The sequence below is a fragment of the Novosphingobium sp. GW835-FHT14H07 genome, assembly GCF_058793515.1.
In genome coordinates this window covers 1-56,570 of record NZ_JBXAFX010000017.1, presented here as the reverse complement: position 1 = coordinate 56,570, position 56,570 = coordinate 1, and the positions used below count along the sequence as shown (strand labels likewise).

The following is a 56,570-nucleotide window of genomic DNA, read 5'->3' as shown; positions in this document are numbered from 1 at the left end:
GACAGGCCTGGCACTGGGCAAAAACGGTCTTGCCATGCGCGGCATCGCCGGTCAGCGAAGCGAGCGTCGCGCCATCGAGCGTGTCTGTCGAATCTGCTGTCGGCGCAGCGGCGCTGGTTGCTGCTGCAGGGGCCGCAGCAGTGGTTGTTTCAGCAGGCTTTGCCGCTGAGTCGGCTGCGGTCTTGTCAGAGCTGCCGCCACCGCCGCAAGATGCGAGGAGCAGGGTCGCAGTTGACAACGCAAGGTATTGAAAAACTTGCCTCATATGCATCCACCCTTATTCCGTGTAGCAGCATGATTGGACCACACGGCGGCAAAGTAAAACACTCATCGCAGCGCTCCGCAACACGGTATTTCGGGCCGGATCAAAGTCTGTTCTCAAGTGTTTTCGTGAAAACTTTTTTGCCCGTCCGAACGCTCACAACCAGCTGTGCTGCAGGCTTTGGAACGCGACGGCAGCCATGTCATGGCGGGGGCCGACAAGCGACTGAACCGCATTTTAGAAGTGCCGTCGCGAACCGATCATGACCACACGTGGTTAACGAAGTTTCTGCGGCAATGGCTACCTGAACGGAAGCTTCTGCCTAGTAACAACAACTATATCGCGGAAAACGTAAAAAGAGCAGATCGCAAGCCATCAGTCATGTCGTCGGCCGGAACGGGCGGAGGGAACATGACTATCCCGATTGGCACTATTGCAAACCTGAGCACCGCCCCGGACATCCGCGAGGCGATCCTCGACGAGCTGAAGATCCATTCCTCGATCGAGATCGATTGCTCGAGCGTGGTCGAAGCCGACCTCACCTTCCTTCAGATCCTCGCGGCGGCGCGCAAGTTTGCCCAGCGGGAAAGCAAGAGCATCTCGATCGTGCCCGCTGCCGATCCTGCCGTTGCCGGCCTGATCGAGCGCGCGGGCCTTGCCGGGCCGATCTCTGCGATCTGTGACAATCTCTGTGCGACCGGAGCCACCGAGCAATGACCACGATACTCACCGTCGATGATTCCATGAGCGTCCGGATGGCAATCCGGATTGCGCTGTCGGGAGCCGGACATCAGGTCGCGGAGGCAGCCGATGGCAAGGAAGGGCTCGAACAGGCCAGGTCATCGAAGTTCGACATGATCATCACCGATCTCAACATGCCGAACATGAATGGTCTGGAGATGATCCGGGAAATCCGCAAGCTGCCGCTTCAGGCCGGTACGCCGATCATATTCCTCACGACGGAATCTGATGAGGGCATGAAGCAGCAAGCCAAGGCCGCAGGCGCGACCGGCTGGCTGGTCAAGCCGTTCGTTGCCGAAAATCTGCTGAAGGTAACCCGCAAGGTGCTGGGGCAATGACCGGGCAGGACCCGATCGAAGCCTTCCGGATCGAAGCCGGGGAGCTACTCGAAGCGACCGAGCAGGCCTTGCTCGATCTCAGCCACGACCTGACCAGCCGGGAGCTCATCGACACCGTCTTTCGCGGGATGCACACGCTCAAGGGCTCGGGCGCGATGTTCGGCTTCGATGCTCTGGCCGCATTTACCCATCACTGCGAAACAGCCTTCGACAAGGTGCGCAAGGGGCAGGCCCGCGCTTCGGCAGAGCTGGTTGCGCTGACGCTTTCTGCCATGGACCACATGCGCACCCTAATCGACCAGCCGAACAGCGATGGCGTGGACAGTGAAAGCGCCGATCTGCTTGCGAGGCTTCAGGCCCTGCTGGACGGAGCAGGCGCCCCTGCAGCCGTGGACTGCGGCGAAGATGCCGGTCACGACACGACAACGGCCACCACGATCACCGCCGGGCCAGGTCAGGGATGGCACCTGAACTTCCGCCTGCCCGCCAATGCACTTGCCACCGGAACAAACCCGCTCCTTCTGCTCGACGAGTTGCGGGAACTGGGCGCCACCGATTTGGTCGCGGATTTTGACGCTGTTCCTCCACTTGACGAGCTCGATCCCACGCAGTGCCTGATGGGCTGGTCGTTGAACCTGCCCGCCAGCGCGACGCGCGATGTCATCGAAGATGTCTTCCTGTTCGTGCTTGACGACATGGAACTGTCCATCACGCCGATCGCGGATGACGAAGCCGCTGCCTTGGCTGAAGGCGGTCCGCCAGACACTGCTGCTGTGGCAGTCTCGCCCGCTCCGTCGGAGCATGCGGCGCTAGTCATCGCGGAAGTCGCCAGCGCAGAACCTGCCAGCGCGAAAGCCGCGCGCGGCCCCAGCGAAAGTGTGCGCGTCCCGGCTGAACGCCTCGATCTGCTGATGGATCGGGTGGGCGAACTCGTGATCGTGCAGAGCCGCCTCGCCCAGCTTGCGGGCAATGGCATTTCCGGCCCTGCGGGCGAACTCGCGCTGCGCTCGATCTCGGAGGAAGTCGAACGACTCGCCAACGAACTGCGCGATACGATGATGGTCTTGCGCATGGTGCCGATTGCCGCGTTGTTCGGACGGTTCCGCCGTCTGGTCCACGACCTGGCCCGCGAGACCGGCAAGTCGATCGAGCTTGTAACCGATGGCGAAAGCACCGAGATCGACAAGACCGTCTCCGAAAGGCTCGCCGATCCGATTGTCCACCTGATCCGTAACGCTTGCGATCATGGACTTGAGACCGAGGAAGAACGGCTTGCGGCGGGCAAGGCCGCGACCGGTCGCATCCGGCTTTCGGCCCAGCAAGCCGGTGGCGAAGTGCTCATCACCATCGAGGACGATGGCCGCGGCATCAGCCGCGAGCGGGTCCGCGCCAAGGCCGAGGCCAATGGCCTGATCCAGCCAGGCCAGGTGCTGAGCGACAGCGAGCTGCTGCAGCTGATCTTCCAGCCCGGCTTTTCCACCGCCGCCCAGATCACCAATCTGTCAGGCCGTGGCGTCGGCATGGACGTGGTCAAGCGCACGATCGAAGGCCTGCGGGGACACATCGACATGACCAGCGAACCCGGCAAGGGCTCGGTCATAACCCTGCGCATTCCGCTGACTTTGGCGATCATCGACGGGCTGCTCGTGAGGGTCGGGGATAACAACTACGTAATCCCGCTGGCGGCGGTCGAAGAGTGCCTGGAGCTGAGCCTGGAGGAAGACATCCGTTCGCGCGGGAGGAGCATGATCCAGTTGCGCGAACGCCTGGTGCCCTTCCTGCGCCTGCGCGAGCTTTTCGCGACGGGCACCCGGCCCGACCCCTTCCAGAAGATCGTGGTGATCGCAACCGGAGGCGAGCGGGTCGGACTTGTCGTCGATCAGATCATCGGCAGCCACCAGACCGTGATCAAATCCATGTCAAGCCTGCACCGTTCGATCCCGAGTTTCTCTGGCGCGACCATCCTCGGTGATGGTGGGGTCGCGCTCATTCTCGATGTCGTCCAGCTCGTTGCGCTGGGCCAGAGCCATGAGGAGCGGCTCCGTGCCGCAGGGTGACGCCATGACCACGACCAGCACAACGCCATGGGATGACAACGGCCAACTGGAAGTGCTGACATTCGACGTAGGCGATGAATGCCTGGCGATCGAGGCCGTCAGCATCCGCGAGATACTCGACCTGCTGCCCGAAACGCCCGTTCCGGGCGCACCGGATCTGGTGGCCAGTGTCGTCAACTTTCGCGGCAAGATCATCCCGATCGCCGATCTGCGCGTGGCCTTCGGCATGCCGCGCAATCCCGGCGAGGAGGCCAGTGCCGATCACCGCATCGTCGTGATCGAGACCGAGATCGACGGAGAGCCGCTCCAGATCGGGCTGCGCTCGGACAAGGTCCACGAAGTGACAATCCTCGACAAGGCGCACAGCAGCGAGCCGCCCGTGCTGGGCATGCGCTGGAAGCGCGAATTCGCGCGCGAACTGGTGCGCCAGCCGGGGTCGGTCATCGTCATTCCCGATTTGCCCACAATCTTCACGTCCCTCGCGGAGGCCGCATGATGCGCAATGTTTTTTCGAGAGTTTCCGAACAGCAGGTTCTCGATGAGGTAAGCCGGGTCGAGCAGGCGCTTGCTACGGGTAATCTTCTGCTTCGGCTTGATGAAACCACCGGAAATGCCCCGACGCGCGCCGTCATGGCGGCGTTCAATCGGCTGCTGGATGCCGTCACCAATCCGGTTCAGGACCTGTCCACGCAGATCGCCCGGATGACCGACGAACATGCAGCCGGCGATATCGATGTCGTGATCGACGCCAATGCCCTGCCCGGCAAGCTTGGCATCATGGCGACACAAATCAACGAGCTCGTTGCAGCACACATCAACGTCAAGAAACAGGCGATGGCCTGCGTGCGCGAATTCAGCCAGGGCAATTTCGACGCGCCGATGGAACAGCTGCCCGGCAAGAAGGCCTTCATCAACGATACGATCGAGACCTTGCGCGGCAATCTTGCCGGGCTGATCTCGGAGATGAACCACATGTCGGGCGAGCATGATCGCGGCGATATCGACGTGGTCATCGATCATGCGAAGTTCCCGGGCGATTTCGGTATCGTTGCACGCGGCATCAACGACATGGTTGCCGGGCACATCGCGGTGAAGAAAAAGGCCATGGCCTGCGTCAAGGAGTTCGGCGAAGGCAACTTCAAGGCACCGCTCGAACAGTTCCCGGGCAAGAAGGCCTTCATCAACGACACGATCGAAACCCTGCGCGGCAATCTGACGGGCCTGATCGCCGAGATGAAGCACATGGCCGCCGAACACGACCGCGGCGATATCGACGTGGCCATCGACGATGCCAGGTTCGAGGGCGATTTCGGACTGGTTGCGCGCGGCATCAACGAAATGGTCGCGGGCCACATCGCGGTGAAGAAGAAGGCCATGGCCTGCGTGAAGGCGTTCGGCGAGGGCAATTTCGACGCCCCGCTCGAGCAGTTCCCGGGCAAGAAAGCCTTCATCAACGACACGATCGAAACCTTGCGCACGAACCTGCGCGAGATCACCGCAGAGATCCAGCGGCTGATCGTGGCAGCGACCGAAGGGCGCCTGTCGGAGCGAGGCATTGCCTCGCGCTTTGTCGGTGACTTCGCCCGCCTCGTGAGCGGCATCAACGGCATGCTCGATGCCATCATCCTGCCCATCGAGGAAGGCAACCGCGTTCTGCGGCTGATCAGCGTCGGCAACCTGCAGGAAACCGTCGATATCGAATGCCACGGCGATCATCAGCGGATGCGTGATGCCATCAATTCGCTGGTATCAAACCTGAAAAAAACCGCCAACGTGGCCGACCGCATCGCCGATGGCGATCTCACGGTCGAGTACCGGGCGCTGTCGGATGAGGACCAACTCGGCAGCGCGCTGATCACGATGATCGACAAGCTGCGGACTGTCGTCGGCACGACCTCGGCTGCGGTTGACAACGTCTCGGCCGGGAGCCGCCAGCTGGCAGCAAGCTCCGAGCAGGTCTCCCAGGGCGCGACCGAGCAAGCCGCCTCGGCCGAGGAAGCGTCTGCGTCGATGGAGCAGATGGCGGCGAACATCAAACAGAACGCCGACAACGCGGCGCAGACAGAGAAGATCGCCCGCCAATCTTCCAAGGACGCTGAAGTTTCGGGCCAGGCAGTCGAGAAGGCAGTCAACGCCATGCGCACGATCGCCGAGAAGATCAGCATCGTCCAGGAAATCGCGCGGCAGACCGACCTGCTTGCCCTGAACGCTGCGGTCGAGGCCGCGCGCGCAGGCGAACACGGCAAGGGCTTTGCAGTTGTCGCCTCGGAAGTGCGCAAGCTGGCCGAGCGCAGCCAGAGCGCGGCAGCCGAAATCGTCTCGGTTTCGTCAGAGACGGTCAAGGTGGCGACCGACGCGGGCGAAATGCTGGCGCGACTGGTTCCGGACATTCGCCGCACAGCCGAACTCGTGACGGAGATCAGCGCAGCCTGCCGCGAGCAGGACATCGGCGCGTCGCAGATCAACGAAGCCATCCAGCAGCTCGACAAGGTCACGCAGATCAATGCCAGCGCGTCGGACCAGATTTCGTCCACGTCCGAGGAACTTGCATCGCAGGCCGAGGAATTGCAGAGCGCCATTTCCTTCTTCCGGACCGGCAATAGCTATGCCGAGCCGCGTCAAAGTACGCAAAGCCGCCGCCAGGCAAGTCCGCCGCGCAAGACCGGCGTGACGCCGCGCGTGGCCACCAAGCCGGTAAAGCGCAACAGCGTAGCCGAACAGAAGGAGCGACTGGCCGGCTTTGCCCTCAACCTTACCGACGGTGGCGCCGACGCCGACGATGCAGACTTCGGACGCGCAGCATGAGCAGCGCGGGTGAACTTCAGGTCGTGGAATTCGGCCTGGGCAACGAGGTTTTTGCCATACCCGTCGCTCTAGTGCGCGAAATCCTCGATTATGCGCCACCCTCCTACCTGCCGAATGGGCCTGCGCATTTCATCGGCCTGACGGATCTTCGCGGCCAAGGCGTGCCCACGGTCGACTTCCGCCGGCGTCTCGGCCTGCCGTCTGCCGACCCCACGCTGGCCACGCGCATCCTGATCCTCGATGTGCGGTTGACCGACCGCCTGCTTACGCTGGGCGTTGTCATCGACCGGGTGTTGAGCGTCACGAGTTTCGAGAAGGCGGACATAGAACCTGCCCCGGATATCGGGATCAGCTGGAACTCCGAATACATAACCGGCGTGGTGCGCCGGGACACGGGCTTCGTGGTCATCGTCGACGCGGCCCGGATTTTCACGACCGAAGATGCCATCGGGATCGGCAGCGAAGGTCAATTGGTCAACGCCTGAAACACCCGCGACAGCGAACGGAACGCGCTGCCGCGATCAAGGTGAACGGAACAAGAAGGACGGGAACAACAATGGTCATCAATCCATTCACGGCAGTGTCTTCTGCCCAGGTTCAGCAAGAGATTGCCCGCGTAGAGGCCGCCATCTCGAACGGCGATCTGGGCGCTCGCCTGCACGCTTCAGGCTGCAATGCCCGCACCAGCGCTTTGATCGACGCGATCAATGGCCTGCTCGACCAGTCGCAGGCTCCGGTCCGCGAGCTTGGCAGCGCGATAAAGCACATGACGGCGGAGCATGAGCGGGGCGATATCGACGTGGTCATCGCCTCGGACAATCTTCCGCTGGAAATCGCTGAGATGGCCGCTGACATCAACCATCTGGTAAACGCGCACATCGCGGTAAAGAAGCTTGCGATGAGCATCGTCCACGAGTTCAGCCTCGGCAACTTCGACGCCAGGCTCGATCCGCTGCCGGGCAAGAAGGCCTTCATCAACGACACCATCGAGACGTTGCGTCGCAGTCTGACCGGATTGATCGCCGAGATGAACCACATGGCGAGCGAGCATGAGCGCGGCGATATCGACGTGGTCATCGATCATGCCAGGTTTCCCGGGGATTTCGGTGTCGTGGCACGCGGCATCAACGACATGGTCGCCAGCCACATTGCCGTGAAAAAGAAGGCCATGGCATGCATCAAGGCCTTCGGCGAAGGTGATTTCAACGCCCCGATGGAACAGTTGCCGGGCAAGAAGGCCTTCATCAACGACACCATCGAGAACCTGCGCCAGAACCTGCGCGCGATAACCTCGGAGATCCAGATGCTGATCGGCGCTGCCACGGCCGGTCGCCTCGGCGAGCGTGGCGACGATCGTCGCTTCGTGGGGGATTTTGCCAGCCTGATCAGTGGCATCAACGGTATGCTCGATGCGACGATCCTGCCGATCGAAGAAGGCAATCGCGTGCTGAGCAAGCTCAGCGCCGGCGATCTTGGTGAGCGGGTCGAGATCGATTGCCAGGGCGATCACCAGAAGATGCGGGATTCGATCAACGTGCTGGTCGACAACCTGCGTGCCTTTGCCAGCAACGTGAGCCTTGCCGCCAACGAGGTGGCCGAAGGCAGTTCACAGATGGCAACCAGCTCGCAGCAGCTATCGCAGGGTGCGACCGAACAGGCCGCGTCGGCAGAAGAGGCTTCGGCCTCGATGGAGCAGATGGCCGCGAACATCAAACAGAACGCCGACAATGCGGCGCAGACCGAGAAGATCGCGCGCCAGTCCTCAAAGGATGCAGAGCTTTCGGGAACGGCAGTCGACAAGGCCGTCATTGCCATGCGCACGATCGCGGACAAGATCGGCATCGTGCAGGAAATCGCGCGGCAGACCGATCTCCTGGCACTGAATGCCGCGGTCGAAGCAGCGCGCGCAGGAGAGCATGGCAAGGGCTTTGCCGTTGTTGCGTCGGAAGTGCGCAAGCTGGCCGAGCGCAGCCAAAGTGCTGCAGCGGAAATCGTTTCGGTCTCGGCCGAGACGGTAAAGGCGGCGAGCGAAGCCGGCGAAATGCTGAGCAAGCTGGTGCCGGACATCCGCCGCACGGCAGAACTCGTGTCGGAAATCAGCGCCGCATGCCGCGAACAGGACATCGGAGCTTCGCAGATCAACGAGGCGATCCAGCAGCTCGACAAGGTGACTCAGCAGAACGCCAGCGCTTCGGAACAGATTTCCTCGACGTCGGACTCTCTTGCGACGCGGGCCGAGGAACTGCAGCAAACGACCGCATTCTTCCAGCTGGAAGAGCAGCGCACGTTCTCGCCAGCGGCACCGCGCACGCAGCGCAGCGCCAAGCCGAAGCCAAAGTCGGCGCCTCAGGCTCCCACCAAGGCTCGGCCCGTCAAGCCGAACTCGGTCGCCCACCAGAAGGAGCGGCTCAACGGCTTCGCGCTCGACCTGACCAGTGGTGGGGCAGACCATGAGGACAGCGACTTCGGCCGGGCGGCCTGATTGAAGACCCCCGTAGAATCCTCAAGAAAATGGTGCGCACTTGAACGATCTCAGCCCCCTCTCCTTTGGTCTGGCACCGGATAGCGATTGCATTTCCGCAAGGCAGTTCAAGGCGCTCGCCGAACTGATCCAGCTTGAAACCGGCATCAACATCAAGTCCAGCAAGAAGACCATGCTGGAGGGGCGGCTGCGGCGGCGCGCCCGGGCGCTCGGCGTCGATACGGTGGGCGCGTATTGCGACCTGGTTATCGGCGGGCAAGTCGATCCTGACGAACTCGAGCACCTGATCAACGCGGTCACCACCAACAAGACCGATTTCTTTCGCGAGCCCGGGCACTTTGATTACCTCACGGGCACGGTCCTTCCTCTGTATGCAGAGGAAGGGTGTCGCCAGATCCGCTGCTGGAGTGCGGCATGTTCGACGGGCGCCGAACCTTACACGATCGCCATGCTGCTGGATGACTTCACGTCGAAAAACCGCGGCATCGACTATCGGCTTATCGCCACAGACATCGATACCGAGGTTCTGGCAACGGCGATGAAGGGGATCTACCCTCGCGAACAGGTTGAGCCCGTCCCGGCCCCACTGCGCCGACGCTACATTCTCGAATCCAAGGACCCGCAACGGCAAGAGATCCGCATTGCTCCCGAAATTCGGCGTCGCGTGGGGTTCGGCAGGCTGAACCTGATCGATGATTCCTATGCACTCGATCAGCCGGTGCATCTCATCTTCTGCCGGAACGTCCTGATCTATTTCGACAAGCAGACGCAGGAGCAGGTCGTGCAACGTCTGTGCGAGCAGCTTTTGCCCGGGGGCTATCTCTTCCTCGGCCACTCGGAGTCGATCACCGGCTTCAAGCATGACCTCACTCAGGTTGCCGGCACGGTATTTCGGAGGCCATGATGAACAAGCGTCCCGCACGTACCCGCGTTCTGGTGGTCGACGACAGTGCAAGCGTCCGCCAGACCATGAAGGCGATCCTGGAGGAAGACCCCGAACTGGAAGTCATCGGCACTGCCGCCGATCCATTTGCGGCAGCACGCATCATCCAGACCGAAGTGCCGGACGTGATCACCCTGGATGTCGAAATGCCGAGGATGGACGGCATCACCTTCCTGCGCAAGCTGATGAGCCAGTGCCCGGTGCCCGTGGTCATGTGCTCGTCCTTGACAGAGCAGGGTTCGGAAACGCTGCTCCAGGCTCTCGAGGCCGGGGCCGTCGATGTGATCCTGAAGCCCCGGCTTGGCGTGGCCGACCACCTCAGTGAAGCCCGCGCAACCATTTGCGAGGTCGTGAAGGGCGCTGCCCGGGCCCGCGTTACGGCGCGCAAGCCCGTGCCGCCGCGCATGAGGCCGGAGCAGAAGCTGACAGCAGATGCCGTGCTGCCACCGCCCAGCGGCCGCGCGATGAGCCGCACCACCGAAATGGTGGTCTGCATCGGCGCGTCGACAGGCGGAACCGAAGCCCTGCGCGAGGTCCTGGAAGCCCTGCCCGCGAACTCACCGGGCATCGTCGTGGTCCAGCACATGCCTGAGCGCTTCACGCGCGCGTTCGCCAGCCGTCTCGATTCCCTGTGCGAAGTTTCAGTGAAAGAGGCCGAGCAGGGCGACACCGTGATGCGAGGGCATGTGCTCATCGCGCCCGGAGGCAAGCATACGCTGCTGGAGCGACAGGGCGCGCGCTATCTCGTCTCGGTCCGCGATGGACCGCTCGTTTCGCGGCACAAGCCATCGGTGGATGTGCTGTTCCGATCAGCCGCGCGGTGCGCCGGTTCGAATGCGGTGGGCGTGATCATGACCGGCATGGGCGATGACGGAGCGCGCGGACTGCTCGAGATGAAGGAGGCGGGTGCACGCACTTTCGCACAGGACGAGGCAAGCTCGGTCGTGTTCGGAATGCCGAAGGAAGCAATCGCGCGCGGTGCGGCTGACCGGGTGCTGGGACTCGATAGCATTGCCGGGGAAATCCTCCGGGCCACGGCGCGCTGAGCGATGGCGGCTCTCAAACTTGTCGTCCCCACTCCCGCCAAGGACATCGGTCACGCAGCGCTGATCGAGGATCTGGTCTCGCTGCTCAAGCGTCTGGACGAAAGCTTCGACATGGCCAGCACGCACCTGTGCCAGTCGGTTACGCGCATCCAGACGATCACCTCGGCCCTGACCGAAGTGACCGGCATGTTCGATGGCGGCGTCGGCGTCGAAGCGGTCAATGGATTGCGGATGGCCGCCGAATCCCTGCGCAACGTGCGCAGTCTGGTTCAGGGCAGGTCTCACGAGATCGCGACCATGCACGAGGCCGCCCGGTCTTTGCGGACCAGCGCTGGCGAGGTCATGCGCTGCCTGCAGGTCCTCGACATTTACGGCATGAACGTGAAGATCACCGCATCGGGCCATCCGCAGTTCATGGAATTTGCAGATGCCATGCGCGGCAAGCTCGATCAGGGTGACCGGGAACTGCGCGGCCTCGACCATATGCTCGGAGGGCTTCTCGAAAGTCTTCGCGAGATGGGCGAGAACGACAGGCTGCTCGATCGCGAATGTGCGAAGGTCTTCCCGCAGGTACCCGATGCGCTGATGCGCGAAGCGGGCAACCTGCAGCAGCACCAAATGCGTCTTGGCAACCTGGCCAAGACCATTGCCGGCCTTGCTCTGGCGATTCAGACCGAGCTCCACGCCGCCATCCAGGCAATGCAGATCGGCGACAGCGTGCGCCAGCGACTCGAGCACGTGCTGGCGAGCCTGCGCACGCTTGAAACGCGACGCCAGGACGGCAGCATGGCCGGCTCTGCTGGCGCACCGTTGCTTCGCGTTCTCGCTGCATTGTTCGAAGCGGCAGTCTCCGACTATGGGCGCGACAGGGCCGAACTCGCGGCTTCTCTTTCGCGACTGCAAAGCCAGTGCAGAAATCTCCAGGGTCTTGACGACGACCAGGCCAGCGAGGGCGACGGTGACATGCTGGAGCGCATCGAGGCAAGTGTTGCCGAGGCGCACCTGATGCTGCGCCAGCTGGACCGCGCGAACAGCGAGGGCATGGCGACACTCGACCTGATCCTGCAGACGGTCGATGAAGTTACGGAACGGGCAGAAGCCATCACCCGGCTTCGGCTGGATGTGCAGCACATGGCGATCAATATCGGTCTGAGCTGCCGCACTGCGCAATCCATCGGACGACCGGTGATGGTCATCGCCAACGAGATCAGGACATACTCCGAGCGCCTTGATGCAATCGCCGATGCCATCCAGCGAACGCAAACGAACCTGTCGGCGCCCTGCCACCGCCTGCAGAGCCAGTCGCACGAGAACGGTGGTGCATCGGGGGAACTCCTCGCCCGCTTCCTCACCACGATTGGCGATTGCAACGAAAGAGGCCGACAGGCGATGGCCGTGGTTGAAGCCGAGTCAGACCAGTTGGGATCAAGCCTGGCACTGGCAATCGATGCACTGGAGGAAGCAGGGATGCTGGAAGCGCCCATGCGAAACCTGTCGTCCGTCCTGCAAGGCGCCGGTTCGGATTGCCAGCCGGTCGACGGTGACAAGGCGGTTCTATTGCAGACTATGCTCGACGATCTGGCGCGAAGCTACACGATGGCAGACGAGCGCCTCATCCACAACCAGGCGCTTGTTCCTGGCCTGAATGGGATCGCCATCGCGCTGGATGTGACGTTGGCCCCTGATGACGACGAGGACGATGGCCTGTTCTGAAACCGGCCAATCATCCCCAGCTCTCAATCGGTGGTCGTATCCACCACTGCCGCCTCGGGACCGTTCTTGAGGATCGATTCAATGGCATTCCGGGCGCCGGCCTTGCTAGCGTAGCCTTCGGTCCAGAAGATGGTTTCGCTGTTGTGGCAGAAGTAGGCGACAAACTCGCCTGCCTTGTTTCTGCGGATCTCGAAACGGTGCGCCATAATGACTCTCCCTGTCGTTAGCCCAGGTCCGCAGATATCACGGAAAAGGCGCAGCACAGCAGGCAAATTACGCGCGCGGGGTTGATTTTTGCCTGCAAATGGCGGATGTCCGCCAGCACAAAGTAGCGGGCGTCTGACCCGCCAGGCAAACGAGCGCCAGTGCGCGTCGGGGCCGTGGAATGGGAATGGATCCTGTGTCTGCGGCGGTAAACTCATCACCTGCCAATAGCCATGCCGCCAGCGCATCTGCAGGCGTGGTTCACTGCGCCTGCGCGGCACGCGACCATGCCCCCAACATGCACGAACGCAATTGCCCCTTTGCCGGGGCAGGAACGCCAGAAGGTTGACCATGAACCCCAAAGATACCGCGATAAGCCTCGACCTTATCAATCGCCACTACCAGGAGCCGAACCGCAACCGGTTCGAAAGCAAGTATTTCTGGGAGGAGCTTTACCCCCTGATCGCCACGGCAGGGTTTTCTGCCATCGAAATTCCCTATGAGCCGGTTTGGCAGTTCGGCGGGCGCAGCGGCGTGCCGATGAACCGCTATTGCATCAACACCAAGTACAGCAGCGCGGCGCAGTACCGCGAAGTGCTGGCCGCAAGCGGGATCACACGCGTCACAGGCGTGACCTTCGATCCCAACCTGTTCATGCGCAACGACAACATCCACTTCTTCTTCGGCGCATCCGGCCATTTCGCCGGCGAGGCCCTCGCCCATGCGGCCGATCTTGGCGCGGACTATTTCGCCATAAGCCCCTCGCCCTACTACGGGCGCATCAGGCAGTATCACCCCGATATCGACGCCCAGATCGCCATGTTCACCGATCGCACGGTCGAACTGCTGACCGGCCTTGCCAGCAAGGCCGAGGAACTGGGCGTAAAGCTGGTGCTGCGCAATGAATACTGGAGCCTGTTCGGCGGTGAACGGGTGCTCGCGCTGCTTGCGCGCTTGCCCGAAAGCGTCGGCCTTGACGCTGACACCGCCAACCTCACCGTCGGCGGGATCGACCCGGTGCAGTTCATCACCACCAACATCGCCCGCATCGGCTGTGTCCACCTGACCGACACCAGCTTCGTTGACAGCAACGACACATGGAAGACGCCGAACCCCGAACACCCGCAGCCCCAGGCCACGCAGGTCTTCCGCGATCCCGGCACCGGCTCGGTCGATTTCGCCGCGATTGCCAGCACGCTCGACAAGCTGGGCTATTCAGGCCCCGTGACCTGCAGCGCCCGCCAGACGCGTGATCCGTTCCGCGCACTGCTGCGCACGCGCGCCATGCTCAACCAGCTTTGATTTCCGGAGTTATCCGAAATGCCCAATATCCAATACGCCAACATGAGCCACTGGAAGTCGATCCCTTTCAAGCAGATCGATAACTTCCGCGACTTCTACTACGAGGACAAGACCAACAGCGCCTACTATTCCGACTGGGACAACATCCTGAAATATCAGTCGGCGCTGGGCTTCAACGGCATCGAGATCGCGCCGTGGGACATGGCAGACATCCTGCCGCTGTTCGGCTCGCCCGAAAACTTCACCGCCTTTGCCAAGGACCGCGGCGTCGAGGTTATCGGCATGTTCCATGGTGCCCACGCCTCGCACGATGTCGGCCACTTTGATGAAGCCGTGCAGTCAGGCCGCGAAGCGGTGGACACCATCGTGCGCTTCGGCGGCACCTACATGAACACCTGCCCGACCCAGAACTACTTCGGCTGCGGCCCCCTCACCCGCGAGGAAGTGCAGCAGTGTGCCAAGGTGATGAACGAGATCGGCCGCTATGCCACCGACAAGGGCGTCAAGATCGGCCTGCACAACGAGTTCTTCTGCGCGATCAACCTGCCAAACCATCGCGAACTGATCGAATCCACCGATCCCGCGCTGGTCCACTACTGCATCGACACCGCCCAGATTTCGATCATGGGCGAGGATCTGGTGACCTTCTACAACGACTATCACGACCGCATCAGCACGTTCCACCTCAAGGACACCGCCTCGTCCAACCAGCCCGACAGCCTGCGCTATTCACAGGACCCGGAAATCACAGACGACGGCACGCGCTGGTTCTGGGAACCGGGGATGGGCACGCTCGATCTCAAGGGACTTTACCACGCGCTCAAGCAACACGGGTTCAAGGGCTGGATGTCGATCGAGTACGACGGCTCGCCCGACCTCCTCGCCTCGATGGCGATGACCCGCTACTACCTCGATAACGAACTGCGCCCGATCTACGATTGATCAGGCAGGAATCGCGCCGGCGCATATGCGTCGGCGTCGATTTCCACGGTCAGCTCGTCGCGGGGCAAGCCGAGCAGTAGCTGAGCGCCCAGCCGCGCCGCGGCAGGTGCCGTCTGTATGCCGAAGCCGCCTTGCCCGGCGAACCAGAACAAGCCCTCCACAACCGGATCGAAGCCGTAGACCGGCAGGCGATCCGGCGAGAAGGATCGAAGGCCTGCCCAGCGGCGCTCGAGGGCGGCAATGTTCCAGTCCACCACGTGCTGAAAGCGGTCGATGGCAATGGCAACGTCCAGTTCCTCGGGCGCGGCATCGCCAGCGACATCGGGGATCTCATCGTGCGGTGAAAGCCACAGACGCCCGGCCTGAGGCTTGAAATAGAAGTCCTCGTTGATGCCCAGCGTCAGCGGCAGGGAATCTGCCGGGGCAGGATCGGTGCGCAACTGGACAATCGTGCGGCGCAACGGCTGGATGCCAAGCGGGCAGGCACCGGCAAGGCTGGCAAGCGAGTCCGCCCATGCTCCGGCAGCATTGGCGATGATAGGAGCGCGTGCCTCGCCCCCGGCCCAGGCCAGCCGCCACTGTCCGCCTTCCCGCTCCAGCCGCTCGACGCGGGCCCGCACGCGCATGACTGTGCCGGTCCGCTTCGACGTTGCAAGGTAGTGCTGGTGCAAGCCGGCAACGTCGATGTCAGCGCAGCCGGGCTCCCACGCGCCGACAACCCATTCGGGCTTCAGGCCGGGCACGCGGGATTCGAGCGCCGACCGGTCCTGCAGATGCAGGGTGGCACCCAGGGCAGCGAACTTCTCGATGAAGGCCTCAACCTTGTCGCGGTCCGACGCCTGCCCGATGTTCAGCGCGCCACGCTGGGACAGGAACCCGCCTTCCCGCAAGTAACGGCCCGAAGCCATCGTCAGCGGGAAGACACCGGGTCCGCCATAGGTTTCTTCCCAGAACGCGGCAGAGCGTCCGGTGGTGTGGTAGCCGGGGGTGTCCTCGGCCTCGACCAGCAGCACGCGGGCGTGGGGCGCGCATTCGGCGGCGAGACTGGCACCTGCCATGCCCGCGCCCATGATGGCGACATCAAAGTCTCCGGCAAAGCTGGTCACGCGATGGGGGCCTCCGCGACGGGCGCCATGCGGTCTAGGAAATCGTCAATCGCAGCCATGACCTTGTCTCTCACCGGGTCAGCCTCTCGCAGCAATTCGTGACGGGCTTCCCGTCCCCAGGTCATCAGTTGCGCACGTGGCAGGCGGCGGGCGGCACGCTCGATCGCCTTCCAGCTGACCAGACCATCGTGACGCGCGGCAAGCAGAAGCACCGGCACGTCGACCGCTTCCAGAATCCCGGGAGCATCCAGCACCAGCATCGAGGCATAGGCACGCTCGACCCACCGCCAGGAGCCGGGGCCCATTCCGAGAAAGGAGCGCTGCAGCTTCCATTGCGCCTCGTCCTCGTACCGTTCGGCATCATGCGTCAGCAGTGTGTTCCGGGCTGCGGCGGTTGTCCCGGGCTTCTCGCTGATCTTCCAGGCGGGGCGGGCAGGATCGCCGAATCGGCACATCGCCTCGGCCACCTTGTGCAACGCCCGATTCGGTCCCGGCGTCAGAAAGCCCAGCATCGGAGCGCTCAGGACCACGGCAACAGGGTTAATGCGCCCTTCCGCAAGAGCACGTAGCACGAGGTGACCACCCATCGAATGGCCGATGACGACATGGGGGCCAGGCGTCTGGACGACCCATTGCGACCAGAATGCGGAGAGGTCCTCGATCCAGATCGAGAAATCTTCGACGTGCCCGATTGCAGGATGGGCAGAGAGCCGTCCTGAACCTGCCTGCCCGCGCCAGTCGAGCGCGGTTACCTGCCACCCTTCCTCATGCCAGTAATCGAGAGATTCCAGATACTTCTCGTAGAAATCTCCACGCCCCGGCAAGAACAGGATCGAACCGCGCGGACCGTCCTGGGCCTGAGGAGCGCCATGACCGGGCCAGTCGATCCGGCGGATGACATGGCCGTCTGATGCGGTCCAGAACCCTTCGTTCGCATCCGCCGGAATCGCCCTGCGATCGATCCGACTGCTGGTACCGAACTCCATGCCTGAAACGCCTCCAATGGCGCAGTTGCGCGCCAAGGTTTGGTCACCGTTTGGTAAGTGATTGTCCCGTATGCCCCAGGACATGCAGGGGAACATCTTCGTTTACGGACTGGTCGGGGCATTGGCAATCGCGCTGCTGGTTGCCGCCTTCACCGATATCCGCCGCCGCCAGATCGACAACTGGTTGAACGCTGCCATCGCACTGGCCGCTCCGGCCTACTGGTGGGCGTCAGGGCTGTCACTGTGGCCGGGCGTGGCGATGCAGGTGGGCGTGGCGTTCGTCGCCTTTGTCGTCCTGGCGGGACTTTTTGCCCTCAAGCTGATGGGCGGCGGAGATGTGAAGCTGCTGGCGGCACTGGCACTTTGGTTGCCGCCGTTGAGCTTCGTCAAGCTGCTGGTGATCATGTCGCTGCTGGGCGGCGCGCTGACCATCGTGGTCGCCGCGTGGCACTATACCGTGACGCGCCGGCGCGATGCAAAGATTCCCTACGGCGTGGCAATCGCAAGCGCCGGACTGATCGTCCTGGCCCCGATGCTCGAGGCCGGTTGGCGCTCCGTTACAGGTGCATGAACATCATATCACAATTTTTAACCATTTTGCCCGAGACATGCGGGCCTGAGTTAAGAGGGCGGGACAAGTAGCATGGACAAGAGGAAGCTGATGTTGCTGGTGGGGGCGCTGATCGTTGCGATCGGCACGGCCTTCGCAGCAAGGAGCCTTTTCGCTGGCGCGTCCACGCCTCAGGCAGAAGCTGCGGCAAAGATGCCGATGGGCCCGAAGGTGCTGGTAGCCCAGCGCGCCCTGCCCGTCGGCACCATCATTACCGCCGACGCCCTCAACTTCCAGGCATGGCCCAAGGACATGGTCCAGGACGCCTACTTCGTCGAGGGCGAAGCTGACATGCAGAAGCTGCTGGGCACCGTGGTGCGCAACCCGATGACTGCAGGCGAGCCGGTCACCAAGGGCAACCTCGTTGCGCCCGGCGACCGTGGCTTCCTCGCAGCTGCTCTCGGGCCAGGCATGCGCGCCGTCACCATCCCTGTCTCGGCCCGCACCGGCGTAGCCGGCTTCGTCTTCCCGGGCGACCATATCGACCTGGTGCTGACCCAGACCGTCAAGGGCAGCGGCGACAGCGGCATGGCACTGAAGGCATCGGAAACGATCCTCAAGAACCTGCGCGTGCTCGCAACGGACCAGTCGACCGAGCAGGAAATGGTCGAGGGCAAGACCCGCGTGCGCACTTTCAGCACCGTCACGCTCGAAGTCACGCCCAAGATCGCGGAGAAGATTGCCGTGGCCCAGACGATCGGCACGATCAGCCTCTCGCTGCGCTCTCTGGCGGACAACTCGGCCGAGCTTGAGCAGGCGATTGCCTCGGGCGACGTCAAGATCCCGGCCGGCGCTACCAAGCAGCAGGAAGAGGCGCTGATCAAGCAGGCCATGGCTCGCCCTATCGAAAGCAGCAAGGCCAGCTTCGTGACCGGCGGCGATGTATCGCGCTTCCAGCGCACGACCGTGCCAGTGGCAACTGCTCCGGCAGGCGGCGGATATTCCGCTCCCGCCGCGAGCCCTGCCCCGCAGATGGCAGCAAACGGCCGACCGGTGCCTACCGGCCCCGTGGTCCGCGTGACCCGCGGCAAGGACACCGAAGATGTCTCGATAGGAGCGAAGTGATGAGCTGCGCTCTCCACACCAAGATCATGCGACAGATCCCGACCTCGAAGGGCAGCACCATGAACCGCCGTTTTTCCTCCAAGCTCCTCACGGCCGCGCTGATCGCTGCCCCGCTGGCGATGATGCCCGCATCCGGCATGCTCCACGCACAAAGCCTGACGAGCCCCGCCCGCACCGTCACGATCTCGATCGGTCGCGGAGAGCTGGTCACCGTCCCCGGTCGCATGGCCGACGTGTTCGTCGCCGACGACAAGGTGGCAGACGTCCAGGTCAAGTCGACCAACCAGTTCTACGTGTTCGGCAAGTCGGGCGGCGAGACAACCGTATACGCCAGCAACGCCAAGGGTGACGTCGTCTGGTCGGCCAACATTCGCGTCGGCAACAACATCGACTCGATCGATCAGATGCTGCACCTCGCCATGCCCGAGGCTCGCGTCAACGTCGCAACGATGAACAACACGGTCCTGCTGACCGGCACGGTCGGCGCGCCCGAGGACGCGGCCGAGGCAGAGCGCCTCGTGCGCGCTTTTGTCGGCGACAAGACCAACGTGATCAGCCGCCTGAAGATGGCAACGCCATTGCAGGTCAGCCTCCACGTGAAATTCGCCGAGGTCAGCCGCACGCTGGTGCGAGACCTGGGCGTGAACCTGACCAGCATCGATGGCACGGGCGGCTTCAAGTTCGGCATCGGACAGGGTCGTTCCGCAGCATCGACCTACACCACCGACCGTAACCTGCCGTTTGGTGTCGGAACTTCGTCGACCACTGGATTTACCTTCGATCCGACCAAGGTAACTGAGTCCAATCCGCTTGGCCTGGTGGAAAAGGCCGGCAGTTCGGTCACGGCCACCACTACCGGCACCACCATTGCCGGCATGGGCAAGCTTCTCGGCCTCGATCTGCTCGGGGCGCTCGATGCCGGCGAGACGCTGGGCCTTGTCACTACCCTGTCCGAGCCGAACCTGACCGCGCTTTCCGGCGAGACTGCCGACTTCCTGGCGGGTGGCGAATACCCGATCCCTGTCTCGCAGGGGCTTGGCACCACCTCGATCGAGTACAAGCGCTACGGCGTCAGCCTGGCCTATACGCCAACGGTCCTGGCCAACGGCCGCATCTCGATCCGCGTTCGTCCTGAAGTCTCCGAGCTTTCGAGCACGGGCGCACTGAAGCTCGACAGCGTCGAAATCCCGGCCCTGACCGTGCGCCGGGCCGAGACGACGATCGAACTCGGGTCGGGTCAGTCCTTTATGATCGCAGGCCTGCTGCAGAATGGCGCGCAGAACGCGCTGACCAAGATGCCTGGCGTGGGTGACGTGCCGATCCTTGGCTCGCTGTTCCGCTCGACCCGCTATCGCAAGGGCGAGACGGAACTGGTCATCGTGGTCACGCCGTATCTGGTGAACCCGGTAAACGCCAACGACATCAAGCTGCCGACCGACGGCTTCCAGAGCCCGAACGACATCCAGCGCCTGCTTGGCAACATGGAGAACGACGGGGTCACCGGTGGCGACCGGCCAAAGCCGACCGAAAAGGAAGGCACGGTTCAGACCGGTCCCAAGGTCGGCGCTCTCGACAAGCCCGCGAAGGCACCACAGCCAGCCGACCGCCGCAGCGACAAGAAGGTCGCCAGCGCCGAACCCGGCTTCAGCATCCAGTGAACGAGGGACAGCTCATGCGCACCAATCATAACCGCCGCGCTTCCGCAGCGCTGCTGCTTTCACTGGCAACGGCCCTCTCGGCCTGTTCGGTCAACGCCCCCGAGAACCGCATGCTCAACTCGGTACATCAGCCGATTGTCGAGCGCGACCGTTACGTCTTCGATGTCGAGACCCTGCCGGGCGGTGGCATTTCGATCCCGGAACAGCGGCGGCTCGCCGGGTGGTTCGAAAGCCTTGGCCTCAAGTATGGTGACAAGATCGCGATAGACGATCCCTTGCAGTCGAAGGCCACGATCGCGTCGGTCGATACGGTCGCCGGTCGCTGGGGCATGTTCGTCGAAGGCCCCGCCCCGGTTACCCCCGGTTATGTTCCGGCTGGCGGTGCGCGCATCGTCGTGACCCGCGCCACTGCCTCGGTACCTGGCTGCCCCGACTGGACGGCCAAGTCCGACTTCTCGATGAGCAACCGGACGACGTCGAACTTCGGCTGCGCCATCAACAGCAATCTCGCCGCGATGGTCGCCGACAAGGAACACCTCGTGAAGGGCGCCAACAGCACCGGGGAAACGGTGGTGATGAGCGGAACCAAGGCCATCGACAGCTTCCGCGCCGCCAAGCCAACCGGCGAAGACGGCCTGAAGAACAATTCGACGTCCAATGCCTCTGGCGGCAGTGGAGGAAACTGACATGAGCTGGAAGAATGCCAATCGCGACGCCTTCGCCGCCTTCATGTGCGACGAGACCGCGCTCGACGTCCTTCGCCCGGTCGTCGTCGACATGGGCTGGGCGCCGGAGAAGTGCCACCGTGGTGGCCTGCGCAACGCGATCCAGTCGCTTTCGATCACGGCCAGCCCGAACATCCTCATGGTCGACCTGTCGGAAAGCGGCGACCCGCTGAACGACATCAACGCTCTTGCCGAAGTTTGCGAGCCCGGCACCGTGGTCATCGCCGTGGGGCAGGTCAACGACGTACGCCTGTATCGCGACCTGATTGCCTCGGGCATTCAGGATTACCTGCTCAAGCCGCTCAATGCGGGGCAGATCCGCGATGCACTCGTCCAGGCGCAGACCATCTTTACCGCGCCCAAGAGCCATGATCCGAGTGCGGCGAAGCGCCACATCTCGACAGCCATCGTCGGCACGCGTGGCGGCGTCGGGGCGTCGACGCTGGCGACATCGCTCGCCTGGCTGTTCAGCACCGATCACAAGCTGCCCACTGCATTGCTGGATCTCGACGTCCATTTCGGCACCGGCGCACTGACGCTCGATCTGGAGCCCGGTCGCGGCCTGACCGACGCGATCGACAATCCGAGCCGCATCGACGGCTTGTTCATCGAACGCGCAATGATCCGGGCAAACGACAATCTGGCCATTCTGTCGGCCGAAGCGCCGATCAGTTCGCCGCTCATGACCGATGGCAGCGCATTCGTGCAACTGGAGGAGGAATTCCGCCAAGCGTTCGAGATGACTGTGATCGACATGCCGCGCAACATGCTGATCAACTTCCCGCACCTGCTGGGTGACGTGAACGTGGTGATCGTTGCGACCGAACTGACGCTGGCCGGCGCGCGCGATGCCATTCGCCTGCTTTCGTGGCTCAAGACCAATGCTGCCCACGCCCGTCCGATCGTGGTTGCCAACAAGGTGCAAGCCGGCGCCAACGAGATCAGCAAGGCTGATTTCGAAGCCTCGATCGAGCGCAAGATCAACTTCATGTTGCCCTACGACATCAAGGGGGCATCCAACGCGGCCAAGCTCGGACAGTCGTTCGTTGCAGCCAATCGCTCCTCGAAGGTCGGAGCCACGATCCGGGACATCGCCTTCGCGATCATCGGAACCGGTGAGGAAGATGCAGCGGCGGACACCACAGCCAGTGCGCGCAAGCCCTCGCTGCTCGGCAAGTTCGATCTCAAGAAGATGCTAAACAAGCCCAAGGCCGGTGTGCCCGCCTGACGGCCCGCATTCGCTTGAGGTGACGGGAAGAGACCTGCAATGGGGAATACGATCCAGCTGATCCTGATGGCCGGCGGCATGATGGCGGCGATGGTGCTCGGCTATGCCGCGCTGTCCGGCCCGTCCGCGTCCAAGGAGAGCGGCCGCCGTCTCCAGTCGGTACGGTTTCGGCACTCGGACAGCGCGGTTGACAAGGTCGAAGCGCAATACCGCAAGACCGTGGCAGCCCGCAAACCGCGTGCAGGAAAGATCGCCGGCTCGGGATCGCGGATGGAAGCGCTCGAACTGCGCCTCCACCGCACCGGCAAGGGCTGGACGCTGTCCCAGTACCTCTATGTCAGCGGCGGTCTTGCCCTGGCGGTCTTGCTTCTGGTGTTCCTCAAGACCGGAGCGCCCTTGCTGTCGCTGGTCGCTGGCCTGTTTGTCGGCATCGGCTTGCCGCACTTCATCGTCGGCCGGGCCATCGGCAAGCGCGTCGAAAACTTCACCACGCGCCTGCCCGATGCTCTCGATCTGCTGGTACGCGGGCTTCGATCCGGTCTTCCGGTGACGGAGACCCTGGGCGTGGTCGCGAGCGAACTCCCCGGCCCTGTGGGTGAAGAGTTCAAGCTGGTGACCGATCGCATCAAGGTCGGCCGCACCATGGAAGAGGCACTGCAGGATACCGCCGATCGCCTCAACATGCCCGAGTTCAACTTCTTCTGCATCACGCTTGCCATCCAGCGCGAGACCGGCGGCAACCTGGCCGAGACGCTTTCGAACCTTTCGGACGTGCTGCGCAAACGCGCGCAGATGAAGCTCAAGGTCAAGGCGATGAGTTCGGAATCGAAAGCATCAGCCTATATCGTCGGCTCGCTGCCCTTCATCGTGTTTGCGCTGATCTATACGATCAACCCGGCCTATCTCAGCAAGTTCTTCGTGGACGAACGTCTGATCATCGCCGGCCTGGGCGGGCTCACATGGCTCGGCATCGGTTCGTTCATCATGGCCAAGATGGTCAACTTCGAAATCTGAGCGGGAGGGACCGGCCATGATCAACAACCCCGCAGGACCAACGCTGCTCGGCTTCGACGTTTACCTTGTCGGTTCAATCCTGATCGGGATTGCCGCAGCGGCCGTGATGCTTGCAGTCTACGCCGCCGTCACCGTGCGCGACCCCATGGCCAAGCGCGTGAAGGTCCTGAACGAACGGCGCGAACAGCTCAAGGCCGGCATCGTCACGGCGAATGCCCGCAAGCGCCAAAGCATCGTCCGCCGCAACCAGACCACCGACCAGATCCGCGGCTTCCTCGAATCGCTCAAGGTCCTGCAGGACAGCCAGCTGGCGGTGATCCAGCAGAAGCTGGCGCAGGCCGGCATCCGCAAGAAGGAATGGGCCGTCGCGGTCATCCTCGGACGCCTGGTCGGCCCGATCACTCTGGGGCTTCTGGGCGCGGTGCTCTTCTACTGGACCAACACGTTTGGGGATTGGGGTCCCATGAAGCGGATGGGCGCCTTCATGTTCATGCTCATCGCAGGGTACAAGGGGCCCGACGTCTTCATCCAGAACATGGTTTCCAAGCGGACCCACGCGATCCGCAAGGGCCTGCCCGATGCGCTCGACCTGCTGGTCATCTGCGCCGAAGCCGGCCTCACGGTCGATGCGGCCTTCAGCCGCGTCGCACGCGAACTGGGCCGCGCCTACCCGGAACTCGGGGACGAATTCTCGCTGACCGCCATCGAGCTGTCGTTCCTGACCGATCGTCGTCAGGCGTTCGAAAACCTCGCCTATCGTGTCGATCTGGAATCCGTCAAAGGCGTGGTGACCACGATGATCCAGACCGAGCGCTATGGTACGCCCCTCGCCTCGGCGCTGCGTGTCCTCTCTGCCGAATTCCGCAACGAGCGCATGATGCGTGCCGAGGAAAAGGCTGCACGCCTGCCCGCGATCATGACCATCCCGCTGATCCTGTTCATCCTGCCGGTGCTGTTCGTCGTGATCCTCGGCCCTGCTGCCTGCTCGATCAGCGACACGCTGATCAACAAGAAGCCCGGTAGCTGATCGGACCAGCCAAGGCATGAAAAAAGCCCCGCCGGACCTGCAGGCGGGGCTTTTCATTTTGCGGCAGAACGCGATCAGGCGCGGGTAACAGTCTGATCGATTGCCCCGAAGATGCTCTTGCCCTTAGCATCGCGCACTTCGATGCGCACCGTATCGCCCCACTTCAGGAACGGAGTCGAAGGCTGGCCCGAGGTAATCGTTTCAACCATGCGCTGTTCGGCAATGCAGGCGTACCCCTTGCCGCCTTGCGACACCGGACGCCCGGGCGAACCATCAGGATCGCGATTGGACACCGTGCCGGAGCCGATGATCGTCCCCGCCCCCAGACCGCGGGTCCTGGCAAGATGCGCGATCAACACCCCAAAATCGAAGGTGCATTCCTCGCCCGCCTCGACCCGACCGAAAGGCTGGCCGTTGACGTCGACCGAGAGCGTCCGCATCAGCTTGCCACCGCTCCATGCCTCGCCAAGGCTGGCCGGCGTCACGAACACCGGTGAAAAGTGGCTGGCAGGCTTCGACTGGACAAAGCCGAACCCTTTGGCAAGTTCGCCCGGAATGAGATTGCGCAGCGAAACGTCGTTCACCAGGCCAACGAGACGAATGTGCTTGAGTGCTTCGTCAGGCGCAACGCCTTGGGGAACGTCACCGGTCACGACGACGATCTCGGCCTCAAAGTCGCAACCCCATGCCTCGTCCCTCAGGGCAAGCGGTTCGCGCCCTCCGCGCAAATCGTCGCTACCCCCTTGGTACATCAGAGGATCGGTCCAGAAGCTTTCCGGCAGTTCCGCCCCGCGAGCCTTGCGGACGAGTTCAACGTGATTGACGTAGGCGCTGCCATCGGCCCACTGGTAGGCACGTGGGAGCGGGGCGCAGGCTTCACGTTCGTGGAACCGCTTGCGCGGAATTGCTTCATGGGCAAGCTCGATCGAAAGCGCCTCGACCAAGGGGAAGTAGCGGTCCCAGTCATCCAGCAAGGCCTGCATGGTCGGCACGATGTGATCGGCGTCGGCATACCAGGCAAGGTCGTTCGACACGACGATCAGCCGACCGTCGCGTCCCTGCGGTAATGATGCGAGCTTCACTTCTCTTCGCCTTCGAGCGTCCGGGCAGCCTTGAGCAGTTTCTCAAGAATGGCGCGCAGCTTTTCCTGTTCACGCGGGGATATTGCCGAGAATATCTTCTGGTACATCTCGAACGCCTGCGGCCAGATCCTGCCGTGCAGTTCGCATCCCGATGCCGTCAGTTCCAGATGATGAGAGCGACCGTCCTGCTCGTTCGGGCTGCGCTGGACCAGGCCACGCTCCTCAAGCACCTTGCAAGCACGATTGACAGCCACCTTGTCCATCAATGTGGCTCGAACAAGATCGCGTTGGGTCAAAGGCCCTGCGTCACCCAGCACGGCCATGATCCGCCATTCGGGAATCTTCAGGCCGAATTCGCTGCGATACTCGCCCGCTATGAGGCCGCTCACCGCATTCGAGGTGATGGCCATCCGGTAGGGCATGAAGTCGGTGAGGCGCGTTTGTGTTCCGGGCATGATTTCGTATCACATGAAACCAGCCTGATGCGCAAGAGCGAAATATTATGCCACCAAGCGGTGGCATGCGCGATAGATCAATGCGCACGTAGGCGCTAGACGACATTTTCTTTATGCCGCCATGCCTCCAGCTTTAGCACGCATTGCAGCGCAAGGGGTGCAGCATTGTTTCATGCTGCACCTGCTCGAGACTGCGATCCCGCTCAGTGTGCGAGGATGCCGGCCATGATGAAATCGACGGTGTGCTCGCGGTAGCTGTCGCGCAGTTCCTCGGTGAGGGTGTCTTGATCGAAGCAGTGCTTGAGCACCAGACGCGCCGAAAAGAAGCGATCGGCCGCGCCGGTAACCGTGAAGTAGAACAGCTGCGGGTTGATCGGCCGGAAGACGCCCGCCTTCACGCCATCGCCGATGAACCGGTTGTAGGCGCGATGCAGCGGCAGCAGATACTGGTCGGCGATTCGCTTCGCTTCAGCCTCGTCACTGTCACGAACAAGACGCATCAGCAGGCGGTTGAGATAGGGATATTCGAAATAGGTATCGATGCACTTCGAAATGTGCAGCCGCAGCTTGGCCTCGGGGCTCATGTCGTCCTTGGCGAGCAGGGCGTCGACCGACTTGACGATGTTCTCCATGTCTCGGTCGAGCAACGCCTTGAGCATGCCCGCCTTGTTGCCGAAGTAGTACTTCACCAACGCGGAGTTCAGGCCGGACCGCAGGCTCAATTCCGATAGGGAGATGTCGACGACATCTCCCTCGCGCATGATGCTCGACGCGGTCTGCAGAAGCTGCTCGCGTGCGCCCGGCGTTTCCAGGCTTTCCCCCTTTGACACTTCCGTACTCATTCCCAACCCGGCTCGTTCCACCACGGATAAAACGACGGCATATCCGAAGAAACGCGTCCGGGGTAGCGGGGAGCGCGTTTTTCCAGAAAACTCGCGATGCCTTCGGCCGCATCGCCGCCGCGCGAGAGGGTGTAGATCGCACGGCTGTCGACGCGGTGCGCCTCCATCGGATGCGAAAGCGACGGGTTATGCCACAGCATGGCGCGGGTCATCGCGACCGAGACCGCACTGGTGTTGTCGGCAATTTCGCGTGCGAGCGCGATTGCCGCGGGCATGAGGTCCTCAGGTTCGTGCAGCGAGCGAACAAGGCCGCCGCGCAGGGCTTCCTCGGCATCGAAAACACGGCCGGTCATGCACCATTCGAGCGCTTGGGGCAGCCCCACGATACGCGGCAGAAACCAGCTCGACGCGGCTTCGGGCACGATCCCCCGGCGCGCAAAGACAAGGCCAAAGCGCGCCTTGGTCGAGGCCAGGCGGATGTCCATCGGCAACTGCATGGTGACGCCGACACCGACCGCCGCACCGTTGATAGCGCCGATCACCGGCTTCTTGGACTGATAGATGCGCAAGGTGATCATGCCGCCGCCATCGCGCACGCGAGGATCGGACAGGTCTTCCACCGCATCGCCGCTGGAGAAGACGTGCTTGCCGTCACTGGGCGTGAGGTCTGCGCCGGCACAGAATGCGCGGTCTCCCGCCCCGGTAACGATCACCGCGCGCACGCTGTCATCCGCATCGGTGCGATCGAACGCATCGATCATCTCGTTCATCATCGTGCCGGTATAGGCGTTCATCTTTTCGGGGCGGTGCAACGTGATCGTCGCGATGCCATCGGCGATGTCGAGCTTGATCTGCGTATAGTCGGCCACGAAACTCTCCCTTGAATGCCGTTGCGCTCCCGCGCAGGCGGGAGCCTCAGTCGGTTAGCGAAAGCGCCCCGCAAGACCACCGAGGTCCCCGCCTGCGCGGGGACACAACCTTAAGGCGATCAGCGCGGCGCCATGCGGATGGCGCCATCGAGGCGGACGTCCTCGCCGTTGAAGTAGCCGGTCTCGATCATGCACATGGCAAGGTTGGCGTACTCCTCGGGCATGCCGAGGCGCTTGGGGAACGGGACTGACGCCGCGAGCGCGTCCTTCACGTTCTGCGGCGCGCCCTGCAGCAGCGGGGTGTTGAAGATGCCGGGCAGGATGGTGTTGACGCGAATGCCCTCGCTCATCAGGTCACGCGCGATCGGCAGGGTCATGCCGACAACCCCGCCCTTCGAGGCCGAATAGGCGGCCTGGCCCATCTGGCCATCTTCAGCAGCAACCGAAGCGGTATTCACGATGGCGCCGCGCTCACCGAACTCGTCGCAGGGATCGAGAGTCATCATGCCGGCGGCCGACTTGGCAATGCAGCGGAACGTGCCGACGAGGTTGATCTGGATGATCCAGTTGAACGCATCCATCGGGAAGTGCTTGATCTCGCCTGTTTCCTTCGAACGGCTTGCCGTCTTGATGGCATTGCCGGTGCCGGCGCAGTTGACGAGGATGCGCTCCTGGCCATGCGCCGCGCGCGCCTTGGCAAAGCCGGCGTCGACACTCTCGTCGCTGGTCACGTTCACTTCGCAGAACACGCCGCCGATCTCGGCAGCCACGGCCTCGCCCTTTTCCTTCTGCAGATCGAAGATGGCGACCTTCACGCCCTTGGCGGCAAGCGCCCGGGCGGTGGCTGCGCCGAGGCCGGAAGCGCCGCCGGTGACCACGGCGGCAACGGTATTGTCGAGCTTCATTGCGAGTTATCCTCTCTAAAGGGCTGAAAAATCAAAGAGCTTCGATAATGGTGACGTTGGCAACGCCGCCACCTTCGCACATCGTCTGCAGACCGTACTTGCCGCCGCGGGCGCGCAGCGCGTGGACGAGCGTGGCCATGAGCTTCGTACCCGAAGCGCCCAGCGGGTGACCGAGCGCAATGGCGCCGCCATTGACGTTGAGCTTCTCGGGGTCTGCCCCGGTGTGCTTGAGCCAGGCCATCGGCACCGACGCGAAGGCTTCGTTCACTTCATAAAGGTCGATGTCCGAGATCTTCATCCCGGCCCGCTGCAGCGCACGGTCGGTCGCGAAGAGCGGCTCTTCGAGCATGATCACCGGATCGCCCGCAGTCACGGTAAGGTTGTGGATGCGCGCCAACGGGGTGAGCCCGTGCGCCTTCAGTGCGGCTTCCGAGACGACCAGCACCGCGCTCGATCCGTCGCAGATCTGGCTGGAGCTGGCGGCGGTCAGCGAACCTTCCGGGCTGAGCAGCTTGACTCCGGCAATGCCTTCGAGCGTGGCATCGAAGCGGATCCCTTCGTCCACGGTGTGCATGGCGGGGCCTTCAGGAGTCTCGATTTCGACCGGCACGATCTCATTAGCGAAAGCCTGCGCGTTCGTCGCGGCGATGGCCTTCTGGTGACTGTTCAGCGAAAAACGATCGAGGTCATCCTTGGAGAACCCGTGCTTCTTGACGATCATTTCCGCGCCCATGAACTGCGAGAACATGATCCCCGGATACTTCTCGTCCAGACCCGGCGACTTGTAGTGGCCAAGGCCCTCCTTCATGTGGAACGTGGCGTTCGAGCCCATTGGCACCCGGCTCATGCTTTCCACGCCCGAAGCGATCACCACGTCCTGCACGCCCGACATCACCGCCTGCGCGGCGAACTGGATCGCCTGCTGCGAAGAACCGCACTGGCGATCGATGGTAACGGCCGGCGTCGATTGTGGCAGCAGCTTCGAGGCGAGCACGGCATTTCGGCCGACCTGCATCGCCTGCTGTCCGGCCTGGGTGACGCAGCCCATGATCACATCGTCGACGGCAGTCGGGTCAATGCCTGTCCGAGCGATGATGGCATCCAGGCTGCGCGCGGCGAGATCGACGGGGTGAACGCCGGCAAGGCGTCCGCCGCGACGTCCTCCAGCCGTGCGTACTGCGTCGACGATATAGGCTGTTGCCATGTGTTCCGACTCCTCTCGATACATCTTTAATCGAACGATTAAGGGGCGAAATGGTGCTGGTCAAGCGGACTTGTGCGGTTCGCCAGCGCGCCCCATAGACCGGGCGTGAGCAAGGAATCCGACCTGATTGCGGCCATGCGCAAGCTGGCCCTGCACCCCGCCGCCCGCGGGTTGGCTGATGACTGCGCGGTATTGCCGTTCGGCGGCGAGACGCTGGTGCTGACCCATGACATGATGGTCGAAGGCGTACACTGGCTGCCGGGACAGGACATGGCGGACGTGGCCTGGAAACTCGTCGCAACCAACTTGTCCGACCTGGCAGCCAAGGGGGCCGAACCGGTGGGTGTGCTGCTGGGCTTCACGCTGGGCGAGGAGGACACGCGCTTTGTTGCCGGACTTGGCGAGGCATTGCAGGCGTTTGGCGTGCCCTTGCTGGGAGGCGATACTGTCAGCGGCAACGGGCCCCGCAGCCTTGGACTGACCGCGCTGGGACGAGCGACCTGTTCACCCGTACCTTCGCGCAGCGGGGCAAAGGTGGGCGACACCCTCTGGCTTACCGGGCCGGTTGGTGCGGCGATGCTGGGGTTCGAAGCACTGCGCGACGGAACCGGCCGCGATAGCACCACTTTCCGGCGGCCCTTGCCTCGCCTTGCCGAAGGCCGGACACTTGCCCCACTGGCAACCGCGATGATGGACGTTTCCGACGGCCTGCTGATCGATGCGGCGCGCATGGCACAGGCCAGCCGTGTGACCTTCGCCATTGCCAGCGAGAGTGTGCCCTTTCCTGCCGCCCTGCCCGACAGCCGTCGCGACGATGCAATGCGCTGGGGCGACGATTACGAACTGCTGTTCACGCTCCCCCCGGGGTTACCTGCACCAGTCGCCGCCCTTCGCATCGGGGTGGCGCAGGCGGCGACATCATCACCTGTAATCATCGATGGTGCAGTGCCGCATGGCAATCTGGGTTATATGCACGATTAAAAAGCCCTTGGCCAAGGTCATGGAAGGGCTTGCGGGGCAGAAATAAAACGATAGCTTCCCCCCACCCGCAACGACGGGGACGGGCCACTCGTGGCACCGGACATAAAGGGGGATGCCAACGTGAACCTAGTCGTATTATCGATAATACTCGGGTTGCTTGCCGTCGTTTATGGCTTCGTGACCAGCCGTCAGGTGCTCGGCGCACCGGCGGGCAACGCCAAGATGCAGGAAATTGCCGCCGCCATTCAGGAAGGCGCGCAGGCCTACCTCAAGCGCCAGTACACCACCATCGCCATCGTCGGCGTGGTCGTCGCCGTGATCATTGCCGCAACGCTGGGCGCAATCTCAGCCACCGGCTTCGTGATCGGCGCCGTGCTTTCGGGCGTTGCGGGCTTCATCGGGATGAACATCTCGGTCCGCTCCAACGTGCGCACGGCTGCGGCGGCACAGAACGGCCTGCAGGCCGGCCTGACCCTCGCTTTCCGTGCGGGCGCAATCACTGGCATGCTGGTGGCAGGCCTCGCCCTGCTCGCCATCGCGGTTTTTTACCACTACCTGACCGACATCGCCGGTTACACCGTGGGCGGCGATGATCGCACCGTGGTCGACGGCCTCGTCGCGCTCGCGTTCGGTGCTTCGCTGATCTCGATCTTCGCGCGTCTTGGCGGTGGTATCTTCACCAAGGCGGCCGACGTCGGCGCCGACCTCGTCGGCAAGGTCGAAGCAGGCATCCCCGAAGACGATCCGCGCAACCCGGCCGTTATCGCCGACAACGTGGGCGACAATGTGGGCGACTGCGCCGGCATGGCCGCCGACCTGTTCGAAACCTATGTCGTGACCGTTGGCGCAACCATGGTGCTGACCGCACTGCTGCTCAAGGGCCTGGGCGATGCGCTCGGCGCGATGATGGCCCTGCCGCTGCTGATCGGCGGCGTCTGCATTGTCACCTCGATCATCGGCACCTACTTCGTCAAGCTCGGCTCCTCCAACAACATCATGGGCGCAATGTACAAGGGCTTCCTTGTCACCGCCGTCCTCTCCATCGGTGCGATCTGGTGGGCGATTTCCTATGCGCTGGGCGACATGGAAACCGCGATGAGCTACACCATCCTCGACAACACGGTGACCTTCACCGGCCGCGTGCTGTTCTACTGCTCGCTGCTCGGCCTCGTCATCACCGGCCTGATCATCTGGATCACCGAGTATTACACCGGCACCAACTATCGCCCGGTGCGCTCGATCGCCAAGTCGTCGGAAACCGGCCACGGCACCAACGTCATCCAGGGTCTGGCCATCAGCCTTGAATCGACCGCAATGCCGACGATCGTGATCTGCGCCGGCATCATCATTGCCTACCAGCTCGCCGGGCTGATCGGCATTGCCTATGCGGCAACCGCGATGCTGGCGCTGGCCGGCATGGTCGTGGCATTGGACGCCTATGGTCCAGTGACTGACAACGCCGGTGGCATCGCCGAGATGGCGGGCCTCGACGATTCGGTCCGTGACAAGACCGACGCACTGGACGCGGTGGGCAACACCACCAAGGCCGTAACCAAGGGCTATGCAATCGGATCGGCCGGCCTTGCCGCGCTTGTCCTTTTCGCGGCCTACACCACCGACCTCAGGGAGTTCTTCCCGAACCTCGCGGTCAGCTTCAGCCTCGAAAACCCCTATGTCATCGTCGGGCTGCTGCTCGGCGCGCTCCTGCCGTACCTGTTCGGCGCGATGGGCATGACCGCTGTGGGCCGCGCGGCGGGCGACGTGGTGATCGACGTGCGTGACCAGTTCCGCGACAATCCGGGGATCATGGCGGGCACCTCGAAGCCTGACTATGCCCGCACGGTGGACCTCGTCACCAAGGCCGCGATCAAGGAAATGATCGTGCCTTCGCTGCTGCCGGTGCTGGCCCCGATCGCGGTCTACTTCGTGATCGCAGCGGTGGCCGGTCAGGCCAACGGCTTTGCCGCCCTTGGCGCCCTGCTGCTGGGCGTGATCGTCGGCGGTCTGTTCGTCGCCATCTCGATGACCTCGGGCGGCGGCGCATGGGACAACGCCAAGAAGTACATCGAGGACGGCAACCACGGCGGCAAGGGCTCGGACGCCCACAAGGCCGCTGTCACGGGTGATACCGTGGGCGATCCCTACAAGGACACCGCTGGCCCTGCCGTGAACCCGATGATCAAGATAACCAACATCGTAGCTCTGCTGCTGCTCGCCGCTCTTGCAACCAACGCCGTGGGTTAAGGAGCCAACGCCCAAGTTGGGGAGAGGATGCCCCGTCCGGAGCAATCCGGGCGGGGTATTTCTTTGCTGGCTTGTTAACCGAGTTTTCGGGCATTCCACCTAAGGCCGGTGGCGGAGACCCGAGAACTTGAACGTCGCGACATTCACCACGGCAAGCACGCCCAGTTCCTTCTGTCCGCCGAGCGCGGCGGTGGCAACGGTGCGGCCTTGGCGCGAGTGGACGGTCGACGGACGACCGGCGCAGTGGCAGGCGCTGGCCGAGAGTGCCTCGACCCCCAATCCCTTCTTTGAACACTGGTATCTCATACCCTCGCTCGAAGCCTTCGATCCCCAGGGGACCAAGCGCTTGCTGACCGTCGAGATTGGTGGCGAACTGGCCGCGCTGATGCCGCTGACCAGGCCGCGCCGCTATGGGCGTTGGCCGCTGCCGCACTTGGCGAGCTGGCTGCATCCCAACGCCTTTCTGGGCGTGCCCTTGGTTCGGGCCGGCTGCGAGAGAGTGTTCTGGCAAGCGCTGTTGCAATGGGCCGACGAAGCGGCGACACGCGAACAGGCTCAGTTCCTGCACCTGCCCGCAATGCCTCTGGAACAGCCATTGACCGCAGCGTTGTTCGAACTGTCCGAACTGCAGGGCCGCAAGGCTGCGCTCGTCATGCGCGAACGACGGGCCATGCTGCATTCGCCGCTTTCGCCGGATCTTTACCTCGAGCGCGCGCTGACCGGCAAGAAACGCAAGGAGTTGCGTCGCCAGCACGCGCGCCTGGCCGAACAGGGCAGGCTGGCCTTCGAACGACAGCTGGATGCCACGGATCTCGAAAGCTGGATCGAGCAGTTTCTCCTGCTTGAAAGGCGCGGCTGGAAAGGCACCAGTGGCAGCGCAATGGCCTGTGCGTCCACGACGGAATCGCTGTTTCGCAAGGCGCTTGTCGAAGCTGCGGGGATTGGCAGGCTGGAGCGCCTGGCACTGACGCTGGACGGGCGCCCCATCGCAATGCTCGCCAATTTCCTGACGCCGCCCGGCAGCTTCTCCTACAAGACCGCCTTCGACGAGGATTTCGCGCGCTTTTCTCCTGGCGTCCTGTTGCAGCGGGAGAACCTCGCACTCCTGTCGCGACCGGACATCAGCTGGTGCGACAGCTGCGCCGCACCCGATCATCCGATGATCGACAGCCTCTGGACCGAACGCCGGCCGATCGGACGCATTTCGGTTGCCATCGGCGGCAGTATCCGGCGCAGGTTCTTCGAAACTCTCCTGTCGCTCGAATTGGGGCGCAACCCTGTCGGACTGAGCCGATGAACAAACCGATTGCCTTCGCTGGCGGAGCCGCGCCCCTCGACGCTTTCGACGAGACCTCGCGCTCCGCTTTCGCCGCCTCCTATCCGGAAGTGCCGCACAAGCTGGTCCACCGGCTGGGCATGCACCCGCTGATGCATCCCGATGCCCTCGCTATCCTTGGCGAGGCGCTGCCGGACCGCTCGGTCGAATACAATCGTGCGGCCTTGCCATTGGGGCTCAACGGGGAAAAAGCTCCCGCCAACGGCATTGGTATCGGCGAGACGATCCGCAACATCGCATCCACCGGAAGCTGGGCGGCTCTCAAGAATATCGAGCAGATCCCCGCCTATGCGGAGCTTCTCGACAGCCTGCTCGACGAATTGCGCCCGGTCATCGAACAGCGCACGGGCGCAATGCTGAAACCGCAGGGCTTCATCTTCGTGACCAGCCCGGGCGGCGTGACACCCTATCACTTCGACCCCGAACACAACATCCTCCTTCAGGTGATGGGGTCGAAGGTCATGACGATGTTTCCGGCAGGCGATGCCCGCTTTGCCCCGGACGAAACGCACGAGACCTATCACACCGGCGGCGGGCGAGACCTGTTCTGGCGCGATGAATTGCTCGGCGGCGGCAAGGACTGGTCGCTGTCCCCGGGCGAGGCGCTCTACGTGCCGGTGATGTCGCCCCATTTTGTACGCAATGGCCCGCAGCCCTCAGTTTCCCTCTCGATCACCTGGCGATCAGAATGGAGTTTTGCCGAAGCAGACGCGCGCGCCTTCAACGGGTTGCTGCGCAAGTTTGGCATGAAGCCACGCCCGCCCGGCCGCTGGCCGAATGGCAATCGCACCAAGGCGCTGTGCTGGCGGGTCTATGCCAAGGCGCGTGGCTTGCGCTGAATTGATCCCGTTGACGTAAACGGCAGCCACGTCCATCGCGTTTGCATGACCGACTCTGAAAATCCGACACCGCAGGAACTCGTCGAAAGACTGCTCGACCTTCTCGACGTGAAGGACCACGGCGGCGACCGCTTCGAGGGTCGTCGCAAGATCGGCGGCGTCGGCCGCGTGTTCGGCGGCCAGGTGATCGGGCAGGCCTTGGCAAGTGCAGAACGCACCGTCCCCGCCGACCGCCCCGTCCATTCGCTCCATGCCTATTTCCTGCGCGGCGGAAACGAGGATCACGAGATCGACTTCAAGGTCGAGCGTGACCTCGATGGCGGCAGCTTTTCGAACCGCAGGGTGGTCGCCAGCCAGCTGGGCAAGCCGATTCTCAACATGGTCGCTTCGTTCCACCGGCGCGAGGACGGGCGACACCATGCAGAGCCGATGCCCCAGGTCGTGGGGCCGGACGACCTTGCCAGCGAGAGCGAGTTGCGCCTGCGTTATGCCGCAAAGATGCCCGAGAAGCAGCGCCAGCAAATGCTGCAGCCGCGGCCGATAGAGCTGCGCCCCATCGAGGCCCGGCACTGGATGAACAATGGACCGCAAGAACCGCGTGCGCACACCTGGTTCCGCTCGGTTGGCGCCCTGCCCGATGATCCCCGCATCCACCGTGCGGTCCTGGCCTATGCCAGCGACATGACCTTGCTTGGCACGTCCACCCTCCCGCACGACATCAGCTGGTCGAAAGGCAACCTGATGGGGGCGAGCCTCGATCATGCGATCTGGTTCCACGACGAGTTCCGCGCGGACGAATGGATGCTCTATGCGTGCGACAGTCCCTGGGCAGGGCGCGCGCGCGGTTTCAATCGCGGACGGATCTACACGCGTGATGGCCGTCTTGTCGCCAGCGTGGCGCAGGAAGGCCTGATTCGACCGATCGAGCGGAAGACGTCTGCCGACTGATCAGGGCTTGGCACAGACGGCGCCGACGATGCGGGGCTTGTCGATCATTGCGAAGACCACCCGTCCGAGCGACGTCACACCGGGTTTGCCGGCAAGTTCCCGGGCGACTTTCTCGAAACGGTGACAGTTGGCAGTGTCAGTCGCGCCCCCGCCATAGCGGTTGCCAAGTTGCGTGGAATAGCTTTCGTACGCCCGCTTCTGCGGCGCGAAGAACGCGCGCATGCGCCGGTCCGCCGCCGCAAAGATCGGGCGGTGCGTGCCCATCATGGCTTCGATGACCGGCCCGATATCGGTGCCGATCGCCTTGCAGCGCAGGGTTACCGCCATCATCATCGTCTCGAATTCGTGAACGCGCGCCGCAGTGATGGTTTCACGGTCAAGGCACGCTTCGGCCTGGGCCGGGGTTGCTGCAAGCAGCACGCCAGCCATTCCCAGTTCCACCGCGCGCCTCACTTCGTCGCCGTCGCGATCTGGCAGGCCGTTATCGGCAAGGCCATGAGCTGGTCGAACTGGCGAACCACCGCAGCCTGACGCGCATAGGCGGCAGCGGCGACCTGCTGCTGGTAGGAGCTGGCTTCCGCCGCCAGGGCATTCATCGGCGAAGGATCGCGGGACAGCTGAAAACTGTCATAGGCCTGCTGCAGCTTCTGCATATGGGCAATGGCCGCATCATTGTTGGCGCGGGCAAGATCGAGGTGCGGCTTGTAGCGGGTCTCGTAGAACGCATTGCGCTGTTCGGCCGAGCAGAACGAGGTTGGCAAGGACAGGTCGGCAATTTCGGTCAGGACTGGCCGCGGGGGCAACGCAAAGCCATTTGCTGCAGCGACCCGGTCCGTGCCGCCGCCAACTTCCTGCGACCTGGCCAGTTCGAGCAGCAGGTTCGCATCACTGGTCACGTCCGAGGCTTCGGCAGTGGCAGCCTTGGGCGCTACAACCACTGCTGGCTTTGGTTCCGCGGGGCTCTGCATCGGCACAGGCGCGGCCGCTGGCGCAGTTGCAGCGACAGGCGTTGGCGGCGCGGACGGCGGAGCCGGCTGCGACACCACGGTCGCCACGGCCGGCGTCAGTTGAGCCGCAGGCGCCGCAACCGGCGCAACGGCTGGAGCGGCCACCGGCGCGACTGCAGCAGGCGAAATCGGAGCCTTGCGCAAGGTGGCAAGTTTCGCTCGCGCCAATCCGGCAAAGGTACCGGCAGGGTACTGCTGCAGATAGGCATCATAGACCGCCGGATCGTCGCTTCCCGCCACCGACTGCCAGAAAGCCAGTTCAAAGGGCGACCCGACTCCATTGGCGGATTGCGCATGCGCAGGAGCAGAAACGCTCAGCAGCAGACCCGCTGCCAGCGGAAGCGCTGCCTTGCGCAAATTCAGCCCCACCATGCCACTAGCCCCCCGGCTTCATCCATATTCGATGCAACTTCTGTAGACAACAGACAGCAGCAGCCTGAAACCGCTCCAAACAGAATAGGTTACCGATACGTCAATAGTGTTTTTGCGTATATCCTGCTTTAATTAAGCAAGTGTGTCGCCTTTTGGCCAAATTCGCGCCAATGTAAGCCCTGCGCTTCCAGCCACTGATCATCGTAATAGGTCTGGGCATAGCGCAAGCCCGAATCACACAGAATCGTTACGATCGATCCCACCTCACCCGCAGCCGCCATCTCTTCGACCAGCTGCAGGCAGGCGTGGATATTTGTTCCGGTCGAGCCGCCCACTGGCCTGCCGATCCGCGTGGCGATGGCACGCATTGCACCGATCGAAGCAGCATCCGGCACGGCGATCATGCGATCGATCACCTCCGGCACGAAGGAAGGTTCGACGCGTGGGCGGCCGATGCCTTCGATCAGGCAGCACGCACCCTGCGGCGGTGCTGTCACGCTACGATCGGCATGGTGACGATGGAAGACGGAGCCTTCGGGATCGGCCACGCAAAGCCGCGTCGGATATCGGCCATAGCGGATGAAGCGGCCAAGCGTGGCCGAAGTGCCGCCCGTCCCTGCCCCGCAGACGATCCAGGCCGGCACCGGATGGTCCTCGCGCGCCATCTGCTGGAAGATCGACTGCGCGATGTTGTTGTTGCCGCGCCAGTCCGTTGCCCGTTCAGCGTAAGTGAACTGATCAAGGAACAGTCCGCCCGCTTCGGCGGCAAGTCGCTCTGCCGCAGGGTACATCTCGCTCGCGCTGTCGACCATGTGAACATCGCCGCCATGGAAGCGGATGGCCTCGATCTTCGCAGGTGAGGTGCTGCGCGGGATGACAGCCACGAATTTCAGGCCGATCAGCTTGGCGAAATAAGCCTCGGAAACGGCGGTCGAACCGCTGGTGGCATCGACCAGCAACGTGCCGGGCCCGATGCGGTTGTTGCACAGGCCATAGAGGATCAGCGAGCGCGCCAGGCGGTGCTTGAGGCTGCCGGTCGGGTGGACGCTCTCGTCCTTGAGGTAAAGCGTGATCCCCGGAAACTTGGGCAGTTCGACGCGGATCAGGTGGGTGTCGGCAGAGCGGTTGAAGTCCGCCTCGATCCGGCGCACGGCCTCGTCGCTCCATGCCCTGCGCTGGTCTGCCATCCTTGCCTCCATCCTCTACCCATTGGGATGATAGAAGTCATAGACGGTTTGCGCCACTGCCGCGCTGACGCCCGGTGCCCGCTGCAGATCATCAAGGCTGGCGGCGCGCACCTTGCCCGCCGTGCCGAAGTGCAGCAGCAGCGCGCGCTTGCGCGCCGGGCCGATGCCGGGGATTTCGTCCAGCGGACTTGCAGTAATCGCCCGGCTCCGCTTGGCGCGGTGTGCGCCAATGGCGAAGCGGTGGACCTCGTCGCGCATGTTCTGGAGGTGGAACAGCACCGGAGAGTTCACGGGAAGCATCTTCTCGCGCCCGTCGGGGAAGTGGAACACCTCGCGCCCTTCGCGCCCGTGGTGGGGGCCCTTGGCAATCGCGATCAGCGGCACGTCCTCGATACCAAGCTCGCCCAGTGCTTCCTTCACCGCCGACATCTGCCCCTTGCCGCCGTCGATCAGAACGAGGTCGGGCCACATGCCGCTTTCGCGATCAGGATCTTCCTCCTGCACCTTGCCGAAGCGGCGGGTCATCACTTCGCGCATCATGCCGAAGTCGTCGTTGGTCTGCGCGGTCTTGATGTTCCACTTGCGGTACTGGCCCTTCACGAAGCCTTCCGGCCCCGCGACGATCATCGCACCCAAGGCATTGGTGCCCTGAATGTGGCTGTTGTCGTAGACCTCGATGCGCTGCGGCACTTCCGGCAGCTCGAGGAACTCGGCCAGCTCGCGCATGACTTTGGCCTTGGTGCCGCTTTCGGCCATGCGGCGGTCGAGCGATTCCACCGCGTTGCGCTGTGCCTGCTCCATCAACCGGCGCCGGTCGCCGCGCTGCGGAACCGAGATCTCGACCTTGCCGCCCGCGCCCTCGCACAGGGCTTCGGCCAGCAGCGCAGCCTCGGGCAGTTCGCGGTCCACCAGGATCAGGCGTGCAGGTGGCACTTCCTCGTAGAACTGCGCGAGGAAGCTGGTCATTACCTCTTCCTCCGACAGGCCCTCGGTGTGGCTGGGGAAGAAGGCGCGGTGCCCCCAATTCTGCCCGCCGCGGATGAAGAAGGCCTGCACCGCAACCTGCCCGCTCTTGACCGCCATGGCGAAGACATCGGCATTGCCGACCCCTTCGGCATTGATCGCCTGGCTGCCCTGGATGAAGGTGGCGGCGCGCAGGCGATCGCGCAGCATCGCGGCGCGCTCGAAGTCAAGGTTCTCTGCCGCCTCCTGCATCTGCGCCTCGATCTCGCGTTGGACGGCGCTTGATTTGCCGCCGAGGAAATCCTTCGCCTGCCGGACCAGTTCGCCGTAGTCCTCCGAGCTGATCCGGTCGACGCAAGGGGCCGAACAACGGCGGATCTGGTAGAGCAGGCAAGGCCGGTCACGCCGCGCCATGAAGCCGTCGTTGCAGCTTCGAAGAAGAAACAGCTTCTGCAACGCGTTGATCGTGGTGTTGACGCTGCCAGCGCTGGCAAAGGGGCCATAATAATTGCCCTTGGCCTTGCGCGCTCCCCGGTGCTTCTGGATGCGCGGGAACGCGTGATCGCCGCGCAAAAGGATGAACGGGAACGATTTGTCATCGCGCAGCAGCACGTTGTAGGGCGGGCGGAAGCGCTTGATCAGCTGTGCTTCAAGCAGCAGCGCCTCGGCTTCGGAATTGGTTGTGACAATCGTCATGCTGCGCGTCTGGCTGACCATGCGGCGCAGGCGGTTGGGCAGGCGATCCACCTGTGTGTAATTCGCAACGCGGTTCTTCAGCGCCCGTGCCTTGCCCACGTAGAGCACGTCCCCGCGCGCATCGAGCATGCGGTAGACGCCGGGCTTGGGCCGCAGCGTGTTCACCGTATCGCGGATGACCGACACGCCCAGCTCAATGTCCGGCTTGTCCGCTCCGCGCACGGTGGTGGACGCGCGATCTTCGTGGAAGCGCTCGGTATCGCGGTCGGGTGGAGGGGCGGGCGTGCGGGCCATGGCGTCCCCCTGCAAATAGTCGCTGAAGCGCGCGGCGCAATGGCAAGGTGGCCGGTTTCCCCAAAGTCATCAGGGTTTTCCCGCATGGTCCGTTTTGGCAGTATTAGCGCCGTTGCGCGACAAGCCTCACATGATCGGTCAACCATTTGGCAGGGCTGGAACGAGCGCAAGCGCCATTCCTCAGGGGCGGCGTAGCGACGCTCGCGTTCGCCTGCATCTGCCCGCACGCCTGATCCTCCTGACAAGCGTGCAGTCCTGCATACTCGAAGATCTCTCGGCTACCGGAGCCGCCCTTATCCCTGAGGAAGGCCTGCCCCCGGTCGGCGCTTCAGCGATCCTGCAATGTGAACATATTGAAGCCTTCGGCCAGATTCGCTGGGCCCGTTATGGCCGTTGCGGCGTGATGTTCGAGGAGAAACTGCCCCTGTCGCAAGTCATCGCCCTCAGGCACTTTTCCGACAACTTCGAGCAGACCGAGCGCGAACGCCACAAGGAACGCGCCCGGGCCTGGGTTCAAGGCAAGAGCCGGATCGTCTGAACCGTCAGAACTGCTTGCGGAACTCGATCTCGAACACCCGGCCGCGCGGATCCTGATACCCCGGCTGATAGCGCAGTGGCACCGCCCCGCTATCGTCAGTGACCCGCTGCTGAGCGTTGAACACGTTGTCGACAGACAGGGACACGCGCGAGCCTTTCAGGAACGGCACCTGCTCCACCAGTTTCGCCTTTCTGCCCAAATCAGCGAAAAGGCGCAGGTTGAATGTCGCGATCGGCGCGAACCTGAGAGTTGTGGAACCCGGCAGGCCGCTGGCATCGATGCGGGAACCGCCAGTGTAATTGCCACTGAGCCGCAGGCCGAACCCGCGATAGAATCCGCCGCCCTCCATCTCGAGCGAATGGCGCGCCACGCTCCCGCTGATGGCATCGCCATCCAGCAGGTTGAGCACGGTGCCACCGGACGCGATCTGCACGGATTGCTGGAAGCGCACGGTGTGGAACACCGAGAGGTTCCAGCGCCCCCGACCGTCGGAGTTGAACCCGCCCGGCCCACCGCGCCCCCCGCCGCCCATGCGCGGCCCCGCGCCCGGAGGAGGACCGCCGGCCCCGGCGCGAGGACCGCCCCCACCTCCGCCACCACCGCGCGCGGCGCCGAATGCGCCACGCTGCATGTTAGGGTCAGGTTTGCCGAAATTGCCTGAAAGGTTGATGCCATAGCGCAGGCGCGAACCTTTCTCTTCGGCAAAAGTGACCGGGCTCTGGTCCACTGACACGATCCGCCCCGAGGCATCGCGAATGACGCGCCCCGGAAACGCAGCTTCGACTTCGGACGTGAGCAGGGGGAAACTGTTGGTGGTATTGGTCGACCGATTGCGGAAGTATTCGGCGACGAAGGTCGAATCCTTCAAAAACGGCAGCGACCAGTTGAGGCCGAACTTCCAGTCGCGCTGACGTTCCTTCACAAGGTTCGGATTGCCGCCGGAAATCACCCGCGCCAGGACCGTCTCCCCGCGCGAAAAGTCGTAGATCGAGACGTTCTCGGTCAGGATCGATGGGCCGCCCAGCTCCGTCAGGCTCGGCGCCTTGTCGGCGGCCACATAGCTTGCCTGCAGGGTCAGCTTTTCGGTGAGGCTGTAGGTCAGCCCGCCGCCCCAGTTATAAAGCGTGCCGAAGTCCGAAAGCCGGTGCACTTCGGCATTGGCGTTAAGCGAAATGTCGCCAATGCCTGCACCGAAGCCTTCCCTCCGGCTGGTAATCGGCAGATCGACGCTGAACCCCGCTTGCGCATCCCCGCGCTTGAGATTGATCTGTCCGGTATTGGTGCGGGTGTCGCTGCTTTCGATGCCTGAATAGTCGAACCCGGCCTTGACAGTCAGCGCCACTTCACCGCCCGGCAGGCGCAGCGGACGGCCAGACAGCGTAGCCAGGCTTGAGAGCGAATCCGTCTTTGACAGCGCCCGGTCAGCCGCGCCGGGGAGAATCGCTGTCGTCGGCAGAGCGCCCGAAGCGGCAAGCGCACCTGAAGTCACCAGCGCCTGCACTCCGGAAAGATCGGCGCGGCGATCGATCGTGCTCTTCGTCTCGACGTGCCCGCCATCTGCGGTAACCGCCAGGTTCCAATCGCCGAGCGGCTTGTTCAGCGCCGCGCTCGCCTGCAGGGTCGTTGTGCGGCGGCGCGTGGTCAGCGGCTGCGGATCAAGTGTGAAGCGCGAGAAGCTGCCGGTGGCATCCGTCAACGTCACCCCATTGAGCCCGTTGAGCGAGCGCTGGTCATCACGCTGGGCGAGCAGGTTGACGCTGAGGCCCGCCCCGCTGCCAAGCGCACGGGCCAGCGTGGCGTTCAATTGCGCCGACCTGGAGTCCGAAATCAGCGTCCGGTAAGCGGCAGGATTCGGATCGCCCGCAACGCGCGTCGCCGAAGTGCCGGGCTGGATGATCCCGCGCTCCGCCTCGGTCAGCGGGCTGGCATCCTCAAGCTTGCCTGTAACGTTGATGCGGTTGCCGCCGGCAATCTTGGTCAGGGTGAATTCCTGCTCCCACTCGGTGAAGCCTCCGCCGCTGGGCAGGCGCAGCTCGCTATCGCTGCCGAAGCTGCTGAAGTTGTCTTTCAGAATGAAGTTCACCACGCGCTGATCGGGCCGGTAGCCATACTTGAGCGCAACTTCCTCGGGCAGGACCTCGACCCGGCGGATGGCTTCGGGCGGAAGTCCGCGCATCTCGCGAAAGCCCGAAATGCGCATGCCATTCAGCAGGACCACCGGCATCCCGCCGCCACGGCCACGCCCTGACGACGTCTGCGGCGAAAGCGCGGCAAGGAGTTCCTGCAGCGAACCGGCCCCATAGGAGGCGATCGCGTTCTCATCCAGCACCGCAATCGGCGGCTGAGCCGTATCGACCTGGCCCTTGATGCGGGTGGCAACGACCAGAATCTCGTCGTCCTCGGCTGTAATCGGGTTGCCTTCAAGATCCTGCAGCGCATCCGGCGGCGTATCGTCGGTTCCCGCGATCACGTCTTGCGCCACGGCCGGATTGGCCGCCAAGAGGCAAAGGGCAATGGCAGCCAGCGAGGGCGCGGCGGAAAATCTCACGTCTGGAAATCCTTGAACTCGGGGGTGCCGGGCAAGCGTCGGCTCTTCAACGTCACACCTGCCGAGACGGTCCCGAAGTGGCTATGCGCATTTCGTATCAGTTTGTCGCACTGCAGCATGCATGGTTACATCGGCAGCGGAACCTGAACCAAAGCTGGTCACTTCCAGCGCGCCTCTTCCCTTTTTCGCCCGGCAAGGCTATGGGCCGCGCAATTCCTCTGCGCGCGGATCATTTCCGATGACCTGCGCGTTCCTTTTTGCATACCTCTATACAAAGGCATCCGAGCCCGCCGATGGCGAAAGAAGAACTCCTCGAAATGCGCGGACAGGTGGTGGAACTCCTGCCCAACGCGATGTTCCGCGTCCGCCTCGAAAACGACCACGAAATCCTAGGCCACACCGCCGGCAAGATGCGCAAGAACCGCATCCGCGTGCTGGTGGGCGATGAAGTGCTGGTCGAACTCACCCCCTATGATCTGACCAAAGGTCGCATCACCTACCGCTTCATGCCCGGTCGCGGCGGTCCCGGCGGCTTTTGATGACGGGCGAGCTTTCGCCCGCGTCATCACCCCACCAACTGGTTCTGGCATCGGCCAGCCCGCGCCGGCTTGAACTGCTGCGGCGCATCGGCGTGACGCCTTCGCGCGTCGTGGCCACCGACATCGACGAGACACCGCGCAGGGGCGAACGTCCCCGCGCCCATGCGTCGCGGCTTGCTGCCGAAAAGGCCCGCGCCGCTGCCGCACTTGCCCCGGATTGCGTGATCCTTGCGGGCGATACCGTCGTAGGTGCCGGAGCGCGCATCCTGCCCAAGGCGGAAGACGAGGTAACCGCACGCCAGTGCCTCGCCCTGCTCTCGGGCCGTCGCCATCGGGTATTTTCTGCCATCGCGGTGATTACCCCGGACGGAGCCTTGCGCGAAGCCCTGTCCGAGACGATCGTGCGCTTCAAGCGCCTCTCGGACGAGGAAATGGAAAGCTACATCGCTGGCGGAGAATGGCACGGCAAGGCCGGCGGCTATGCCATCCAGGGCAGCGCCGAAGGCTTCTGCGACTGGCTTTCGGGCAGCCATTCCGGCGTGATTGGCCTCCCCCTGTTCGAAACACGCAAACTCTTGCGAGCCGCAGGCATCGATGTCTGCTGACTGGCTCCATGAAGCAGGGATCGGCGAAGAACGCGCGATTCTGGTTTCGGGCGGTCGCATACTCTCTGCCCGCGTCTGCTGGGGAGAGAAGGTGCGTCCCGGTCTGGTCGCGCAGGCCCGCCTCGTCACCCGCCACGCCGGCAGCCGGCGCGGTGTCGTGCGCTTCGATGACGGCGCCGAAGCAATGGTCGACCAGCTCCCGCGCGAGGCTACCGAAGGCGTAAGCCTGACCGTGCGTGTAACCCGCGCCGCCATCGCCGAACGCGGCCGCACCAAGCTCCCTGTCGTCCGTCCCGCCCCTGGCGAGGATCCTCGCCCAGCACCAAGCTTGCGCGAAGAACTCGAAGCGACCGGCGCTTCGGTCAAATCGGTCGCCATCACGGGCCGTGCCTTTGCGGAGAATGGCTGGGACGAACTCGCTGAACAGGCCGTCACGGGCGAGATCGCATTCGCGGGCGGCTCGATCATCGTCAGCCCGACCCCGGCAATGACACTTATCGATATCGATGGCACGCTTCCGCCGCTGAAGCTCGCGCTGTCCGCGGTCGATGTCATAGCCGATGCGCTGCACCGGCTTGATATCGGCGGATCGGTCGGCATCGATTTCCCGACGCTGCACCAAAAGAAGGACCGCCAACACGTCGACAAGGCGCTCGGCGATGCGCTGATCGACTGGCAGGGCGAGCGCACCGCGATGAACGGCTTCGGTTTCGTGCATCTGGTGTCGCGGCTTGAACGCGCCTCGCTCGTGGCGCGATACACGCGCTTTCCGGTCGCTGCCGCTGCCCGTGCACTTCTGCGCAACGCCGAGCGCGTCAGCGAGCCCGGCGCACTGTTGCTGTCCGCCCATCCGCGCGTGCTTGCCGCGATTCTCCCCGCATGGGAGACGGAACTGGCCAGTCGGACCGGCCGCACGATCCGCCGCAAGGAAGACCCGGCCCTTGCCCTTTCCGGCGGATTTGCCCAAGGCGTGCCGCTATGAATACGCCTGCCGCCCGGCCCACCCAGAAGCGCTGCCCGATCTGCGGCAAGCCCCGCAGCGAAGCCCACACCCCGTTCTGTTCGACCCGCTGCAAGGACCGCGATCTGGTGCAGTGGCTGGAAGGCGGATACGCGCTCCCGGGACGACCGGCCGACGAGGATCACGAAGACTAGCCTCTCCAAAATTTTCGCGCGATGGGGCTTGCCAAGCCCGCGCCGCTTCGCCATAGGCGCGCTTCCCATCGCCTGCAGGTCCTTCACAGGACGCGGCAAAGGACGATGCCCGGGTAGCTCAGTTGGTAGAGCAGCGGATTGAAAATCCGCGTGTCGGCGGTTCGAATCCGTCCCCGGGCACCATTTCCCTATCCGCCATCATCCGCGAAAAGTTTAAAAAACGGCAGAAATCTGCCATTTTCACCATGGGCCTAACCGCTGATGTCCGCCTTTGCACGCCCGTAGCCGGGTGATTCTGGGGGCCACTTTGAAACCGGCGAAAGGCGTGGCCCCCAAATGGCACTGACAGACACCGCAATCCGCAATGCGAAGCCCCAAGCGAAGCCCTACAAGCTGACCGACGAAAAGGGCCTGTTCCTGCTGGTCCAGCCATCGGGTGGCAAACTCTGGCGGTTCAAGTTCCGTGTCGATGGCCGCGACGAAGACGGCCAGCCGAAGCGCGTCGAGAAGAAGGTCGGCTTCGGCACCTATCCCGAAGTGAACCTGAAGGACGCGCGCCGGATGCGTGACGAAGCGCGCGCCACACTGGCGGCTGGCGTCGATCCTGCCGAGAAGAAGCGCCGTGATGCCCACACCGCCAAAATCAGCGCCGCCAATTCCTTCGAAGCCGTGGCACGCGCCTACATCGAGAAGTGCCAGCGTGAAGGCCGTTCCGAACGCACCACGTCCAAGCAGGAATGGCTCCTGAAGCTTCTGGACCGCACGGTCGGCGCGCGCCCTGTTGCTGAGATCCAGCCGTTCGAAATGCTGGAAGCCGTGCGCAAGTATGAAACAACCGGACGCACCGAAGCCGCGCACCGCGCCTTGCAGTTCGCCAGCCAAGTCTTCCGCTTCGCCATCGCGAACCAGTTGGCCCCGTCAGACCCTACCCGCGATCTGCGCGGAGCGTTGACCAGCCACAAGTCGAAGCACCACGCCGCCATTCTCGAACCGAAGAAGGCGGGCGAACTGCTGCGCGCGATCGATGGCTATGACGGGCACCCAGTCACGCGCTTCGCCCTGCAACTGGCCGCGCTGGTCTTCGTCCGCCCCGGCGAACTGCGCTATGCCGAGTGGTCGGAGTTCGACTTTGACGCCAAGGTCTGGCGGATACCAGCCGAGAAAATGAAGGCGCGCTCCGAACACGTCGTGCCCCTGTCGCGCCAAGCGCTCGCCGTGCTGGCCGAAGCGCGCGCCCTGACGGGTGATGGCCAGTATGTCTTCCCGTCGATCCGCACGCACCTTCGTCCGATGTCGGAGAACACCGTCAACGCCGCGCTTCGCCGTCTGGGCTATTCCAACGACGAAATGACCGGCCACGGCTTCCGCGCCATGGCCAGCACGCTTCTGAACGAATCCGGCAAGTGGTCCGCCGACGCGATCGAACGCGCGCTGGCCCACAAAGACAAGGACGCCGTGCGCGCCGCCTACCATCGCGGCCAGCACTGGCAGGAGCGCGTCGATATGGCGCAGTGGTGGGCGGACTATCTGGACACGTTGCGGACTGGGGCGGACATCCTTTCCTTCCGGAAACAGAAATCCGGCTAGAATGTAGGCCCACGGCATCCGAGATCGGTCCGATGATAAGTGCAAAGTTATGCTGTCAATGCGAGCGATCACCGCGTCGAAGTCAGCCGACATCTCGTTCAAGATGGGCATTCGATCTGCAGTGGAACTTTAGCTTGATGCCGATCGTGAGACTGATGCGGATTCCAGGTTGAAGACTAAGCGGATCGACCCGAAATCTTGCCTCTAAGCCAAGAGCAAAAAATTCACGCTACACCGATACAACATCGAAGGATGAGTCTAATAGTCTTGTCAGGTTACCTGACACAAATTTGGTCAGATAATCTGACACGCTTTTATCATTTAGCACTTTTGACTTAACAAGAAGTCTGCATATCATGGGGAGCCATCAAGGAGGACATCCCCATGAATGGCATCATCCGTACCAAACATTTCGATTGCCGACTTCAGCAACGCGGATTGAATATTTTAGTTGTTACGGCGCTTCTTACTTACGGTGAAATCCGTTCCTCACGAAACGGCGTCGATAGTCTGATCTTCACAAGGACTGCACTGATCGACATCGCGAACGATTTCGGCCCCGGCGTTGGTAGAATGTGCGAAAAGCTCCGAAATACCTACTTGATCGTGCGCGATGGTGTGCTGATCACTGTGGCACGCAGATACCGCTCCGCTCATTAACGTATCCGGTTGCGACGAAGGGTTCCAAATTTCGACGGCCCCTCGGTAACTCGAATCAGGCAATTGCCCCCCTGATGCGATCGAACGCGCTCTGGCCCACAAGACGCCGCGTGCGCCGCCAATCATCGCAGCCAGCACTGGCAGAAGCGCGCCGACATGGCGCCACAGTGGGCCGACTGTCTCGAAACGTTTCGGACAAGGGTGGCATCCTTTTCTCTCCCAAAGAAGTCACGAGTGGCAGGGTCAACACGATGTGACGAAGAATGACGTCCGCTACCGGCCGTCTATAAACTCGGGGATACGCAGTCGGTTGCACTTGAGTAAGTCTGCCTCGATCCACACGATGCCTACATGCTCCCTTCAAAAAGTGCGCCGAAGGCTTCGACGCAAGATAACAAGCCCCGCAATTGGATCGCTTCACTCGAGGCACTTCGTCTTGTCTGCGAGGCTTACGCCACTCACGATGTTGCCGAGTACGAGACGAGGGAAAAGCAACAGCGCGCAGCTATGGCCCGAGCATCCGATGCCTTGCTTCGACGGCTAAGCGAGGGAAGCCTGGTCAGCCGACCAGTATGGTTCCGGTTCGTACAAGGTCGCCGTGAAGAGGGTGATGAACATGTATTTCACCTGCAGCCGGACGAACGGCTCATCAGTCCTAACTTCTGGCGCACCCTGCAGCGTCTAAGGAATGTGGCGAGCGTTGATTGGATTGCTGGCGACTTCTCGTTTGAAGAAGACGATTGTGGAGTTTATGCGATCGGCTCTGCCACCGGCGTGAAGTTTGATCGTGCGGGTCTGCCCGCCGTAGACCTGCTGACTGCGCCGCCACCAACCAACCCAGGCGGCGCAACACGCAAGTGGGACTGGGATGGTGCATTCCTCCACTTGGCTGCTCTTGCGCACGCAAGTCCTGATGGTCTGCTGCGCGCTGACGGCAATGACCCGAACCAATCTGACATCGCGCGCCATTTGCGGGCATGGTTCATCCAGACCCGCGACGATGCTCCGGAAAGCAGTCAATTGCGAGCCTACGGAAAGCGCTTTCTTGCTGAACTCAACGCGGTCAAACTCCAGGCTGCCAATAACCTGAATCGCCGTTAGTTATTGGCAATATTTGGTAGTTCTTGGCCGACGCGCTCCTCTGCTTCGCTGAGGTTCCATTGCACCCGCTGGCACCCGCCATGGTTCATATGGAGCAGCACTGATGGAACGTCTCGCTTACTCGATCAATGAAACCGCCCGCGCCCTTAGCTTGGGCCGCACTTCCGTTTACGCGATGATCGCGGACGGGCGGCTGGAAGCCTTCAAGCTGGGCCGCCGCACGCTGGTGAAGGCGGAATCGATCCGCCGTCTGGTGGCAGGGCAGGAGTAATTCCGATGCCTGCCCGCCGGGTAAATCCCTACCGGGTGAAGCTGCATCGCCTTTACGATGTGCGTGAGCTGGCCGACTGCCTTGGGGTGGACAAGAACACTGTCCGCAACTGGCAGAAGGCTGGCCTTCACGCGATCGACGGGAAGCGTCCCACCCTGTTCCAGGGCGACATGACCAGGGCGTATCTCTTGGCCCGTCAGACCAGCCGCAAGCGCCCTTGCCCTCCGGGGACGATCTACTGTTTCAAGTGCCGTGAACCGAAAGCGCCTGCGCTTGGCATGGTGGAGTTCATCCCCGGCAAGGGCACCACTGGCAACCTGACGGCCCTTTGCGAGACGTGCGGCACGCCGATGCACCGCCGCGCCAATGAAGCGAAGATCAGCACGATCATGCCCCGGCTGGCCGTCCAAATCAGGCAGGCTCCTTCACGCCTAATAGAGCGCGTGGCCCCCTCCCTGAATTGTGACAAACTGAAGGACTGACGTACCATGGTAAAGCACAACGCCGACAACGCCCGCATCAAGCGCGACTACTTCCAGTACCTGAAGGAAGCGGGGCGTCGCAGCGAAGCGTCGATCGATGCCGTTGCCAAGGCGCTGGACCGCTTTGAAGAGGCGAACGGGCATAAGGACTTTCGCAAGTTCCACCGCCAGCAAGCCGTCGCCTTCAAGCGCAAGCTGGACGAGGAACGCGCCGTGCGTACTGGCAAGCCGTTGAGCCGCGCCACGGTGAACTCGACGCTATCAGCCCTGCGCGCGTTCTTCGTCTGGCTGGCAGGCCAGCCGGGCTATAAGTCGCACCTTCGCTATGGTGATGCCGACTACTTCAACTTGGCCGAAACAGAAGTGCGCATCGCCAAGGCCGTGCGCCATAAGGCGTTCCCCTCGCTCGAACAGGTGCACCATGTCCTGTCCGTCATGCCGTCCGCAACCGACATCGAGAAGCGCAACCGCGCGCTGGTGGCCTTTGCGCTGCTTACGGGCGCGCGTGACGGCGCACTGGCGTCGTTCCGCCTGAAGCACGTCGATCTGCACGATGGTCGCGTCGATCAGGACGCCCGCGACGTGCGCACGAAAGCCAGCAAAACCTTTTCGACGTGGTTCTTTCCCGTCGGCGGCAATGCGCTGGAAATCCTGCGCGACTGGTGCAAGCACCTTCGCGAAGTACTACTCTGGTCGGATGAAGAACCGCTTTTCCCGGCAACGCGCATCGCCATTGGCGAAAGCGGAGGCTTTGTCGCGGCGGGACTTCGCCGCGACGGCTGGAGCAACGCCGGACCCGTTCGCAAAATCTTCGCCGAAGCATTCGCAGCGGCTGGTCTGCCCTACTTCAACCCGCACTCCTTCCGCGACACGCTGGTCCAACTGGGCGAGCGCATCTGCCCGAACATCGAAGCCTTCAAGGCGTGGTCGCAGAACCTGGGGCACGCCCATGCAATGACCACGCTGACGAGCTACGGCACGATTTCGGCGCATCGGCAAGCCGAGCTAATCCGGGGCATTGCGGCTGGCGAGCCGTCCACGTCTCTCGATGCCGCAACCTTGGCCAAAGTTATGGCAACGCTGCAGAAGTTGACTGCCGAGGGCCTGTCCTGAGCCTTTTTGCTTTGCGGCAGTTGTCCAGCCAAGAGCGTATGCAAGATGCCCTCGCGTTGATGCGGTAAGGCACGGCGCGAATGAGGCTTTCCCGCACCCGAAGCGGCTGATTATATGCTCCTATGCGATTGCTCTCCAACGTCGGCACCGAGCGTGTCATTGATCACCTCCCCCATGCGACCAAGCTATCGGTAGCTACCGTGGGTACATCGGTCCCAGGCATGGCTCGCTTGCAGTCGAACCACGATCTCGAGCGCTTGCTTCTTTCCTCGGAGACCAACCTGCAATGCGACCCCGCAGATAGGCGTCGACGCAACAGCCTGACCCTGAGAGGGGAAGGCGTAGATTGCCTGCAGTGGCTGGCAGGTGCTGAGGTGCGAGCCACTGATCTGCCCCTACGCCAGTCGCTGCTGCTGTGTGGAGCGCCAGTTGCCCGCGCGGTGGTAGGGGATTGTGATCTGACTACAGCCGGCCTCGGCGTAGCACCCAGCCGAGCAGCTGGCATGATCCAGCTTCTGGAAGACCCTGCCGAAGTCCAGGGCCTCAGTGCGTGGTTCGAGGAGTTGTGGCGTCGTTCAAGCTCTCTGGAGGCGAACCCACTTGAGGCCGCACTCCACGACGCAACGGCATCCTTCACCGCTGCTGACGTCTATCGCCGCAGTCTGGCCTCCCTCTTCAACGACATGATGTCCGATGACGACGTCTTGCCCGATCGCCGCCTTGGTCTCGAAGACAGCCGCGTCTGGCAGATGCTCTATCGCTTCCAGCGTGACGGCGTTCTCGGCGCTATCGGCAAACTGCGCCAGTGGGGTGGCTGCATCATTGCAGACAGTGTGGGCTTGGGAAAAACCTTCGAGGCCCTCGCCGTCATCAAGTACCACGAACTGCGCAACGAACGTGTGTTGGTCCTTGCGCCCAAGCGGCTCCGCGAGAACTGGACACTCTGGACCCGTAACGACGTTCGCAATGCCCTGGCCGGTGACCGCTTCGCCTTCGACGTGCTCAATCACACCGACCTATCGCGCGATGGCGGCCTGTCAGGTGACATCGACCTCGATCACGTGAACTGGGGCAACTACGGGCTGGTCGTGATCGATGAGTCGCACAACTTCCGCAATCGCCCATCAGGCCGTGATGGTGAGAGCCGCTACGACAAGCTCATGCGTGACATCGTTAAGGCAGGCATCCCGACCAAGGTGCTGATGCTGTCGGCAACGCCTGTGAACAACCGCCTGAACGACCTGAAGAACCAGATCGCGTTCGCCACTGAAGGCAATGACGCTGCGCTGGCGGACGCCGGGATCAAGAGCATTGCCGGGACGGTGCGGCTGGCGCAGGCCGCGTTCAACAAGTGGCAGGCGCTCCCGGCTGACCGTCGCACGTCCCAACGCCTCCTCGACATGCTGGGCTTCGACTACGTGCGCCTGCTCGACCTGTTGACCATTGCCCGGTCACGCAAGCACATCGAACGCTATTACGGCCTCGGCGAGACCGGTAGGTTCCCCGAAAAGCTCCCGCCCGACAACCGCAAGACCGACGTATCGTCCGACGGCAGCTTCCCGCCGATTGCCAGCATCAACGACGAAATCCGTCGCCTCACCCTCGCCGCCTATGCGCCGCTTCGCTACGTGCTCGCCAACAAGCGCGAAGAGTACGACCGACGTTACACGCAGGCAGCCAAGTCCGATGGCTCGGTGTTCCGCCAGCTGGATCGCGAGGAAAGCCTTGTCGGGCTTATGCGCGTGAACCTGCTCAAGCGCATGGAAAGCTCGGTCCATGCCTTTGCGCTGACGGTTGAACGCCAACTGCAAGCTGTAGATGCGCTGATCGAGCGGATCGCGGCACACGATGACTCGGTGGAAGCGCCAAGCATCGAGGACTTGGCCGAAGATGATCCCATGTTTGAAGCCTTGGGCGTGGGCAAGCGCGTCAAGGTGCTGCTGTCCGACGCGGACCTCATAGCCTGGGAGCGCGATCTGGAAGCTGACCGTGAGCGGCTCGTGCGTCTCCTGCGACAGGCCCGCGCCGTTACCCCCGACCGCGACGCCAAGCTCGAAGAACTGCGCACGCTGATCGCCCAGAAGCGAGCCGAGCAGATCAACCCCGGTAACAACAAGGTGCTCGTCTTCACGGCTTTCGCCGACACCGCCGCGTACCTCTACGACCACCTTGCCGAAGAGGTGGACGGGATCACCGCGCTGGTGACTGGCAGCGGCAGCAACCGCGTATCGAGCCCTCGCCTGAAGCCCGATCTTGCTTCAATCCTCACCGCCTTTGCGCCCCGCGCCCGCAACCGGCCGGAGTCATTGTGCAGCGAGCCGCAGATCGACCTGGTCATCGCCACCGACTGCATCAGCGAAGGCCAGAACCTGCAGGACTGCGACTGTGTGGTGAACTACGACATCCACTGGAACCCGGTGCGGATCGTGCAGCGCTTTGGCCGTGTCGACCGCCTCGGTTCGATCAACGAGCGTATCCGGCTGGTCAACTTCTGGCCGAACATGGACCTTGATGCCTACATCGGGCTGGAGCGCACAGTCTCGGGCCGCATGAAGCTGCTCGACGTCTCCGCGACCGGCGAGGAGAACATCATCGAGGCTGACCCCGGCAACGGAATGAATGACCTTGAATACCGCCGCCGCCAGCTTGAGGCGATGCAGAACCAGGTGATCGAGTTGGAAGACCTGTCGCAAGGCGTGGCCATCACCGACCTGACTCTGAATGACCTCCGCCTCGACCTGGCCCAGGTTTCCGAGGCCGAGCGCGAAGCAATCGAGCGAATGCCGCTTACCGCCCACGCTCCGGTCCCGGCGTCTGACGATCTGCCCGAAGGCGCAATCTTCGTGCTTCGGGCCGAAACGCCAGCCGCGCTGGCCGCGCTCGATGCCAAGGACCCATTGCGCCCGCACGCCCTCGTTCATGTGCGTGCCGATGGCACGATCCACCTGCCGCACTCGGCACCCAAGCGCATACTGGACTCCATGCGCAAGCTTTCCCGGCTTGACCCGGAAGAGGGACAGAAGCTGTGGCAGAGGTTTGATCGGGAGACGCGCAAAGGCCGCAGGATGGAGCGCTGGCAGGCGCTGCTGGAGGCCGCCTTGGCAGGGGTGACTGGCACAGCGCAGGAACGTGCCGTGGACAGCCTGTTTACGACCGGAGCGCCGCAGGGCATGAGCGGATCGAGCGGGCTTGATGATTGGGAAGTCGTCGCCTGGTTCCCGGTGCTCGGGGCCGCATGAGCGAGCAGCCCATAACCGCCGAAGACCTCATTGCGGCGTTTGATCTGCCGCCCGGGTCACCGCCACGCCGCATTGCCAAGTCCACCTTGGCAGACAACGTGCCGACCGCCGCCGACAAGCGCTTGATCGATGGCAAGCTTGCCCGGCTCGACTGGGTCGCTGCGATCAACCCGGCGACGACCGGCATTGCTACGGGCGAAAGCGAGGGCTTGTCGATCCAGACGGTGAACCTGTTGCTCGCCCGAACACACGGCCCACTGCCGCCCCGGCTGGCAGAGATCATCCATCGTGCCATTCCGCAGCCCGTGATCCTGATCCACGCCGGTGAAGCCGCCGATGCCACTGCTGGCGTGTCGCTCGCTACCAAGCGCATGGCAGAGCGGGAGGCGGGGCGCGTGGTGTTGACGGCTCTGCACGATACCGGAGCCTTGGGGACGGCAGACCGGGCCTTTGTTGCCACGCTTGCGCTGGCGCGGTTGCCATCGCGTGACCTGTCGGCCCTGTACACTGGACTGGTTGAACGTGCCGAAGCTTTGGCTGCTGCGCGGTCAGGCGGCAGGCCCTTTCGGTTACCAACTTCGGCAGAGGAGTGGGGACGCTGGCGAGCGGCGCTGGTGGAATGCGGCAGGCTGGAAGGGGAAATCGCGAGCGTAACCGCCGCAATGCGCAAGGAAACCCGGTTGGCGCGTCGGGTCGAGCTAGGTGAAAAAATTCACATTTTCAAAGCCTCGCTGGACAAGTGCCGAGGTGATCTGGCTTAACGCCTCGACCAGCGGATGGGGGCAACGTGGGCAAAGGCGGCTATAACGGGGGATCGACGATAATCGGACCTGGCGGCGGCTGGTCGTTCGATCCGGCGGCAGATACCGGGAGGACGGAACCCACACGGACCAGGAGCGAACCAGGCTTGTTTGTTCCGCTTCCGAGGTTGAAACGGAAAAACAAGAAAAAACATAAAAAGCAGAAGGTTATAGTTGCGCGAGTTGAAGTCAGCAAAAGCGTGTTGCACCAGCACCGCATCGCGAGGGAGCAAGAGCTGGATCGCGACGTCATTTTGGACGATCTGGGTTTCGCCCTGCCAGAGAACCCCCTGATGCGACAAGTGGAATTGAAGATGTTGGTGGCAGCAGGAATACTCTTGCCCACGGGTGCGATCAACGTGAACCACGCCGAGGTTGCGGCGTGGCTGAAGACCAACGGAAAGAAGAAGTAGAAGCATGTCTGACCCAGCGAGCCCCATTCCCCGCGTGACCCGTGACGATCCGGCTGCGCACAGCGGCGATGTGGTGGCGGAGAACATTGCGGCGTTGAAGACGCTGTTCCCGGCGATTGTGACCGATGGGAAGGTCGATTTCGACGTGTTGCGCCAGTTGCTGGGCGATGCGGTGGACGATGGGGCCGAACGCTATGGCCTGAACTGGAAGGGCAAGGCCAAGGCCCGCGCCTTTGCACTCACACCCAGCCTCGGCACCCTTCGCCCGGCAAAGGAAGACAGCGTCGATTGGGACACGACGAAGAACATCATGATCGAGGGCGACAACCTCGAAGTGCTCAAGCTGCTGCGCAAGAGCTACGCGGGCAAGGTCAAACTTATCTACATCGATCCACCCTACAATACGGGCAAGGACTTCGTTTACCCAGATAATTTCTCCGACAGCTTGGCAAACTACGAGGCACTGACCGGCCAGCGCGGCGAGAACGGCGTTCGACTGTCGAGCAACAAGGAAGCCAGCGGGCGGTTTCATACCGACTGGCTGAACATGATGTACCCGCGATTGATGCTCGCTAATGACTTGCTATCGAAAATCGGTGCAATTTTTGTCAGTGTCGACGATGCTGAGCAGGCCTCTCTCAAGAGGATGTGTGACGAAGTTTTTGGTGAACAAAATTTTGTTGCGACAATTGTATGGGAAAAGGTCCATACTCGCAAAAACTCTTCACGATACTTCTCTTCATCCCATGACTTTATCTTGTGCTATGCAAAAAGCAAGGAAGACTGGCCAAGGCCCCTTCTGCCCCGTGACAATACTGACGCATATTCAAACCCAGACAATCATCCAAAGGGTCCTTGGAAACTAGACCCCATCACTGCGCATAATTATTATTCTGCGGAATACACCATCACAAAACCTAACGGTGTTACACTTTCACGTCCGCAAGGTCGATATTGGGCTTTTAGAGCCCGAACCGAAAGTTGTTGAGCAATACCAGCATGTTGTGATTCACGCCTCTTTGCGAAGAGAAGGAGTGAATG

At 62.8% G+C, this 56,570-nt stretch carries 54 protein-coding genes and 1 tRNA gene (1 of these 55 running past the window's edge); 40 read left to right on the top strand and 15 right to left on the bottom strand.

All coding sequences use genetic code 11. The annotated features are described in order from the left end of the window. On the bottom strand, positions 1-238 hold the 5' portion of the coding sequence (locus AC1Q5P_RS15135) for a c-type cytochrome (RefSeq protein WP_492519366.1). It extends 254 nt beyond the left edge of the window; 238 of the gene's 492 nt are visible here — the first part of the coding sequence; its start codon is at positions 236-238; its stop codon lies beyond the left edge, outside the window. Between the two features lie 192 nt (positions 239-430). Here AC1Q5P_RS15135 and AC1Q5P_RS15130 point away from each other — a divergent pair, with 192 nt between their 5' ends. The 10 genes from AC1Q5P_RS15130 (at position 431) to AC1Q5P_RS15085 (ending at position 12,387) form a co-directional block, all read left to right on the top strand. Beyond that, on the top strand, positions 431-979 hold the full coding sequence (locus tag AC1Q5P_RS15130; protein ID WP_492519365.1) for an STAS domain-containing protein: 549 nt from the start codon (positions 431-433) through the stop codon (positions 977-979). After that, a complete protein-coding gene (locus tag AC1Q5P_RS15125; protein WP_039336573.1) occupies positions 976-1,341 on the top strand; it encodes a response regulator in 366 nt (121 codons plus the stop codon). Before AC1Q5P_RS15130 ends, AC1Q5P_RS15125 begins: the two co-directional genes overlap by 4 nt. Then, the gene (locus tag AC1Q5P_RS15120) at positions 1,338-3,398 is read left to right on the top strand and encodes a chemotaxis protein CheA (protein WP_492519364.1); all 2,061 of its coding nucleotides are present in this window, start codon (positions 1,338-1,340) and stop codon (positions 3,396-3,398) included. The genes AC1Q5P_RS15125 and AC1Q5P_RS15120 overlap by 4 nt, the downstream gene beginning before the upstream one ends. Beyond that, positions 3,370-3,894, top strand: a complete 525-nt coding sequence (locus tag AC1Q5P_RS15115) for a chemotaxis protein CheW (protein ID WP_231735389.1) — start codon at positions 3,370-3,372, stop codon at positions 3,892-3,894. Before AC1Q5P_RS15120 ends, AC1Q5P_RS15115 begins: the two co-directional genes overlap by 29 nt. Further along, a complete protein-coding gene (locus AC1Q5P_RS15110) occupies positions 3,891-6,203 on the top strand; it encodes a methyl-accepting chemotaxis protein (RefSeq protein ID WP_492519363.1) in 2,313 nt (770 codons plus the stop codon). Before AC1Q5P_RS15115 ends, AC1Q5P_RS15110 begins: the two co-directional genes overlap by 4 nt. After that, entirely contained in the window at positions 6,200-6,688 is a 489-nt protein-coding gene (locus AC1Q5P_RS15105; RefSeq protein ID WP_039336570.1) for a chemotaxis protein CheW, read from the top strand. Before AC1Q5P_RS15110 ends, AC1Q5P_RS15105 begins: the two co-directional genes overlap by 4 nt. A gap of 71 nt (positions 6,689-6,759) precedes the next feature. Then, positions 6,760-8,685 carry a methyl-accepting chemotaxis protein gene (locus AC1Q5P_RS15100; RefSeq protein ID WP_492519362.1) on the top strand — a complete coding sequence of 642 codons (1,926 nt, stop codon included), beginning with the start codon at positions 6,760-6,762 and terminating at the stop codon, positions 8,683-8,685. Positions 8,686-8,725: 40 nt separating this feature from the next. After that, complete coding sequence (locus tag AC1Q5P_RS15095) at positions 8,726-9,589, top strand: CheR family methyltransferase (protein WP_492519361.1); 864 nt, start codon at positions 8,726-8,728, stop codon at positions 9,587-9,589. Beyond that, a complete protein-coding gene (locus AC1Q5P_RS15090; RefSeq protein ID WP_062343153.1) occupies positions 9,589-10,674 on the top strand; it encodes a protein-glutamate methylesterase/protein-glutamine glutaminase in 1,086 nt (361 codons plus the stop codon). The genes AC1Q5P_RS15095 and AC1Q5P_RS15090 overlap by 1 nt, the downstream gene beginning before the upstream one ends. Positions 10,675-10,677: 3 nt before the next feature. After that, entirely contained in the window at positions 10,678-12,387 is a 1,710-nt protein-coding gene (locus AC1Q5P_RS15085) for a hypothetical protein (RefSeq protein WP_492519360.1), read from the top strand. Between the two features lie 23 nt (positions 12,388-12,410). Here AC1Q5P_RS15085 and AC1Q5P_RS15080 read toward each other — a convergent pair whose 3' ends face one another. Continuing rightward, positions 12,411-12,593: a YegP family protein gene (locus AC1Q5P_RS15080; protein WP_039336565.1), complete on the bottom strand. Its 183-nt coding sequence runs from the start codon at positions 12,591-12,593 to the stop codon at positions 12,411-12,413. A 349-nt stretch (positions 12,594-12,942) separates the two neighbouring features. Between AC1Q5P_RS15080 and AC1Q5P_RS15075 the strand changes: the two genes are divergently transcribed. Beyond that, a complete protein-coding gene (locus tag AC1Q5P_RS15075) occupies positions 12,943-13,893 on the top strand; it encodes a sugar phosphate isomerase/epimerase family protein (protein ID WP_492519359.1) in 951 nt (316 codons plus the stop codon). Between the two features lie 18 nt (positions 13,894-13,911). After that, positions 13,912-14,835 (top strand): sugar phosphate isomerase/epimerase family protein, encoded by a 924-nt coding sequence (locus tag AC1Q5P_RS15070; RefSeq protein ID WP_427464336.1) that lies wholly within the window; start codon positions 13,912-13,914, stop codon positions 14,833-14,835. Here the strand turns inward: AC1Q5P_RS15070 and AC1Q5P_RS15065 are convergent. Then, on the bottom strand, positions 14,826-15,905 hold the full coding sequence (locus AC1Q5P_RS15065) for an NAD(P)/FAD-dependent oxidoreductase (RefSeq protein ID WP_193828334.1): 1,080 nt from the start codon (positions 15,903-15,905) through the stop codon (positions 14,826-14,828). The two genes, AC1Q5P_RS15070 and AC1Q5P_RS15065, sit on opposite strands and share 10 nt — an antisense overlap. A gap of 32 nt (positions 15,906-15,937) precedes the next feature. Continuing rightward, positions 15,938-16,927 (bottom strand): alpha/beta hydrolase, encoded by a 990-nt coding sequence (locus AC1Q5P_RS15060; protein WP_492519358.1) that lies wholly within the window; start codon positions 16,925-16,927, stop codon positions 15,938-15,940. A gap of 70 nt (positions 16,928-16,997) precedes the next feature. Here AC1Q5P_RS15060 and AC1Q5P_RS15055 point away from each other — a divergent pair, with 70 nt between their 5' ends. From AC1Q5P_RS15055 to AC1Q5P_RS15025, 7 genes are all read left to right on the top strand, one after another. Continuing rightward, a complete protein-coding gene (locus tag AC1Q5P_RS15055) occupies positions 16,998-17,498 on the top strand; it encodes an A24 family peptidase (RefSeq protein WP_193828333.1) in 501 nt (166 codons plus the stop codon). Positions 17,499-17,570: 72 nt separating this feature from the next. Continuing rightward, positions 17,571-18,602: a Flp pilus assembly protein CpaB gene (gene cpaB, locus AC1Q5P_RS15050; RefSeq protein WP_039336557.1), complete on the top strand. Its 1,032-nt coding sequence runs from the start codon at positions 17,571-17,573 to the stop codon at positions 18,600-18,602. Beyond that, positions 18,602-20,260: a type II and III secretion system protein family protein gene (locus AC1Q5P_RS15045; RefSeq protein WP_407668289.1), complete on the top strand. Its 1,659-nt coding sequence runs from the start codon at positions 18,602-18,604 to the stop codon at positions 20,258-20,260. Before cpaB ends, AC1Q5P_RS15045 begins: the two co-directional genes overlap by 1 nt. A gap of 14 nt (positions 20,261-20,274) precedes the next feature. After that, the gene (locus tag AC1Q5P_RS15040; protein ID WP_492519357.1) at positions 20,275-20,946 is read left to right on the top strand and encodes a CpaD family pilus assembly protein; all 672 of its coding nucleotides are present in this window, start codon (positions 20,275-20,277) and stop codon (positions 20,944-20,946) included. 1 nt (position 20,947) lies between these two features. Next, a complete protein-coding gene (locus tag AC1Q5P_RS15035) occupies positions 20,948-22,213 on the top strand; it encodes a P-loop NTPase family protein (RefSeq protein ID WP_039336555.1) in 1,266 nt (421 codons plus the stop codon). A 39-nt stretch (positions 22,214-22,252) separates the two neighbouring features. After that, a complete protein-coding gene (locus tag AC1Q5P_RS15030; protein WP_039336552.1) occupies positions 22,253-23,227 on the top strand; it encodes a type II secretion system F family protein in 975 nt (324 codons plus the stop codon). Positions 23,228-23,243: 16 nt separating this feature from the next. Continuing rightward, entirely contained in the window at positions 23,244-24,254 is a 1,011-nt protein-coding gene (locus AC1Q5P_RS15025) for a type II secretion system F family protein (protein ID WP_039336550.1), read from the top strand. Positions 24,255-24,328: 74 nt separating this feature from the next. On the opposite strand, the gene AC1Q5P_RS15020 is transcribed toward AC1Q5P_RS15025, so the two are convergent. From AC1Q5P_RS15020 to AC1Q5P_RS14995, 6 genes are all read right to left on the bottom strand, one after another. Then, positions 24,329-25,336: a fumarylacetoacetate hydrolase family protein gene (locus AC1Q5P_RS15020; protein WP_039336548.1), complete on the bottom strand. Its 1,008-nt coding sequence runs from the start codon at positions 25,334-25,336 to the stop codon at positions 24,329-24,331. Then, the gene (locus tag AC1Q5P_RS15015; RefSeq protein ID WP_062343134.1) at positions 25,333-25,791 is read right to left on the bottom strand and encodes a MarR family winged helix-turn-helix transcriptional regulator; all 459 of its coding nucleotides are present in this window, start codon (positions 25,789-25,791) and stop codon (positions 25,333-25,335) included. The genes AC1Q5P_RS15020 and AC1Q5P_RS15015 overlap by 4 nt, the downstream gene beginning before the upstream one ends. Before the next feature lie 203 nt (positions 25,792-25,994). Then, positions 25,995-26,633, bottom strand: coding sequence for a TetR family transcriptional regulator (locus AC1Q5P_RS15010; RefSeq protein ID WP_039336544.1), 639 nt, complete (start codon positions 26,631-26,633; stop codon positions 25,995-25,997). Then, on the bottom strand, positions 26,630-27,502 hold the full coding sequence (locus AC1Q5P_RS15005; RefSeq protein WP_492519356.1) for a crotonase/enoyl-CoA hydratase family protein: 873 nt from the start codon (positions 27,500-27,502) through the stop codon (positions 26,630-26,632). Before AC1Q5P_RS15005 ends, AC1Q5P_RS15010 begins: the two co-directional genes overlap by 4 nt. 119 nt (positions 27,503-27,621) lie before the next feature. After that, a complete protein-coding gene (locus AC1Q5P_RS15000) occupies positions 27,622-28,407 on the bottom strand; it encodes an SDR family NAD(P)-dependent oxidoreductase (RefSeq protein WP_039336538.1) in 786 nt (261 codons plus the stop codon). Between the two features lie 31 nt (positions 28,408-28,438). Next, the gene (locus tag AC1Q5P_RS14995) at positions 28,439-29,611 is read right to left on the bottom strand and encodes an acetyl-CoA C-acetyltransferase (protein ID WP_062343188.1); all 1,173 of its coding nucleotides are present in this window, start codon (positions 29,609-29,611) and stop codon (positions 28,439-28,441) included. Positions 29,612-29,716: 105 nt separating this feature from the next. On the opposite strand from AC1Q5P_RS14995, the gene thiL reads away from it, so the two are divergent. The 5 genes from thiL (at position 29,717) to AC1Q5P_RS14970 (ending at position 35,959) form a co-directional block, all read left to right on the top strand. Then, positions 29,717-30,592 (top strand): thiamine-phosphate kinase, encoded by an 876-nt coding sequence (gene thiL / locus AC1Q5P_RS14990; RefSeq protein ID WP_492519355.1) that lies wholly within the window; start codon positions 29,717-29,719, stop codon positions 30,590-30,592. A 120-nt stretch (positions 30,593-30,712) separates the two neighbouring features. Next, positions 30,713-32,836, top strand: a complete 2,124-nt coding sequence (locus AC1Q5P_RS14985; protein WP_492519354.1) for a sodium-translocating pyrophosphatase — start codon at positions 30,713-30,715, stop codon at positions 32,834-32,836. Between the two features lie 127 nt (positions 32,837-32,963). Beyond that, on the top strand, positions 32,964-34,133 hold the full coding sequence (locus AC1Q5P_RS14980; protein ID WP_492519353.1) for a GNAT family N-acetyltransferase: 1,170 nt from the start codon (positions 32,964-32,966) through the stop codon (positions 34,131-34,133). Then, positions 34,130-35,011 (top strand): transcriptional regulator, encoded by an 882-nt coding sequence (locus tag AC1Q5P_RS14975; protein ID WP_492519352.1) that lies wholly within the window; start codon positions 34,130-34,132, stop codon positions 35,009-35,011. The genes AC1Q5P_RS14980 and AC1Q5P_RS14975 overlap by 4 nt, the downstream gene beginning before the upstream one ends. A 45-nt stretch (positions 35,012-35,056) precedes the next feature. Further along, a complete protein-coding gene (locus AC1Q5P_RS14970; RefSeq protein WP_039336532.1) occupies positions 35,057-35,959 on the top strand; it encodes an acyl-CoA thioesterase in 903 nt (300 codons plus the stop codon). Here AC1Q5P_RS14970 and AC1Q5P_RS14965 read toward each other — a convergent pair whose 3' ends face one another. The 4 genes from AC1Q5P_RS14965 to uvrC form a co-directional block, all read right to left on the bottom strand. Next, entirely contained in the window at positions 35,960-36,412 is a 453-nt protein-coding gene (locus AC1Q5P_RS14965) for a hypothetical protein (RefSeq protein ID WP_039336531.1), read from the bottom strand. After that, on the bottom strand, positions 36,409-37,338 hold the full coding sequence (locus AC1Q5P_RS14960) for a hypothetical protein (RefSeq protein ID WP_492519351.1): 930 nt from the start codon (positions 37,336-37,338) through the stop codon (positions 36,409-36,411). The genes AC1Q5P_RS14965 and AC1Q5P_RS14960 overlap by 4 nt, the downstream gene beginning before the upstream one ends. A 128-nt stretch (positions 37,339-37,466) precedes the next feature. Next, a complete protein-coding gene (locus AC1Q5P_RS14955; protein ID WP_039336530.1) occupies positions 37,467-38,525 on the bottom strand; it encodes a PLP-dependent cysteine synthase family protein in 1,059 nt (352 codons plus the stop codon). Between the two features lie 15 nt (positions 38,526-38,540). Next, on the bottom strand, positions 38,541-40,478 hold the full coding sequence (gene uvrC / locus AC1Q5P_RS14950; protein ID WP_062343118.1) for an excinuclease ABC subunit UvrC: 1,938 nt from the start codon (positions 40,476-40,478) through the stop codon (positions 38,541-38,543). Positions 40,479-40,608: 130 nt separating this feature from the next. Here uvrC and AC1Q5P_RS14945 point away from each other — a divergent pair, with 130 nt between their 5' ends. Beyond that, on the top strand, positions 40,609-41,016 hold the full coding sequence (locus tag AC1Q5P_RS14945) for a PilZ domain-containing protein (RefSeq protein WP_052242589.1): 408 nt from the start codon (positions 40,609-40,611) through the stop codon (positions 41,014-41,016). Positions 41,017-41,020: 4 nt separating this feature from the next. Here AC1Q5P_RS14945 and AC1Q5P_RS14940 read toward each other — a convergent pair whose 3' ends face one another. Then, the gene (locus AC1Q5P_RS14940; protein WP_492519350.1) at positions 41,021-43,564 is read right to left on the bottom strand and encodes a TonB-dependent receptor; all 2,544 of its coding nucleotides are present in this window, start codon (positions 43,562-43,564) and stop codon (positions 41,021-41,023) included. Between the two features lie 293 nt (positions 43,565-43,857). On the opposite strand from AC1Q5P_RS14940, the gene infA reads away from it, so the two are divergent. The 15 genes from infA to AC1Q5P_RS14865 all read left to right on the top strand — a co-directional run bounded on the left by infA (position 43,858) and on the right by AC1Q5P_RS14865 (position 56,517). Then, on the top strand, positions 43,858-44,103 hold the full coding sequence (gene infA, locus AC1Q5P_RS14935) for a translation initiation factor IF-1 (protein ID WP_039338683.1): 246 nt from the start codon (positions 43,858-43,860) through the stop codon (positions 44,101-44,103). Beyond that, on the top strand, positions 44,103-44,708 hold the full coding sequence (locus AC1Q5P_RS14930) for a Maf family protein (RefSeq protein WP_492477567.1): 606 nt from the start codon (positions 44,103-44,105) through the stop codon (positions 44,706-44,708). The genes infA and AC1Q5P_RS14930 overlap by 1 nt, the downstream gene beginning before the upstream one ends. Continuing rightward, on the top strand, positions 44,698-45,690 hold the full coding sequence (locus tag AC1Q5P_RS14925; RefSeq protein ID WP_492477566.1) for a ribonuclease E/G: 993 nt from the start codon (positions 44,698-44,700) through the stop codon (positions 45,688-45,690). Before AC1Q5P_RS14930 ends, AC1Q5P_RS14925 begins: the two co-directional genes overlap by 11 nt. Next, positions 45,687-45,863 (top strand): DNA gyrase inhibitor YacG, encoded by a 177-nt coding sequence (yacG, locus tag AC1Q5P_RS14920; RefSeq protein WP_062343545.1) that lies wholly within the window; start codon positions 45,687-45,689, stop codon positions 45,861-45,863. The genes AC1Q5P_RS14925 and yacG overlap by 4 nt, the downstream gene beginning before the upstream one ends. Positions 45,864-45,970: 107 nt before the next feature. Further along, positions 45,971-46,046: transfer RNA gene (locus AC1Q5P_RS14915), tRNA-Phe, on the top strand. A gap of 153 nt (positions 46,047-46,199) precedes the next feature. After that, on the top strand, positions 46,200-47,450 hold the full coding sequence (locus tag AC1Q5P_RS14910; protein ID WP_492519349.1) for a tyrosine-type recombinase/integrase: 1,251 nt from the start codon (positions 46,200-46,202) through the stop codon (positions 47,448-47,450). A 384-nt stretch (positions 47,451-47,834) separates the two neighbouring features. Further along, on the top strand, positions 47,835-48,110 hold the full coding sequence (locus AC1Q5P_RS14905) for a hypothetical protein (RefSeq protein WP_492519348.1): 276 nt from the start codon (positions 47,835-47,837) through the stop codon (positions 48,108-48,110). A 351-nt stretch (positions 48,111-48,461) separates the two neighbouring features. Continuing rightward, complete coding sequence (locus AC1Q5P_RS14900; protein WP_492519347.1) at positions 48,462-49,211, top strand: hypothetical protein; 750 nt, start codon at positions 48,462-48,464, stop codon at positions 49,209-49,211. A 103-nt stretch (positions 49,212-49,314) separates the two neighbouring features. Then, positions 49,315-49,482 (top strand): helix-turn-helix domain-containing protein, encoded by a 168-nt coding sequence (locus AC1Q5P_RS14895; protein WP_492519346.1) that lies wholly within the window; start codon positions 49,315-49,317, stop codon positions 49,480-49,482. A 5-nt stretch (positions 49,483-49,487) separates the two neighbouring features. Beyond that, positions 49,488-49,964, top strand: coding sequence for a helix-turn-helix domain-containing protein (locus AC1Q5P_RS14890; RefSeq protein ID WP_492519345.1), 477 nt, complete (start codon positions 49,488-49,490; stop codon positions 49,962-49,964). Between the two features lie 6 nt (positions 49,965-49,970). Next, the gene (locus AC1Q5P_RS14885) at positions 49,971-51,077 is read left to right on the top strand and encodes a tyrosine-type recombinase/integrase (protein ID WP_492519344.1); all 1,107 of its coding nucleotides are present in this window, start codon (positions 49,971-49,973) and stop codon (positions 51,075-51,077) included. Between the two features lie 503 nt (positions 51,078-51,580). Next, positions 51,581-54,316 (top strand): helicase-related protein, encoded by a 2,736-nt coding sequence (locus AC1Q5P_RS14880; RefSeq protein ID WP_492519343.1) that lies wholly within the window; start codon positions 51,581-51,583, stop codon positions 54,314-54,316. Then, positions 54,313-55,077, top strand: a complete 765-nt coding sequence (locus tag AC1Q5P_RS14875) for a DUF4391 domain-containing protein (RefSeq protein ID WP_492519342.1) — start codon at positions 54,313-54,315, stop codon at positions 55,075-55,077. The genes AC1Q5P_RS14880 and AC1Q5P_RS14875 overlap by 4 nt, the downstream gene beginning before the upstream one ends. Before the next feature lie 146 nt (positions 55,078-55,223). Then, a complete protein-coding gene (locus AC1Q5P_RS14870) occupies positions 55,224-55,529 on the top strand; it encodes a hypothetical protein (RefSeq protein ID WP_492519341.1) in 306 nt (101 codons plus the stop codon). 4 nt (positions 55,530-55,533) lie between these two features. Continuing rightward, positions 55,534-56,517, top strand: coding sequence for a site-specific DNA-methyltransferase (locus tag AC1Q5P_RS14865; RefSeq protein WP_492519340.1), 984 nt, complete (start codon positions 55,534-55,536; stop codon positions 56,515-56,517). Positions 56,518-56,570 lie beyond the last annotated feature (53 nt).

Bases quoted from the DNA above. Each gene is read 5' to 3' on its own strand.
- AC1Q5P_RS15125 (WP_039336573.1), top strand. From the start codon at position 976: ATGACCACGATACTCACCGTCGATGATTCCATGAGCGTCCGGATGGCA.
- AC1Q5P_RS15120 (WP_492519364.1), top strand. From the start codon at position 1,338: ATGACCGGGCAGGACCCGATCGAAGCCTTCCGGATCGAAGCCGGGGAG.
- AC1Q5P_RS15115 (WP_231735389.1), top strand. From the start codon at position 3,370: ATGAGGAGCGGCTCCGTGCCGCAGGGTGACGCCATGACCACGACCAGC.
- AC1Q5P_RS15110 (WP_492519363.1), top strand. From the start codon at position 3,891: ATGATGCGCAATGTTTTTTCGAGAGTTTCCGAACAGCAGGTTCTCGAT.
- AC1Q5P_RS15105 (WP_039336570.1), top strand. From the start codon at position 6,200: ATGAGCAGCGCGGGTGAACTTCAGGTCGTGGAATTCGGCCTGGGCAAC.
- AC1Q5P_RS15100 (WP_492519362.1), top strand. From the start codon at position 6,760: ATGGTCATCAATCCATTCACGGCAGTGTCTTCTGCCCAGGTTCAGCAA.
- AC1Q5P_RS15090 (WP_062343153.1), top strand. From the start codon at position 9,589: ATGAACAAGCGTCCCGCACGTACCCGCGTTCTGGTGGTCGACGACAGT.
- AC1Q5P_RS15085 (WP_492519360.1), top strand. From the start codon at position 10,678: ATGGCGGCTCTCAAACTTGTCGTCCCCACTCCCGCCAAGGACATCGGT.
- AC1Q5P_RS15080 (WP_039336565.1), bottom strand. From the start codon at position 12,593: ATGGCGCACCGTTTCGAGATCCGCAGAAACAAGGCAGGCGAGTTTGTC.
- AC1Q5P_RS15075 (WP_492519359.1), top strand. From the start codon at position 12,943: ATGAACCCCAAAGATACCGCGATAAGCCTCGACCTTATCAATCGCCAC.
- AC1Q5P_RS15070 (WP_427464336.1), top strand. From the start codon at position 13,912: ATGCCCAATATCCAATACGCCAACATGAGCCACTGGAAGTCGATCCCT.
- AC1Q5P_RS15065 (WP_193828334.1), bottom strand. From the start codon at position 15,905: ATGGGCGCGGGCATGGCAGGTGCCAGTCTCGCCGCCGAATGCGCGCCC.
- AC1Q5P_RS15060 (WP_492519358.1), bottom strand. From the start codon at position 16,927: ATGGAGTTCGGTACCAGCAGTCGGATCGATCGCAGGGCGATTCCGGCG.
- AC1Q5P_RS15055 (WP_193828333.1), top strand. From the start codon at position 16,998: ATGCCCCAGGACATGCAGGGGAACATCTTCGTTTACGGACTGGTCGGG.
- cpaB (WP_039336557.1), top strand. From the start codon at position 17,571: ATGGACAAGAGGAAGCTGATGTTGCTGGTGGGGGCGCTGATCGTTGCG.
- AC1Q5P_RS15045 (WP_407668289.1), top strand. From the start codon at position 18,602: ATGAGCTGCGCTCTCCACACCAAGATCATGCGACAGATCCCGACCTCG.
- AC1Q5P_RS15040 (WP_492519357.1), top strand. From the start codon at position 20,275: ATGCGCACCAATCATAACCGCCGCGCTTCCGCAGCGCTGCTGCTTTCA.
- AC1Q5P_RS15035 (WP_039336555.1), top strand. From the start codon at position 20,948: ATGAGCTGGAAGAATGCCAATCGCGACGCCTTCGCCGCCTTCATGTGC.
- AC1Q5P_RS15030 (WP_039336552.1), top strand. From the start codon at position 22,253: ATGGGGAATACGATCCAGCTGATCCTGATGGCCGGCGGCATGATGGCG.
- AC1Q5P_RS15025 (WP_039336550.1), top strand. From the start codon at position 23,244: ATGATCAACAACCCCGCAGGACCAACGCTGCTCGGCTTCGACGTTTAC.
- AC1Q5P_RS15015 (WP_062343134.1), bottom strand. From the start codon at position 25,791: ATGCCCGGAACACAAACGCGCCTCACCGACTTCATGCCCTACCGGATG.
- AC1Q5P_RS15010 (WP_039336544.1), bottom strand. From the start codon at position 26,633: ATGAGTACGGAAGTGTCAAAGGGGGAAAGCCTGGAAACGCCGGGCGCA.
- AC1Q5P_RS15000 (WP_039336538.1), bottom strand. From the start codon at position 28,407: ATGAAGCTCGACAATACCGTTGCCGCCGTGGTCACCGGCGGCGCTTCC.
- AC1Q5P_RS14995 (WP_062343188.1), bottom strand. From the start codon at position 29,611: ATGGCAACAGCCTATATCGTCGACGCAGTACGCACGGCTGGAGGACGT.
- AC1Q5P_RS14975 (WP_492519352.1), top strand. From the start codon at position 34,130: ATGAACAAACCGATTGCCTTCGCTGGCGGAGCCGCGCCCCTCGACGCT.
- AC1Q5P_RS14970 (WP_039336532.1), top strand. From the start codon at position 35,057: ATGACCGACTCTGAAAATCCGACACCGCAGGAACTCGTCGAAAGACTG.
- AC1Q5P_RS14960 (WP_492519351.1), bottom strand. From the start codon at position 37,338: ATGGTGGGGCTGAATTTGCGCAAGGCAGCGCTTCCGCTGGCAGCGGGT.
- AC1Q5P_RS14955 (WP_039336530.1), bottom strand. From the start codon at position 38,525: ATGGCAGACCAGCGCAGGGCATGGAGCGACGAGGCCGTGCGCCGGATC.
- uvrC (WP_062343118.1), bottom strand. From the start codon at position 40,478: ATGGCCCGCACGCCCGCCCCTCCACCCGACCGCGATACCGAGCGCTTC.
- AC1Q5P_RS14945 (WP_052242589.1), top strand. From the start codon at position 40,609: ATGATCGGTCAACCATTTGGCAGGGCTGGAACGAGCGCAAGCGCCATT.
- infA (WP_039338683.1), top strand. From the start codon at position 43,858: ATGGCGAAAGAAGAACTCCTCGAAATGCGCGGACAGGTGGTGGAACTC.
- AC1Q5P_RS14930 (WP_492477567.1), top strand. From the start codon at position 44,103: ATGACGGGCGAGCTTTCGCCCGCGTCATCACCCCACCAACTGGTTCTG.
- AC1Q5P_RS14925 (WP_492477566.1), top strand. From the start codon at position 44,698: ATGTCTGCTGACTGGCTCCATGAAGCAGGGATCGGCGAAGAACGCGCG.
- yacG (WP_062343545.1), top strand. From the start codon at position 45,687: ATGAATACGCCTGCCGCCCGGCCCACCCAGAAGCGCTGCCCGATCTGC.
- AC1Q5P_RS14910 (WP_492519349.1), top strand. From the start codon at position 46,200: ATGGCACTGACAGACACCGCAATCCGCAATGCGAAGCCCCAAGCGAAG.
- AC1Q5P_RS14905 (WP_492519348.1), top strand. From the start codon at position 47,835: ATGAATGGCATCATCCGTACCAAACATTTCGATTGCCGACTTCAGCAA.
- AC1Q5P_RS14900 (WP_492519347.1), top strand. From the start codon at position 48,462: ATGCTCCCTTCAAAAAGTGCGCCGAAGGCTTCGACGCAAGATAACAAG.
- AC1Q5P_RS14895 (WP_492519346.1), top strand. From the start codon at position 49,315: ATGGAACGTCTCGCTTACTCGATCAATGAAACCGCCCGCGCCCTTAGC.
- AC1Q5P_RS14890 (WP_492519345.1), top strand. From the start codon at position 49,488: ATGCCTGCCCGCCGGGTAAATCCCTACCGGGTGAAGCTGCATCGCCTT.
- AC1Q5P_RS14885 (WP_492519344.1), top strand. From the start codon at position 49,971: ATGGTAAAGCACAACGCCGACAACGCCCGCATCAAGCGCGACTACTTC.
- AC1Q5P_RS14880 (WP_492519343.1), top strand. From the start codon at position 51,581: ATGATCCAGCTTCTGGAAGACCCTGCCGAAGTCCAGGGCCTCAGTGCG.
- AC1Q5P_RS14875 (WP_492519342.1), top strand. From the start codon at position 54,313: ATGAGCGAGCAGCCCATAACCGCCGAAGACCTCATTGCGGCGTTTGAT.
- AC1Q5P_RS14865 (WP_492519340.1), top strand. From the start codon at position 55,534: ATGTCTGACCCAGCGAGCCCCATTCCCCGCGTGACCCGTGACGATCCG.